This window comes from Caballeronia arvi (genome assembly GCF_001544695.2).
Classification (GTDB): domain Bacteria; phylum Pseudomonadota; class Gammaproteobacteria; order Burkholderiales; family Burkholderiaceae; genus Caballeronia; species Caballeronia arvi.
In genome coordinates, this window is the sequence record NZ_FCOM02000042.1 from 1 (window position 1) to 56622 (window position 56622).

53 protein-coding genes and 1 riboswitch (1 of these 54 only partly in view) are annotated in these 56622 nt (G+C 63.5%); of the genes, 29 read left to right on the plus strand and 24 right to left on the minus strand.

Annotated features, from left to right (window positions below; all coding sequences use genetic code 11):
* Positions 1–105 precede the first annotated feature (105 nt).
* From AWB74_RS31335 to fliF, 6 genes are all read right to left on the minus strand, one after another.
* The gene (locus tag AWB74_RS31335; protein WP_061150510.1) at positions 106–1464 is read right to left on the minus strand and encodes a flagellar hook-length control protein FliK; all 1359 of its coding nucleotides are present in this window, start codon (positions 1462–1464) and stop codon (positions 106–108) included.
* Positions 1465–1496: 32 nt separating this feature from the next.
* A complete protein-coding gene (gene fliJ / locus AWB74_RS31340; protein WP_061150511.1) occupies positions 1497–1952 on the minus strand; it encodes a flagellar export protein FliJ in 456 nt (151 codons plus the stop codon).
* Between the two features lie 65 nt (positions 1953–2017).
* Positions 2018–3541 carry a flagellar protein export ATPase FliI gene (gene fliI, locus AWB74_RS31345; RefSeq protein WP_061150512.1) on the minus strand — a complete coding sequence of 508 codons (1524 nt, stop codon included), beginning with the start codon at positions 3539–3541 and terminating at the stop codon, positions 2018–2020.
* On the minus strand, positions 3535–4218 hold the full coding sequence (gene fliH / locus AWB74_RS31350) for a flagellar assembly protein FliH (RefSeq protein ID WP_061150513.1): 684 nt from the start codon (positions 4216–4218) through the stop codon (positions 3535–3537). Before fliH ends, fliI begins: the two co-directional genes overlap by 7 nt.
* Positions 4211–5206 carry a flagellar motor switch protein FliG gene (gene fliG, locus AWB74_RS31355; protein ID WP_061150514.1) on the minus strand — a complete coding sequence of 332 codons (996 nt, stop codon included), beginning with the start codon at positions 5204–5206 and terminating at the stop codon, positions 4211–4213. Before fliG ends, fliH begins: the two co-directional genes overlap by 8 nt.
* The gene (gene fliF / locus AWB74_RS31360) at positions 5196–6977 is read right to left on the minus strand and encodes a flagellar basal-body MS-ring/collar protein FliF (protein WP_061150515.1); all 1782 of its coding nucleotides are present in this window, start codon (positions 6975–6977) and stop codon (positions 5196–5198) included. The genes fliG and fliF overlap by 11 nt, the downstream gene beginning before the upstream one ends.
* 269 nt (positions 6978–7246) lie before the next feature.
* On the opposite strand from fliF, the gene fliE reads away from it, so the two are divergent.
* From fliE to AWB74_RS31385, 5 genes are all read left to right on the plus strand, one after another.
* Complete coding sequence (gene fliE / locus AWB74_RS31365) at positions 7247–7615, plus strand: flagellar hook-basal body complex protein FliE (protein ID WP_061150516.1); 369 nt, start codon at positions 7247–7249, stop codon at positions 7613–7615.
* 220 nt (positions 7616–7835) lie between these two features.
* Positions 7836–8255 (plus strand): flagellar export chaperone FliS, encoded by a 420-nt coding sequence (gene fliS, locus AWB74_RS31370; RefSeq protein WP_061150564.1) that lies wholly within the window; start codon positions 7836–7838, stop codon positions 8253–8255.
* 29 nt (positions 8256–8284) lie between these two features.
* Entirely contained in the window at positions 8285–8614 is a 330-nt protein-coding gene (locus AWB74_RS31375; RefSeq protein WP_061150565.1) for a flagellar protein FliT, read from the plus strand.
* A gap of 49 nt (positions 8615–8663) precedes the next feature.
* A complete protein-coding gene (fliK, locus tag AWB74_RS31380) occupies positions 8664–9995 on the plus strand; it encodes a flagellar hook-length control protein FliK (RefSeq protein WP_061150517.1) in 1332 nt (443 codons plus the stop codon).
* Positions 9992–10303 carry an EscU/YscU/HrcU family type III secretion system export apparatus switch protein gene (locus AWB74_RS31385; protein ID WP_061126562.1) on the plus strand — a complete coding sequence of 104 codons (312 nt, stop codon included), beginning with the start codon at positions 9992–9994 and terminating at the stop codon, positions 10301–10303. The genes fliK and AWB74_RS31385 overlap by 4 nt, the downstream gene beginning before the upstream one ends.
* Here AWB74_RS31385 and AWB74_RS31390 read toward each other — a convergent pair.
* Positions 10300–12003: an isovaleryl-CoA dehydrogenase gene (locus AWB74_RS31390; protein WP_061150518.1), complete on the minus strand. Its 1704-nt coding sequence runs from the start codon at positions 12001–12003 to the stop codon at positions 10300–10302. The genes AWB74_RS31385 and AWB74_RS31390 overlap by 4 nt on opposite strands.
* Before the next feature lie 323 nt (positions 12004–12326).
* Here AWB74_RS31390 and AWB74_RS31395 point away from each other — a divergent pair, with 323 nt between their 5' ends.
* Positions 12327–14000: an OmpA family protein gene (locus AWB74_RS31395; protein WP_061150519.1), complete on the plus strand. Its 1674-nt coding sequence runs from the start codon at positions 12327–12329 to the stop codon at positions 13998–14000.
* Between the two features lie 85 nt (positions 14001–14085).
* Here AWB74_RS31395 and AWB74_RS31400 read toward each other — a convergent pair whose 3' ends face one another.
* The gene (locus tag AWB74_RS31400; protein WP_061150520.1) at positions 14086–15030 is read right to left on the minus strand and encodes a LysR family transcriptional regulator; all 945 of its coding nucleotides are present in this window, start codon (positions 15028–15030) and stop codon (positions 14086–14088) included.
* Positions 15031–15160: 130 nt separating this feature from the next.
* Between AWB74_RS31400 and AWB74_RS31405 the strand changes: the two genes are divergently transcribed.
* From AWB74_RS31405 to AWB74_RS31465, 13 genes are all read left to right on the plus strand, one after another.
* A complete protein-coding gene (locus AWB74_RS31405) occupies positions 15161–15604 on the plus strand; it encodes a CidA/LrgA family protein (protein WP_061150521.1) in 444 nt (147 codons plus the stop codon).
* Between the two features lie 10 nt (positions 15605–15614).
* The gene (locus tag AWB74_RS31410; protein ID WP_061150566.1) at positions 15615–16337 is read left to right on the plus strand and encodes an LrgB family protein; all 723 of its coding nucleotides are present in this window, start codon (positions 15615–15617) and stop codon (positions 16335–16337) included.
* A gap of 80 nt (positions 16338–16417) precedes the next feature.
* Positions 16418–16555: riboswitch (S-adenosyl-L-homocysteine riboswitch) on the plus strand.
* Positions 16556–16587: 32 nt separating this feature from the next.
* A complete protein-coding gene (ahcY, locus tag AWB74_RS31415) occupies positions 16588–18009 on the plus strand; it encodes an adenosylhomocysteinase (protein WP_061150522.1) in 1422 nt (473 codons plus the stop codon).
* Positions 18010–18105: 96 nt separating this feature from the next.
* Entirely contained in the window at positions 18106–18459 is a 354-nt protein-coding gene (locus AWB74_RS31420) for a phage holin family protein (protein WP_016346577.1), read from the plus strand.
* 31 nt (positions 18460–18490) lie between these two features.
* Positions 18491–19330, plus strand: coding sequence for a methylenetetrahydrofolate reductase [NAD(P)H] (metF, locus tag AWB74_RS31425; RefSeq protein ID WP_061150567.1), 840 nt, complete (start codon positions 18491–18493; stop codon positions 19328–19330).
* A gap of 332 nt (positions 19331–19662) precedes the next feature.
* The gene (locus AWB74_RS31430; protein WP_061150523.1) at positions 19663–21294 is read left to right on the plus strand and encodes an ABC transporter substrate-binding protein; all 1632 of its coding nucleotides are present in this window, start codon (positions 19663–19665) and stop codon (positions 21292–21294) included.
* 138 nt (positions 21295–21432) lie between these two features.
* Complete coding sequence (locus AWB74_RS31435) at positions 21433–22443, plus strand: ABC transporter permease subunit (RefSeq protein ID WP_061150524.1); 1011 nt, start codon at positions 21433–21435, stop codon at positions 22441–22443.
* A gap of 90 nt (positions 22444–22533) precedes the next feature.
* The gene (locus AWB74_RS31440; protein WP_061150568.1) at positions 22534–23451 is read left to right on the plus strand and encodes an ABC transporter permease subunit; all 918 of its coding nucleotides are present in this window, start codon (positions 22534–22536) and stop codon (positions 23449–23451) included.
* A 3-nt stretch (positions 23452–23454) separates the two neighbouring features.
* Positions 23455–24444, plus strand: coding sequence for an ABC transporter ATP-binding protein (locus AWB74_RS31445; protein ID WP_061150525.1), 990 nt, complete (start codon positions 23455–23457; stop codon positions 24442–24444).
* Positions 24441–25445 (plus strand): peptide ABC transporter ATP-binding protein, encoded by a 1005-nt coding sequence (locus AWB74_RS31450; RefSeq protein ID WP_061150526.1) that lies wholly within the window; start codon positions 24441–24443, stop codon positions 25443–25445. Before AWB74_RS31445 ends, AWB74_RS31450 begins: the two co-directional genes overlap by 4 nt.
* 44 nt (positions 25446–25489) lie before the next feature.
* Positions 25490–26587 (plus strand): TraB/GumN family protein, encoded by a 1098-nt coding sequence (locus AWB74_RS31455; RefSeq protein ID WP_061150527.1) that lies wholly within the window; start codon positions 25490–25492, stop codon positions 26585–26587.
* A 315-nt stretch (positions 26588–26902) separates the two neighbouring features.
* Positions 26903–27844, plus strand: a complete 942-nt coding sequence (locus AWB74_RS31460) for an acyltransferase family protein (protein ID WP_061150528.1) — start codon at positions 26903–26905, stop codon at positions 27842–27844.
* 178 nt (positions 27845–28022) lie between these two features.
* Positions 28023–28883, plus strand: a complete 861-nt coding sequence (locus AWB74_RS31465) for a cellulase family glycosylhydrolase (RefSeq protein ID WP_061150529.1) — start codon at positions 28023–28025, stop codon at positions 28881–28883.
* Here AWB74_RS31465 and AWB74_RS31470 read toward each other — a convergent pair.
* The 13 genes from AWB74_RS31470 to pxpB all read right to left on the minus strand — a co-directional run bounded on the left by AWB74_RS31470 (position 28865) and on the right by pxpB (position 43624).
* Entirely contained in the window at positions 28865–29878 is a 1014-nt protein-coding gene (locus tag AWB74_RS31470; RefSeq protein WP_235024754.1) for a hypothetical protein, read from the minus strand. The two genes, AWB74_RS31465 and AWB74_RS31470, sit on opposite strands and share 19 nt — an antisense overlap.
* Before the next feature lie 37 nt (positions 29879–29915).
* A complete protein-coding gene (locus AWB74_RS31475; protein WP_061150531.1) occupies positions 29916–31169 on the minus strand; it encodes a lipopolysaccharide biosynthesis protein in 1254 nt (417 codons plus the stop codon).
* Between the two features lie 6 nt (positions 31170–31175).
* Positions 31176–32378, minus strand: a complete 1203-nt coding sequence (locus AWB74_RS31480; protein WP_327362720.1) for a polysaccharide pyruvyl transferase family protein — start codon at positions 32376–32378, stop codon at positions 31176–31178.
* A 17-nt stretch (positions 32379–32395) separates the two neighbouring features.
* On the minus strand, positions 32396–33619 hold the full coding sequence (locus AWB74_RS31485; protein WP_061150533.1) for a glycosyltransferase family 4 protein: 1224 nt from the start codon (positions 33617–33619) through the stop codon (positions 32396–32398).
* Complete coding sequence (locus AWB74_RS31490) at positions 33616–35886, minus strand: polysaccharide biosynthesis tyrosine autokinase (protein ID WP_061150534.1); 2271 nt, start codon at positions 35884–35886, stop codon at positions 33616–33618. The genes AWB74_RS31485 and AWB74_RS31490 overlap by 4 nt, the downstream gene beginning before the upstream one ends.
* A 91-nt stretch (positions 35887–35977) precedes the next feature.
* Positions 35978–36430 carry an arsenate reductase/protein-tyrosine-phosphatase family protein gene (locus AWB74_RS31495; RefSeq protein ID WP_061150535.1) on the minus strand — a complete coding sequence of 151 codons (453 nt, stop codon included), beginning with the start codon at positions 36428–36430 and terminating at the stop codon, positions 35978–35980.
* Positions 36427–37566 (minus strand): polysaccharide biosynthesis/export family protein, encoded by a 1140-nt coding sequence (locus AWB74_RS31500; protein WP_235024755.1) that lies wholly within the window; start codon positions 37564–37566, stop codon positions 36427–36429. The genes AWB74_RS31495 and AWB74_RS31500 overlap by 4 nt, the downstream gene beginning before the upstream one ends.
* 16 nt (positions 37567–37582) lie before the next feature.
* Positions 37583–39091, minus strand: a complete 1509-nt coding sequence (locus AWB74_RS31505; protein ID WP_235024756.1) for an undecaprenyl-phosphate glucose phosphotransferase — start codon at positions 39089–39091, stop codon at positions 37583–37585.
* A 254-nt stretch (positions 39092–39345) separates the two neighbouring features.
* The gene (locus tag AWB74_RS31510) at positions 39346–40302 is read right to left on the minus strand and encodes a DUF979 domain-containing protein (protein WP_061126539.1); all 957 of its coding nucleotides are present in this window, start codon (positions 40300–40302) and stop codon (positions 39346–39348) included.
* Positions 40299–41018 (minus strand): DUF969 domain-containing protein, encoded by a 720-nt coding sequence (locus AWB74_RS31515; RefSeq protein WP_061150536.1) that lies wholly within the window; start codon positions 41016–41018, stop codon positions 40299–40301. The genes AWB74_RS31510 and AWB74_RS31515 overlap by 4 nt, the downstream gene beginning before the upstream one ends.
* Positions 41019–41119: 101 nt before the next feature.
* A complete protein-coding gene (pxpA, locus tag AWB74_RS31520; RefSeq protein WP_061150537.1) occupies positions 41120–41869 on the minus strand; it encodes a 5-oxoprolinase subunit PxpA in 750 nt (249 codons plus the stop codon).
* Between the two features lie 64 nt (positions 41870–41933).
* Complete coding sequence (locus AWB74_RS31525; RefSeq protein WP_061150538.1) at positions 41934–42974, minus strand: 5-oxoprolinase subunit C family protein; 1041 nt, start codon at positions 42972–42974, stop codon at positions 41934–41936.
* Complete coding sequence (gene pxpB / locus AWB74_RS31530) at positions 42971–43624, minus strand: 5-oxoprolinase subunit PxpB (RefSeq protein WP_061150539.1); 654 nt, start codon at positions 43622–43624, stop codon at positions 42971–42973. The genes AWB74_RS31525 and pxpB overlap by 4 nt, the downstream gene beginning before the upstream one ends.
* Before the next feature lie 181 nt (positions 43625–43805).
* On the opposite strand from pxpB, the gene AWB74_RS31535 reads away from it, so the two are divergent.
* On the plus strand, positions 43806–44318 hold the full coding sequence (locus AWB74_RS31535; protein ID WP_008352632.1) for a winged helix DNA-binding protein: 513 nt from the start codon (positions 43806–43808) through the stop codon (positions 44316–44318).
* Here the strand turns inward: AWB74_RS31535 and AWB74_RS31540 are convergent.
* Complete coding sequence (locus AWB74_RS31540; RefSeq protein WP_061150540.1) at positions 44315–44944, minus strand: 5-formyltetrahydrofolate cyclo-ligase; 630 nt, start codon at positions 44942–44944, stop codon at positions 44315–44317. The two genes, AWB74_RS31535 and AWB74_RS31540, sit on opposite strands and share 4 nt — an antisense overlap.
* A 19-nt stretch (positions 44945–44963) precedes the next feature.
* Here AWB74_RS31540 and AWB74_RS31545 point away from each other — a divergent pair, with 19 nt between their 5' ends.
* The 4 genes from AWB74_RS31545 (at position 44964) to AWB74_RS31560 (ending at position 49880) form a co-directional block, all read left to right on the plus strand.
* Complete coding sequence (locus tag AWB74_RS31545) at positions 44964–46931, plus strand: lytic transglycosylase domain-containing protein (protein WP_061150541.1); 1968 nt, start codon at positions 44964–44966, stop codon at positions 46929–46931.
* Positions 46932–47052: 121 nt separating this feature from the next.
* Complete coding sequence (locus tag AWB74_RS31550; protein ID WP_061150542.1) at positions 47053–48009, plus strand: complex I NDUFA9 subunit family protein; 957 nt, start codon at positions 47053–47055, stop codon at positions 48007–48009.
* A gap of 18 nt (positions 48010–48027) precedes the next feature.
* The gene (locus tag AWB74_RS31555) at positions 48028–48648 is read left to right on the plus strand and encodes a glutathione S-transferase family protein (RefSeq protein ID WP_061150543.1); all 621 of its coding nucleotides are present in this window, start codon (positions 48028–48030) and stop codon (positions 48646–48648) included.
* The gene (locus AWB74_RS31560) at positions 48645–49880 is read left to right on the plus strand and encodes a multifunctional CCA addition/repair protein (RefSeq protein WP_061150544.1); all 1236 of its coding nucleotides are present in this window, start codon (positions 48645–48647) and stop codon (positions 49878–49880) included. The genes AWB74_RS31555 and AWB74_RS31560 overlap by 4 nt, the downstream gene beginning before the upstream one ends.
* A 688-nt stretch (positions 49881–50568) precedes the next feature.
* Here AWB74_RS31560 and AWB74_RS31570 read toward each other — a convergent pair.
* Positions 50569–50763 carry a DUF2905 domain-containing protein gene (locus tag AWB74_RS31570; protein ID WP_061150545.1) on the minus strand — a complete coding sequence of 65 codons (195 nt, stop codon included), beginning with the start codon at positions 50761–50763 and terminating at the stop codon, positions 50569–50571.
* Between the two features lie 10 nt (positions 50764–50773).
* A complete protein-coding gene (locus AWB74_RS31575) occupies positions 50774–51979 on the minus strand; it encodes a class I SAM-dependent methyltransferase (RefSeq protein WP_061150546.1) in 1206 nt (401 codons plus the stop codon).
* A gap of 13 nt (positions 51980–51992) precedes the next feature.
* Here AWB74_RS31575 and AWB74_RS31580 point away from each other — a divergent pair, with 13 nt between their 5' ends.
* From AWB74_RS31580 to glmS, 5 genes are all read left to right on the plus strand, one after another.
* Entirely contained in the window at positions 51993–52835 is an 843-nt protein-coding gene (locus AWB74_RS31580; protein ID WP_061150547.1) for an SDR family oxidoreductase, read from the plus strand.
* Positions 52836–52862: 27 nt separating this feature from the next.
* On the plus strand, positions 52863–53264 hold the full coding sequence (locus tag AWB74_RS31585) for a dihydroneopterin aldolase (protein WP_061150548.1): 402 nt from the start codon (positions 52863–52865) through the stop codon (positions 53262–53264).
* Complete coding sequence (gene ttcA, locus AWB74_RS31590; RefSeq protein WP_061150549.1) at positions 53261–54220, plus strand: tRNA 2-thiocytidine(32) synthetase TtcA; 960 nt, start codon at positions 53261–53263, stop codon at positions 54218–54220. Before AWB74_RS31585 ends, ttcA begins: the two co-directional genes overlap by 4 nt.
* Before the next feature lie 96 nt (positions 54221–54316).
* A complete protein-coding gene (gene glmU, locus AWB74_RS31595) occupies positions 54317–55678 on the plus strand; it encodes a bifunctional UDP-N-acetylglucosamine diphosphorylase/glucosamine-1-phosphate N-acetyltransferase GlmU (RefSeq protein ID WP_061150550.1) in 1362 nt (453 codons plus the stop codon).
* A gap of 81 nt (positions 55679–55759) precedes the next feature.
* Positions 55760–56622, plus strand: the beginning of a protein-coding gene (gene glmS, locus AWB74_RS31600; RefSeq protein WP_061150551.1) for a glutamine--fructose-6-phosphate transaminase (isomerizing). 955 nt of this gene lie beyond the right edge of the window; only the first 863 of its 1818 coding nucleotides appear in the window; the start codon lies at positions 55760–55762; the stop codon falls past the right edge of the window.

A 56622-nucleotide genomic window follows, 5' to 3' on the forward strand; every position in this document is an offset into this window, starting at 1 on the left:
CTGCTTTCTTTGCCTACTTTCTTTGCAGCAGCAAAGAAAGTAGGTGCCGCCCCGCACAGGGGCAGTGCTAATAAACCCACACGAATACGGGATCCGGCGAAAAAATCAAGCAAACGTATCGACCAAGCCCACCGTGCGCCGCACGGGCACACTCACGCTGGCAGAACCGACAGAATCACCCCCGCCAATACCACCAACGCCCCGCGAGCCGCCGCCCGCAGAACGGCCACTCTCGCCCTGTTGCTGCCCCGACTGCCGCCCAAACGCCGACCCATCCGAAACAGAAGCACTCCCAAGGCTAATGCCATTAGCCTCCATCGCCTCACGCAGTTTCGGCATCGCAGCCTCGACCGCCTCACGCACCTGCTGATGCTGCGACACGAACAACGCGTGCGCGTGATTCTCCGAAACCTGCAACGTCACCTGCAACGGCCCGAGATCCTTCGGATTCAAAGTCAGTTCAGCACTCTGCTGATCCGCCTTCGACAGAAACACGACCTTCTGACTGAACGCATCGTCCCAGCCGGACGAACCCACATGCGGCGCAATCGCCGCGCTCGTCGCCGATGCCATCGCGCCCTGCGGACTCGACACCGCCGCATTCGCTGATGCCGACTGAATCGCCACCGCATGCGCAGCCGCATCGGCGGCTTGTTTGTAAGCGGCGGTCGCGGCGTCCGCCGGCGTCGTCGCCACGGCCTGGGCGGCGGCGAGCGCGGCAGCGTCGGCAGTCTTGCCATCGACCTTCGTGTTCGCAGCAAGCGCGATCAGGCCCGCGCCCTTTCCGCCCTTGGCGAACAGACCGCCTTCTTCATCATCCTTCACGCCCTCGCGCGCCGTCGTCACCGCACCGTTCACAGGTGCCGGATTGGGCTGCGCGTTGTTCAGCGCCGCAAGCGCGGCCTGCAGTGCGTCCTGCGGCGATTTCGCTTCGCCGGACTTGTGCGTTTCGCCCGTCGATTTGACGTCATCGGTCGAAGCGCTCGTGGTTACCGCAGCGGCGGCGTCGGCAAGATCGTCGAGCGTAGTGTCGGGATCATCGACATTCGCCGCATTCGCCGCGTCCGCGCGCGCTTTCGCCTGCGCTGCGGCGGCGGCATCGGCGGACGAACCGGCCGATTGCGACGGCGAAGGCTTCGATGCGTCCGCCGTCTGCGTCTTGTCGGTATTCTTCGATGCCTCTTTCGGCGCGTCAGCCTGCCCGGACTTCGACGCGTCCTGCGTGTCATCGCTCGAAGACGCAACGGACGCGCTGTCATCCGGCTTCGGTGCGTCGTGGACGCTCGACTTGTCCGTCGATGAATCCGCCAGCGCCTGCGCGGCCTGTGCGTCGGCATTGGCCCTGTCGGTGATGCCTTGCAGCGTCATGCCGAACGATGCGCCCGCGCTCGCCGCACGTTTGCTTGCGGCCTGGGAAGACGACGCCGCGCCGGAAAGCGCGCCGAGAAGTGATACGGAGGACATGGACGGCCTCTAGACTCGATAAATAGATTGGATTACGACGACGCGCGCTCGGCGCGCATGCGCAGCACCTTCGCGGCGTGCTCGTCGGCGTCGCGCTGCTCGACACGCGCGGCCTTCTTCGCGAGCATCGCCTCGCCACGCGCAGCCAGCACTTCGTAGCTGCCGAGCTTCTGTTTCTTGAGACGCCAGTCGGGCTTGGCCGCCTCGATGCGTTGATCCGCCATGACCAGCGCCGTGCGCTGCTGCGCGATGGCGTTGTCGAGCGTGTCGACGAACGCCTGAAAGTTGCGCAGCGTCTGCGCAGTCGTGCCCTGTTGCGCCGATGCCGTGAACCGCGCGTGATACTCGTCGCGATACGTCACCAGCGAATTCAGCTGCGTTTCGATCTCGTTGCGTTCCTGCTGGAGCTTGCCGAGTTTTTTCGTAGCAGCGTCGAGCTCCTCTTCGGCAAGTTCGATGAGCGTGTTGATCGGCAGATTCTTGGACATGGCGTGGCGGTCCCGTATGGTCTTTGTGTTTTCTTGTGACGAATACTTCGGATACTAGTAGAAAATTATTCGAACAGCTGATCCAGCATCGCGATGCTCGGATCGAACGGCGCCTGCTCGCGAAACCCCTGCTGCAAAAACGCTTCCATGCGCGGATACAGCGCGATCGCACGATCGAGCAGCGCATCGCGGCCGCTCGAATACGCGCCCACGTTGATCAGATCCTTGTTGCGCTGATAGCGCGACAGCATCTGCTTGAAAAGACGCACGCGCTCCAGATGCTTGTCGTCGATGAGCGCGGTCATCGCGCGGCTGATCGACTGTTCGATGTCGATGGCCGGATAGTGCCCCGCCTCGGCCAGCGAGCGGTTCAGCACGATATGGCCGTCGAGAATCGCGCGCGCCGAGTCGGCGATCGGGTCCTGCTGATCGTCGCCTTCGGTCAGCACCGTGTAGAACGCGGTGATCGAACCGCCGCCTTCCGGGCCGTTGCCGGTGCGCTCGACGAGCGCCGGCAGCTTCGCGAACACCGACGGCGGATAACCCTTCGTCGCGGGCGGCTCGCCGATCGCGAGCGCGATCTCGCGCTGCGCCATCGCGTAACGCGTCAGCGAATCCATCAGCATCAGGACGTGCTTGCCCTGATCGCGGAAATATTCGGCGAGCGAGGTCGTGTACGCGGCGGCCTGCATCCGCAAGACCGGCGACACGTCCGCCGGGGCTGCTACGACCACCGAGCGCGCGAGACCGTCCTCGCCCAGAATCTGCTCAATGAATTCCTTCACTTCGCGGCCGCGTTCGCCGATCAGCCCGATCACGATCACTTCGGCGCTCGTGTAGCGCGCCATCGTTCCCAGCAGCACCGATTTGCCGACGCCCGAGCCCGCGAACAGACCCATGCGCTGGCCGCGTCCGACCGTCAGCAGCGAATTGATCGCGCGCACGCCGACATCGAGCACTTTGTGGATCGGCTCGCGGTTCAGCGGATTGATGACCGGCGCGGACAGCGGCGCATCGACTTTCGCGCCGAGCGGGCCGAGCCCGTCGAGCGGACGGCCGGACGCATCGACCACGCGGCCGAGCATTTCCCAGCCGACGGGCAAACGCTTCGCGCCCGCCATCGGATCGTTGATCGGCGCGCTTTCGAGCGGATAGACGCGCGCGCCGGGCAGCAGGCCGCCCATTTCCGTGGTCGGCATCAGAAAGAGCTTGTCGCCCGAGAAGCCGACGACTTCGGCTTCGGCGGTCGGAATCGCGCTGCCCGGTGGCAGCTCGATCATGCATTCGGAGCCGACGCCCAGCTTCAGGCCGACGGCCTCCAGCACGAGGCCCGCAGCGCGCGTCAGACGCCCGCACGGACGCAGCGGCTTCGCGATGGCGTTGCGCGAGCGCAGCGCGTCGAGCTTGTCGCGCCACATGTCGATGTGCGGATTGCCCGCGATATCGGCCAGTTCGGCGATGGTGCGCGCGGCATGTTCGTCGGCTTCGATGTCGAAGTCGTCGTCGACAGCGAGCGGACCGAACGATGCGCGCGCCAACTCCTGTTCGAGCGCGGAGAGGCCATCCTGCGTGATCCGTTGATTCACCACGGCTTGTTTCTCCCCAAAGCGGCCACGACGCGCTCCCAGCGCGACACATTGGTCGAGTCGATCTCGCCGGTCGCCGCGTGCGCCTTGCAGCCGCCGCGCTCCACGACCGGGTCCGGGCGCACGGTCCAGCCAGCGCCTTCGAGTTCGTCCTTCAGATACGCATCGACGATCGGCATGTCGGCGGGATTGACGACGAGCGTCGGTTCGCCCGCTAGCGCCGGCTCGGCGGCGATCACTTCACGCGCGACCGCGACGAGCGCGGTCGGATCGAGCGCGAGATGCTGGCGCACGACCTGCTGCGCGATATCGACGGCGAGTTCGGCAAGCGATTCCGCGATCGCGGCATCGGCCACCTGCAACGCAGTCTTGAACGCATCGGCGATTTCGGCGAGCCGCGCGGCCTGCGCGAGCGCTTCCTTGCGGCCATCGTCGAAACCCTTCGCCTGGCCTTGCTCGTAACCGGCCTGAAACCCAAGCGCCTGGCCCGCGACGTGACCCTTCGCGAGCCCTTGCTGATACGCGTCTTCCTCGACGCGGCGCAGGTGTGCTTCGAGCGCGGCCTGTTCCGCCGCGCCGTCGTCGGCCTTGACTTCGACGGGATCGAACGACGCCATCTCCCAGCGCTGATACGCCGAAAGCGGGGCCGCCTGTGCCTTGTGCGCGCGGGCGTCAGACATACGCGTCCTCCGCCTTGCCGCCTAGCTGGATCTGACCGTTTTCCGCGAGATTGCGGACGATCTGCAGAATCTTGCGCTGCTGCTGCTCGACTTCCGATACGCGCACCGGACCGCGCGAATCGAGGTCTTCGGCGAGCAGTTCGGCGGCGCGCTGCGACATGTTCGACAGGAACTTCTGGCGCAGCGCGGGCTGCGCGCCCTTCAGCGACACGATCAGCGTTTCCGACTCCACTTCCTTCAGCAGCAACTGGATCGCGCGGTCTTCCAGATCGAGCAGGTTCTCGAACACGAACATCTGGTCGATGATCTTCTGCGCAAGCTCGGCGTCGTATTCGCGGACGTTCGAGATGACGCCTTCCTCGTGATTGCTCGACATGAAGTTGAGAATTTCGGCCGCCGTGCGGATGCCGCCCATCGGCGCGCGCTTCAGGTTGTCGCTGCCGGAGAGGAGCGTCGTCAGCACGTCGTCGAGTTCGCGCAGCGCGGCGGGCTGGATGCCGTCGAGCGTCGCGATGCGCAGCAGCACGTCGTTGCGCAGGCGCTCAGCCAGCAGCGAGACGATTTCGGATGCCTGATCGCGGTCCAGGTGCACGAGAATCGTCGCGATGATCTGCGGATGCTCGTTCTTGATGAGTTCCGCGACCGCGCCCGAGTCCATCCACTTCAGGCCTTCGATACCGCTCGTGTCGCTGCCTTGCAGGATACGGTCGATCAGCGCGCCGGCCTTGGTTTCTCCGAGCGCCTTCGTCAGCACCGAGCGGATGTATTCGCTCGAATCGAGCGACAACGCAGTGTGCTTCTCGGCTTCATCGACGAATTCGGTCAGCACGTCGTCGAGTTGCTCGCGCGTCACGTTCTTCAGCGCCGCCATCGTCGCGCCGATCTTCTGCACCTCGCGCGGGGCGAGATACTTGAATACTTCGGCGGCTTCTTCCTCACCGATCGACATCAGGAGGAGAGCGGCTTTGTTCAGGCCTTCAGCGTTCATCGGACACCCAGTTCTTCACGACCGTCGCAACGATTCTCGCGTCCTGACGCGCCACCATGCGCGCGTAGTCGAGATTGCGATCGAATTTGGCTTTCTTGCTTTCATGACCGAGCAGACTCACCTCGGCATCCCTGTCTTCGTCATCCTTCTTCGCGCCGTCGGCCGCAGGGCCGTCGAGCATCGAGAGTTCGTCCGGTGCGCCGAGCGTCGGCGCGATTTCGGGCGGCGGCGGGAAGGCGCGCTTCATCGCCGGCTTCACCATGCTGAAGTACAGGAACAGCGCGACGATGCCGATGCCCACGTACTTCGCCGCCTGAATGCCCCACGCGATCATCTGCGGCGTGCGCCACCACGGCACTTCGGGCGTCACGGTCAGATCGGCGGAGAACGCGCTGTTCACGACGTTCACCGAGTCGCCGCGCTTCTCGTCGAAGCCCATCGCGTCCTTCACCAGTTGCTGGACCTGCGCGAGCTTGTCGGCGGCGAGCGGCGTCATCGTGACGTTGCCCTTCGCGTCGACCTTCTTCTCGTAGTTGACGACCACCGCCACCGACAGGCGCTTGATGCCGCCCGTCGCCTGCTCGTAGTGACGCACGGTGCGGTCGACTTCGTAGTTCGTCGTCGTGTCCTTGCGCTCGTTCTTCGGCGTCGACTTGACCGATGCGGCGGCGCCCGAGGCGGCTGCGTCGATCGGCGCCGATGCGGCTTGCGGCGGCTGGTTCGACAGCGCGCCCGGCACGCCCGATGCGCCGCCGCCCGTCGACTCGCTCGATTCGCTTGATTGCTGGCTGCGGATCGCCGTCGCCTGCGGATTGGCGTTCGGGCCATAGCTCTCTGCGGTCTGCTCCAGCTTCGAGAAGTCGATGTCCGCGCTCACTTGCGAATGCGCGTTGCCGGCGCCGAAGAGCGGCGAGAGGATCGCGTCGATGCGCTTTTGCGTGTTGTGCTCGATCTGCTGCACATACTTGAGCTGCGACGCGTCGAGGCCGTTCGCGGCGCTCTGGCTGGTCAACAGGTTGCCGTCCTGATCGACGATATTGACGTTCTTCACCGGCATGTCCGCCACGCCCGACGCGACCATGTGCGCGACCGCGACGACCTGGCCTTCGTCGAGCACGCGGCCCGGATACAGATTGACCATCACGGAGGCGGTCGGCAGTTCCTTGTCGCGCACGAAGACGGAAGGCTTCGGAATCGCCAGATGCACGCGCGCCGACTTCACCGACGAAATCGAGCCGATCGTGCGCTCCAGCTCGCCTTCGAGCGCGCGCTGATAGTTGATCTGCTCGGCGAACTGGCTGATGCCGAACTTCTGGTTGTCCATCAGCTCGAAGCCGACCGAACCGTTCTTCGGCAGACCCTGGCTCGCGAGCCGCAGGCGCGTTTCGTGGACCTGTTCCGACGGCACGAGGATGGCGCCGCCGCCGTCGGACAACTTATAGGGAATGTTGCCCTGCTGGAGCGCGGCAACGATTGCGCCGCCGTCCCGGTCGGAGAGATTCGAAAACAGCACGCGGTAGTCGGGCTGGCGCGACCACATGACGAGGCCGGCGACGACCATCACCAGAATCGCGGCCGCGATGATCAGCGGCACGCGCGGGTTCGAGCGGAACTGGTTGAGCACCGGCACGCGCTGGGCGAAACCGCCGAAGTCGGCGCCTGCGCCACCGAGGCTCGAGCCCGCGGCGGCCGCACCGGCTGCGCCGGGTTGTGCGCCCGCCAGGCCCATTCTGGCGTCGGGCGTGATCAGTGAGTTGTTGGGCGTTTCCATTTAGCGTCGAGGCTCCGAATCTTTGCGTCCTCTCTCGGCCGCCCGACTTTTAATAAGCGGCGGTAGAGGACTTTTCACGATGGGGATTATCCGCAGAAGATTGCAAGTCGATTCGGTGAATAGAGCGGGGTTTTCCCCGTTCTTCCGGTGCTTTGAAAAAGTCCCCGCTGCTAAGATTTTTCGTACTCGGAGAACCTCCGCCAACGCGGCCCGAGCATCAGGTCTCCGCCACGAGCGGCGCCGGCTTTTTCCTGTCACCCGGAGTCAACATGAACTTTCCGATCAATCCGCTTTCCTCCGCGCTCTCGGCAATCACTTCGATGGCGTCGCAAGCCGCCGGCGGCGCCGGTGCGGCCTCGACGGTCGCGTCGGGCGCCGTCGCGGGACAAAGCGGGACATCGGGCGCGGCGAGCGCCGGCAGCTTCGCCGATGCGCTGAAAACGTCGATCGACAAGATCAGCGACAACCAGACCAAGGCGCTCGGCGAGGCGCACGCGTTCGAAATCGGTGCGCCGAACGTGTCGCTCAACGACGTGATGGTGGACATGCAGAAGGCGAACGTCGGCCTGCAATTCGGGCTTCAGGTGCGCAACAAGCTCGTGTCGGCCTACAACGACATCATGCAGATCTCCGTCTGACGCGCGGCTCCTTTCGCGATCCAGCCCTTTATCGCCGGAACGGCCTCTAGAGCCTTGTGCCCTAAAGCTTTTCCGCGATTCTCCGATAACCCCGGTAACGGCACGGCGGACGATGGTTCGCCCGCACCGGTTTTACCGGGCCCACACGGATCAGGACGAGAGGCACGGCGTCGGCATGAAGCCCGCGGACGCTGCGGCATCGCACAAGGAGAACCGACAGATGTATTCCCCAGGACACGCTGGAGCCAGCGCCTACGCACGCGTCGGCGTCCAAACAGGGGTGATGGGAGCGAGCCCGCACCGGTTGATCGTGATGCTGTATCAGGGCGCGCGCCAGGCGATTGCGCAGGCGCGCATGCACATGCAGCAGAACAACATCGGCGCGCGCGGCACGGCGATCGGCAAGGCCATCAGCATCATCGAGAGCGGATTGCAGCAGGCGCTCAACAAGGATGCGGGCGGCGAGATCGCCGAGCGTCTGGATGCGCTCTACACGTATATGTCGCGCCGGCTGCTCGAGGCGAACCTGAAACAGGACGAGTCGATGCTCGTGGAGATCGACAACCTGCTCGCGACGCTCGAGGAAGCCTGGGTGGGAATTGGACCGGAAGTGGCGCAAATGACGACTGCGCCCGTTTGACGGGAATGCGCGTCGACTGCCTCGAAAGAATGAAGACGACACAAGAATATTTCGCCCATTACGAAGCCATCGCGGCGATTTCCGGCCGGATGCTGACGGCCGCGCGCGGCGGCGAATGGAGCGAGCTGAAGACGTTGCAAGGCACCTACCGCGAGTTGATCGAGCAGCTGAAGGAAGTGGATTCCGGCTCGGAACTCGACGAGAGCGCCCGGGCGCGCAAGCTGGACCTCGTGAAGAAAATTCTCGCCGACGACGCAGCGATCCGCGATCTGAGCTCGCCGAGCCTTGCGCGCCTGTCCGCGCTCTTCACGGTCAACAACCCGGCGCGCGTATTGAAAAAAATGATCGGACTGCGCTAGGCCGCCCGATCGCGCCCGGCCGCGGCCAGGCGCATTTGAGGATGTGGGCATGACTGGACTCGACACCGCGATCGCAACGCTGCTCGCCAGCCGCACCGAGCTCCTCATGTCCGCGATTCGCGCCCCGGACGGCGTGAGCGGCAGCGGCGTGACCGGCGCGAGCGTCGGACAGACGGCGACGCAAACGGACATGTTGCCGTCCGTGGGCACGCCACCGGGTGCTGCGGCGCCGGCTGCATCGGCGCAGACGGCGCTTTCGAGCGTCGCGCGCACGCTCGACGTGATTTCGCGCTTCGGCGGCGCGGCGCCCGCCTTGACCGGCGACGCCCCGCTCTGGCCGACGCCGCCGCGTCCCGCGAGCGCCTTCGCCGCGCTCACGACCGGCCTTTTCGATACCGCTTTCTCTTCCAACGCCGCCGCCGTCGCGGCCGCGCGCGCCGCGACGCAGAATCTGCCGCCGCTGCCCGCCGCAGTGCTGGCGAGCGCGCTGGCGAAGACCGTCGGCGAAAGCGGGCTTTTCTACGAAGCGCATCTGATGCAATGGCTCGCGGGCCAGCGCAGCGCGGCGTCGCTCGGCAACGAGCCGCAGGCGCGCGCCGACGCCCGTTCGATGAGCTTGCCGCTCGATTTCGCGCGCGGCGCGGCGGCGGGCGACACCGGGCTCGACGACGCCCGCGCGACGCCATTCACCCCCGATCCGCCCGATTTCCATGCAAACGCGCGCGCCATCGCGACGCCGCAAAATCCGCAGCAGGCGGCCGCGCTCGCGGCGTCGGTGCGCGATGCGCCGGCGTCGGCGCTGTCGAATTCGCAGAGCGGCAACGCGGCGGGTGGCGCGGGCACGCAAAGCGCGCAGCCGGGTCAGCACGAATCCGCGCTGCAGGCGTCGATCGCGGCGGGCATTCATCCGGCGACGCTCAATGTCGTGCGTCAGCAACTCGACGTGCTCGCCAACCAGCAATTTCGATGGCAAGGCGAGGCGTGGCCCGGCACGCGCTTCGAGTGGGAAATCGCGCGCGAACCGCGCGATCCGCGCGCCGCGGCCGACGAAGCTGCCGACGAACGCGCGTGGCGTACGCGCATCACGCTGTCGCTGCCAGCGCTCGGCACGGTGGACGCCGAACTGGTGCTGACGGGCGAGAAGCTCGTCGCGCGCATCAAGGCGGCCGACTCGGGCGCACGGCGTCTCGCCGCCGATGGCGAAGCGTTCGCGCGTCAGCTCGAAGCGGCGGGCATCGCGCTGGCGTCGCTTTCCGTGCGCTCGATGGACGGCGTCACCGATCTCGCGCGCACCGGCGACAAGCCCATCGCGAAGAAACCGCTGCGCTCGCCGCTCGAGCATTTGTTCCGCGCACCGAACGGCGACGGGAGCGACGCATGAGCGCCGATCAACCGCTCTACACGCGCAAGCAGGCGACCGCGCTCGCCTACGAGGCGGGCAACCGCGAGTCGACGCCGCGCGTCGTCGCGAAGGGCTACGGCATGGTCGCTGAAATGATCGTGCAGCGCGCGAAGGAAGCGGGGCTGTACGTGCACGAGTCGCCGGAGATGGTCTCGCTGCTGATGCAGGTGGATCTCGACGCGCATATTCCGCCCGCCTTGTATCAGGCGGTGGCGGAATTGCTGTCGTGGGTTTATCGGCTGGAGAACGAAGAGCCGTTGCGGGAAGCGGGGCGGCAGATTCGCTAAATCGCAAACGCCCGCGTCACGATCCCCGCATGATCGAAACGCGCCGGCAGCGTCCCGTACACACGCCCGCTTTCGCCGCGCGCATCGCCGAGACGCGTTTCGATGAACGCATCCGCGACTTCCTGCGGCGCATGCCGCGCCAGCAGCACGCCCTGCGCGCACGACGCCAGTTGCTGCGCGATGCGCCGCGCGGACGCTTCCCGCGCGGCCGGATCATCCGTCAGCATCTTCGTGAGCGATGACAACGCGCCCGCCAGCGCCGGATGCGCGGCGGCCGTCGTCTTCCAGTCGGCGAGCAGCGCGTGCGCCGCGTCCTGCTCGCGCTCGAATGCGCGCAGCACGTCGAGGCACATCACATTGCCCGAGCCTTCCCAGATCGAGTTCACCGGCGCCTCGCGATAGAAACGCGCCATCGGCCCGGTTTCGACATAGCCGTTGCCGCCCCAGACTTCCATCGCCTCGCCGGTGAACTCGAGCGCGCGCTTGCAGACCCAGAACTTCGCGGCGGGCGTCACGATGCGCCGCCACGCGCGTTCGGCCAGCGCTCCGTCCGGCGCGGCGCTCTGCTCGAACGCGCCCGCGAGCCGCATGAAAAGAACCGTCGCCGCTTCGGATTCGAGCGCCAGATCGGCGAGCACGTTGCGCATCAAGGGCTGATCGACGAGATGCGCGCCGAACGCGCTGCGATGCCGCGCGTGATGAATCGCCTGCACGAGCGCCGCGCGCATCAGCGCCGCGCTGCCGATCACGCAATCGAGCCGAGTGAAGTTCGCCATCTCGATGATGGTCGGCACGCCGCGCCCCTCGTCGCCGATCATCACGCCGTACGCATCGAGAAACTCCACTTCGCTGCTCGCGTTCGAGCGGTTGCCGAGCTTGTCCTTCAGCCGCTGGACCTGGACCGCGTTCTTGCGGCCGTCCGGCATGAAGCGCGGCACGTAGAAGCACGACAGGCCGCCTTCGTCGGCGGTGCGCGCGAGCACCAGATGCGCATCGCATTGCGGCGCGGAGAAGAACCACTTGTGACCGACGAGCCGATAGGCGCCGCCGCGCCCCGGCGCAGCGCCATCGATGGCATGCGCGCGCGTGCGGTTACTGCGCACGTCCGAGCCGCCCTGTTTTTCGGTCATGCCCATGCCGATCATCATCGAATGCTTGCCGGCTTCGAGCGGAATGTCGCGCGGGTCGTGCTCGCGCGATAGCAGCGGACGCGCGATCCGCGCGAACAAGTCCCGCTCGTTGCGCAGGACCGGAATGCTCGCGAAGGTCATCGTGATCGGACACAGCGAACCCGATTCGAGCTGCCCGTGCAGAAAGTAGCCGGCGCAGCGCGCGGCCATCGATCCGGCGCGCGCCGACGGCTCGAACGGCAACGCATGCAGCCCTTCGTGACGCAGACGCCGCACCAGTTCGTGCCACGCCGGATGAAACTCCAGCGCGTCCACGCGCGCGCCGCGCGGATCGTGTGTCGTGAGTTCAGGCTCGTGGCGATTGGCGAGATCCGCCAGCGCGACGACATCCGGCTGCGTGAGCGACATGCCGTCGCGCGAGAGCGCCTCCGCGTGCCATTGCGCGCCCTCGCGCCCGACCGCCGCGGCGAGCGCTGCATCGAACGCAAAGACGTCATAGCCGACCAGCGGCGGCGCCTGATTCGTGACTTCGTGTGTCTGCCCGAACGGGCGATCGGCAGGATCGGACATCGTCGGTCTCCTTTTGACGCGCGCGGACCGGCGGCGCGCTGATTTGTCACTGTCGGGCGGGCGCAACGGCCGGCTGGAGGCTGATCGGCCATTCGGGCGCCATCTCGAATTCAAGAATCATAGGCCGCGCATGCCTCCGGCGTGTAGAAGCAGCGTTCTTTTCGGAATCGCGCCTGTCTTTCTTATGCGCCGTCCTAAAGCGCTATTTGCTGAGACAAATCCGATTGTTATTCCCTCCCCAATGTCGTGCAGAAGGCCGAACCTATAATCGGCTCGCCTATTTACCGGCAGACGCAGAAACGCCTTACAGGGAAGCATTCGCAATGAGCATCAACCTCAACCAACTCGTACAGGGCGCTTTGACAGAAAGCGTGCTGCAGCATATCGCCGGGCGCATCGGCTGCGCGCCGGAATCCGCCAGGCGCGTAGTTTCGCTGTGCGGGCCGGCGCTCATCGGTGCGATGATGAACAAGGCGTCCTCGCTCGAAGGCACGCGCAACCTGTTCGCGGCCATCATGTCGCCGGCGACGAACGCGCAGATCGCGGACGAATTGCCGCATTTCGTCGTGCAGGACGATGGCTTCAGAACGCTCATCGACACCAGCGCGAAAACCGATCACGCGATAGCCTCGCACGACAGCCTGAACATGCTCGCCGAGCGCATCTCGGAATATACGGGCGTTGCGACGAGCGCCACGCGTACGCTGGGCGGCGTGGTCGGCGCGACGCTCTTCGGCATGCTCAAGCGCTATCTCACGCAGCACAACGGTCATGCGGCCCAGCTCCCGACGCTGCTCGGCCATCAGTTGCCGGTGGTGCGCGCGAACATGACCGACTCGTTCGCGCACGCGCTCGGGCTCGGCTCGGTCGGCGCGTTCCTCGCGGGCGTCGCATCGCGGCTGAAAGCGGTATCGGCGCATCTCGAGCATCCGTCGACGCACGAGGCCACAGCGTTCTCGCAGCCGGTCGAAACGCACGCCGCGCCGGAGCAACCGGTGAAGGAAAGCGCGGGCAGGAAGAAATGGTGGTGGGTTGCGCTCGCCGCCGCGCTCGCGCTGCTCGCGCTTCTGCTCGGACGCGGTTGCTCGACGGAGAAGCAGGAACAGGACGCGGCGCCCGCCGCGAAGCCGGACGTGGCTTCTGACGCGATTTCCATCGCGGCTGCGGATTCGAATGCGGCATCGGTCGCAACGGATCAGGCATCGGCTCCCGTCGCGCTGCCAGGCAAGGACTCGACGATGTCCTTCGTCGTCGACGCATCCGGCGTTCCGACCCTGACCGCCACGGTCAACAGTGAAGCGGAGCGGCGCCAGCTTATCGACACGCTGTCGGCGAAGCTCGGCGCCGACAAGTTCCACGCGAACATCACGGTCGATCCGGACACGAAGCCCGCCGCGTGGATCGCGAAGCTCGACGGCTTGCTGCCGGTCATGACGCTGCCGGGCGCGCAGGTGCGCGTCGCGGGCGAAACGATCGATCTCGCCGGCAGTGCCGCCGACGCGACGCTCGGCTGGCTGGACAAGCTGAAGGCATTCTTCGGTGACGGCTGGACGATCGGCGCAAGCGAAAGTACGCCGGCGGCGGCGAGGGCTCTGGCCGCTTCCGACGCGCAAGCCGGCGCGGCCTGCGCAACCGCCGACGTCGCGAAGCAACTGAATGCTCGCCCGATCAATTTTGGCTTTGCGTCGAACACCGTGCCGCGCGCCGCGCTGGCCGAACTCGCGGCCACGGCGAAGTCGCTGAAGGACTGCGGCGCGGCGGGCCAGCCGGTCAAGTTGCAGATCGGCGGTTTCACGGACAGCACCGGCAACGCGGCGGCGAATCTGCATATCTCGAAAAAGCGCGCGGAGGCCGTGCGCACGTATCTGATTCAACACGGCGTGCCGGCGAGCACGCTCTCGGTGGAAGGTTTCGGCGACGCGCACCCGATCGGCGACAACGCGACGCCCGCGGGCCGCGCGGCGAATCGCCGGATCGAGTTCAAGGAACTGAGCTGATTCGCGAATCGCCCGCAAATTGCGGTGAATGACGCGCCGGCCCGCATATCGCGGGCCGGCGCGTTTCGTTTTGGGCGTCAGCGGATCATGGTTCCGGCTCGCCGCGCCGTACGCGCGGGAATCCATCCGCCATGAAATCCTGATCGAGATTCGCGGGCAGCATTTCGCGCGCGACCTCGATCCACGCGCGCGCCGCATGCGACAGATACCCATTGCGCCGCCAGCCGAGCGCCATGTCCCAGTGAATCTCGGGCGCGACGACGCGACGGCACGTGAACGCGTCGGCGTCGAGGCGGCGGCAATAGGGCGCTGGCAACAACGCGATGCCGATGCCCGCCTGCACGAGCGCCGCCATGAAATCCCAATGCCCGCTGCGGCCGACGATCGTCGGCGCAAAGCCCGCCTCGCGGCATGCGTTCAACACGACGTCGTTCAGTGCGAGGCTCTCGCCGTAGAACACGAACGGCTCGCCGGCGAGATCGGTGAGCGCGACTTCGCGCGCTTCGTCCCAGCGCGAGCCCTTCGGCGCGACGAGCCACAGCACTTGCCGGCTGACGGGCAGCACGTCGAAGACTTCGGTGTTCACGGGCTGGAGTACGCCGCCTAGTTCGAGTTCGCCATCGATGAGCGCCGCCTCGATCGCCTTCGAGCCGCGCTCGAACAGCTTGAGCTCGACCTTCGGATAGCGTTGCCGGAACGCGGCGATGGCCGGCGTGAAGAGCGCACCGCCCATCGGTGGAATGCCGATCGTCAGCGTGCCGCGCCCGAAGGTACCGAGATCGTTCAGTTCAGCCTCTAGCCGCGCATGCGCCGCCAGCACCTCGACGCCCCGCTGATACACGATCTGCCCCGCATCGGTCAGCACCATCTGGCGCCCTTCGCGCAGGAGCAGCGGCGAGCCGACCTCGTCCTCCAGCGCCTTCACCATCTTGCTGATGGTCGGCTGCGTCACGAACATGTGTTCGGCGGCGGCGGTGAAACTCTTCTGCTTCACCACTTCGATGAAGTACCGCAAGGCGCGCAATTCCATCGTCGGCTCCGGAATTCCAGTTTGGAATGTTTCGAATAAGGTTAAGTCATTTTTATTATGCAAGGGGCGCCCATATACTCTGACTACGGGATAACCCTAATCAATCGTATTCAACGCAAGAGAGTCCGCCATGTCCGCCGCCCTTTCGACCACAACGCCCTCCGCCTTCGGCCGCTTCGTGCGCATCGCGCTGCAGTCCGCCGCGCTCGCGGGCATCTGGGCCGTGGCGGATTTCATCGCGCGCAAGCTGGCGTTGCCGGTGCCGGGCGGCGTGATCGGTCTCGTTGCTTTGCTCGCGCTGCTGTTTTGCGGCGGCGTCGCGCCGCGCTGGGTGAAGGCCGGCGCCGACTGGCTGCTGTCGGACATGCTGCTGTTTTTCATTCCGGCGGCCGTCGCGGCGGTGCAGTACGGCGGTCTCTTCATGGAAGACGGCTGGCGGCTCGCGCTGGTCGTCGTCGGCGGAACGCTGATGGTGATGGTGGCAGTCGCGTTCGCCGTCGACCGTGCGGCGCGCCTCGAACGCCATCTGGCGCTGCGCCGCGCGCTCGTGGCGCGGCATGCGGCGCGCGCCTGAGCACGCCGGCATGAACCATTTTTTCGACTCGCTTCTCGAAGACGACGCCGCGCGCCTCATCGCCGCGGGCTGCTTCGTGCTGACCGTTGCGCTGTATTTCGTCGCAAAGCATCTCTACGCGCGCTTCAGGCGGCCGTGGCTCACGCCGCTGCTCGCGGTGCCGGCGGTGCTCGCGCTGATCGTCGTCATGGCGCGCATTCCGTACTCCGTCTATTACGCTGACACGCGCTGGCTCATGTGGCTGCTCGGCCCGGCGACGGTCGCGTTCGCCGTGCCGATCTACGAATATCGCGCGCTCATCAAGCGGCACTGGATTTCGCTGACGGTCGGCGTGACGGTCGGCATTCTGGTCGCGGTCGGCGGCTCGCTGATTCTTGCGAAGCTGCTGCATCTGTCGCCGGAATTGCAGCGCAGCCTGGCGACGCGCTCCGTTTCGACGCCGTTCGCGCTCGCCGTCTCCGACAAGATCCACGCGCCGAAGGATCTCACCGCGCTCTTCGTGATCGCGACGGGCGTCTGCGGCATGCTGTTCGGCGAGATCGTTCTGGCGCTCGTGCCGCTGCGCACGCGCCTCGCGCGCGGCGCGCTGTTCGGCGCGGCTGCGCACGGCGTCGGCACGGCGAAGGCGCGCGAGCTTGGGAGCGAAGAAGGCGTCGTCGCCAGCCTGACGATGATGATCGCCGGCGTCGCAATGGTCCTGCTCGCGCCGGTGCTGTCGGCGTTGCCGTTCTGATCGCGGGCGGCGCTGCGAAAGCCCATTCGGGCGTCTCGGAATCGGTTCGTTCCGGCGAGACTTTGCTACAATCCACGTTCGCTTCCGAGGAGCGTTGCGACGGCCTTTCCGTACGACAGTACATGGCCGCCAGGCTCGGAGGCTTTCAATTCGGACGGTTCGAAAGCGCTTGAAAAGGCGCCCGCTGAGCCACCGCATTCGAACGGCGCTCACGTCAACATTTCTAGTCTTTTTTAGAAAGGAGGGCGTGATGAACGCCGCAGTTCTCGATTCCAAAGATTCCAAGGATTACGTCGTCGCCGACATGTCGCTGGCCGCATGGGGCCGCAAGGAACTCGACATCGCCGAAACGGAAATGCCGGGTCTCATCCAGACGCGCGAAGAGTACAAGACGCAGCAGCCGCTGAAGGGCGCGCGCGTCGCCGGTTCGCTGCACATGACCATTCAGACGGGCGTGCTGATCGAAACGCTCACGGCGCTGGGCGCGGACGTGCGCTGGGCATCGTGCAACATTTTCTCGACGCAGGATCACGCCGCCGCCGCCATCGCCGCGGGTGGCACGCCGGTGTTCGCGTTCAAGGGCGAATCGCTCGACGAATACTGGGAATTCTCGCACCGCATCTTCGAATGGCCGAACGGCGAGTTCGCCAACATGATCCTCGATGACGGCGGCGACGCAACGCTGCTGCTCATCCTCGGCGCGAAGGCGGAGAAGGACCGCTCGGTCATCGCCAAGCCGACGAACGAAGAAGAAGTCGCGCTGTACAAGTCCATCGCCAAGCATCTGGACAGCGATCCGACGTGGTACTCCACGCGCCTCTCGCACATCCAGGGCGTGACGGAAGAAACGACCACGGGCGTGCATCGCCTGTATCAGATGGAAAAGGAAGGCGGCCTGCCGTTCCCGGCCATCAACGTCAACGATTCGGTCACGAAGTCGAAGTTCGACAACCTGTATGGCTGCCGCGAATCGCTCGTCGACGGCATCAAGCGTGCGACCGACGTGATGATCGCGGGCAAGATCGCAGTCGTCGCGGGTTACGGTGACGTGGGCAAGGGCTGCGCGCAATCGCTGCGCGGTCTGGGCGCGACCGTGTGGGTCACGGAAATCGATCCGATCTGCGCGCTGCAGGCGGCGATGGAAGGCTACCGCGTCGTGACGATGGAATACGCCGCCAGCCGCGCCGACATCTTCGTGACCGCGACGGGCAACTACCACGTCATCAACCACGATCACATGAAGGCGATGCGCAACAACGCGATCGTCTGCAACATCGGCCACTTCGACTCCGAAATCGATATTGCTTCCACGCGCCAGTACACGTGGGACAACATCAAGCCGCAGGTCGATCACATTGTCTTCCCGGACGGCAAGAAGATCATCATCCTGGCTGAAGGCCGTCTCGTGAATCTGGGCTGCGCGACGGGCCATCCGTCGTTCGTGATGTCGAACTCGTTCACCAACCAGACGCTCGCGCAGATCGAACTGTTCTGCCACGGCAAGAAGTACGAGAACAAGGTCTACGTGCTGCCGAAGCATCTCGACGAAAAGGTCGCGCGCCTGCACCTCGGCCGCATCGGCGTTGAGCTGACCGTTTTGAGCGACGAGCAGGCCGGTTATATCGGCGTCGACAAGAACGGCCCGTTCAAGCCGAACCACTACCGCTATTAATCGACTGAGCGGCGGCGTTCGTCCGCACGGGTGTGATGATTTGAGATCGCACCCGCGCGGCGCACGCGAGCTAACGCATCAACCGGAGAACCTTCGATGACCGTGCTGCTGACATGGCTGATCAACGCGCTCGCGCTTCTGATCATCACGTATCTGGTGCCGTCGATTCACATTCGCAGTTTCGGCACGGCGCTCATCATCGCGGTGGTGCTCGGGCTCATCAACGCAGTGCTGAGGCCGCTTCTCATCATCCTCACGCTGCCGGTGACGATAGTCACGCTCGGGCTCTTCATCCTGGTCGTGAACGCGCTGTGCTTCTGGCTGTGCTCGTCGCTGCTGAAGGGCTTCGAAGTGTCGGGATTCTGGTCCGCGTTCTTCGGCTCGATTTTGTACAGCATCGTGTCCTGGCTGTTGTCGGCGCTCATTTTCGGGAACCGCAACTTCGGCTAGGCGGATGCCGCCGCCCGAGTCCCTCATCATCATGAAACCGATCGAACTCTCATTCGAGTTTTTCCCGCCGAAGACGCAGGAAGGCGTGGACAAGCTGCGCGCTTCCCGCGCCGAGCTCAAGAAGCTCTCGCCCAAGTTCGTCTCCGTGACGTTCGGCGCGGGCGGCTCCACGCAGCAAGGCACGCTCGACAACGTCCTCGACATGGCCGCGGAAGGTTTCGAAGCCGCGCCGCACCTGTCGTGCATCGGATCGTCGAAAGACAATCTGCGCGCGATCCTCGCGAACTACCGCGAGCACGGCATTCGCCATATCGTCGCGCTGCGCGGCGATCTGCCTTCGGGCATGGGCGAAGTCGGCGAGTTGCGCTATGCGTCCGAGCTCGTGGCGTTCATTCGCCAGGAGCACGGCGACTGGTTCAACATCGAAGTGGCCGCGTATCCGGAGTTTCATCCGCAATCGAAGTCGCCTCGCGCCGATCTCGAAAACTTCGCGCGCAAGGTGAAGGCGGGCGCAAACTCGGCGATCACGCAGTACTTCTTTAACGCGGACTCGTACTTCAAGTTTGTCGAGGAAGCGAGGAAGCTGGGCGTCGACGTGCCGATCGTGCCGGGCATCATGCCGATCACGAACTTCACGCAACTGATGCGCTTCTCCGACATGTGCGGCGCGGAAGTGCCGAAATGGATCGCGCGTCGGCTCGAAAGCTTCGGCGACGATCGCGAGTCGATCCGCGCATTCGGAGTGGACGTCGTGTCCGGATTGTGCCGCCGTCTCATCGACGAAGGCGCGCCGGGCCTGCACTTCTACACGCTCAACGGCGCGTGGGCTTCGAAGACGATTTGCGAGCGGCTCGGCTTCAAGAGCGCGTAATCGAATCACCCCGCGCATCACTGCTTCACCCGCGCGGCGCTCGCCGCGCGGTTCTGTCTCCTCTCTCCCGAATACCGCTTTTTTTGCGTTGCGCTGCGGCCTCGTGCGCAATATTTCGTCCTCCGGTCCATCACGTCTGCGCATGGCCGATAAACTGTCCTTATCGAAGCGCCATCGACGGCAAACTCTAGTGGGGAAAACCAACAACGCGCGTCACTTTTGTTCGTGCTAGGGTAGCGCCCGACTTCGCGCACACGCGCCGAAAAACGGCCGGTGTGATCAAGTACACTCGCGCTACGCCGGCCAGAAGCCGGTATTGACTTGGAGGAAACATGAACAAAAACAGCCTGTTGCGAGTCGTCCGCACGTCGGCGCTCGCGGGCGCCGTGACCGCGGTATCGCTCTTCGCAGCCACTGCGGCAAACGCCGCCATCCCGAACAAGACGCTCGTGTATTGCTCGGAAGGCAGCCCGGCCGGCTTCGATCCGGCGCAATACACCACCGGCACCGATTTCACCGCAAATACCTTCACCGTCTATAACCGTCTCGTCGAGTTCGAGCGCGGCGGCACGAAGGTCGAACCGGGTCTCGCCGAGAAGTGGGATGTATCGTCGGATGGTCTTACTTACACGTTCCATCTGCGCCACGGCGTGAAGTTCCAGACGACGTCGTACTTCAAGCCGACGCGCGAATTCAACGCGGACGACGTGGTCTTCACGTTCAACCGCATGCTCGATCCGAACAATCCGTTCCGCAAGGCGTACAACGTGCAGTTTCCGTACTTCACGGACCTCGGCATGGACAAGCTGATCTCGAAGGTCGAGAAGGTCGATCCGTACACCGTGAAGTTCACGCTGAAGGAAGTGAGCGCGCCGTTCATCCAGAACATGGCGATGGAATACGCGTCGATCCTCTCGGCCGAATATACGGACAAGCTGATGAAAGACGGCAAGGCCGCCGACATCAACCAGCAGCCGGTCGGCACGGGTCCGTTCATTTTCCGCAGCTACACGAAGGACGCGACCATCCGTTTCGACGGCAATCCTGATTACTGGAAGCCGAACGCGGTGCAGATTTCGAAGCTGATCTTCTCGATCACACCGGACGCCGCCGTGCGCGTGCAGAAGCTGAAGAGCAACGAGTGCCAGGTGATGAGCTATCCGCGTCCGGGCGACATCGCGGCGCTGAAGTCGGCGTCGAATGTCGATACGCCGTCGCAGGCGGGCTTCAACGAAGGTTACGTGGCTTACAACGTGACGAAGAAGGGCCTCGACAACACCGACGTGCGCCGCGCGCTCGACATGGCGATCAACAAGAAGGCGATCATCGATTCGGTGTATCAGGGCGCGGGTCAGCCGGCCACCGCGCCGATGCCGCCGACTCAGTGGTCCTACGACAAGAACTTGAAGGGCCAGACGTACGACACCGCGAAGGCGAAGGATCTGCTGAAGAAGGCGGGCTTCCCGGACGGCTTCGAGATCACGCTGTGGGCGATGCCGGTGCAACGCGCGTACAACCCGAACGCGCGCCTGATGGCGGAAATGATTCAGGCCGACTGGGCGAAGATCGGCGTGAAGGCGAAGATCGTGTCGTACGAGTGGGGCGAGTATCTGAAGCGCGCGCACGCGGGCGAACATGATGCGCTGCTGATCGGCTGGACCGGCGACAACGGCGATCCCGACAACTGGCTCGGCACGCTGCTCGGCTGCGATGCGGTGAAGGGCAGCAACTTCTCGAAGTGGTGCTACAAGCCGTTCGACGATCTCGTCGTGAAGGGCCGTTCGACCACCGATGTCGCTGCGCGCACGAAGGCGTATACCGATGCGCAGCAGATCTTCGCGCAGCAACTGCCGTTCTCGCCGATCGCGCACTCGACGGTCTATCAGCCCGTCAGCAAGAAGGTGACGAACATGAAGATCGAGCCGCTCGGCTACGTGCGCTTCGATGGCGTCGGCATGCAATAAAGTTTGTCTGCGGAACGCTTTTTGCACTAAACCATAACTAATCGAGAAAGGTCCGGCGGCGCGGGTCCACACGATCCGACGCCGCCGGACATTTTTCGGGTTCCCACAAGTACGAACCAAACGAACCAAAGGGCGATCATGTTCCGATTCGTTTTGCGACGCATAGGAATGGTGATACCGACGTTCATCGGCATTACGATTCTCGCGTTCGCGCTCATCCATCTGATTCCCGGCGACCCCATCGAAGTGATGATGGGCGAGCGCGGCGTCGACCCGGCGATGCACGCCGAAGCCATGAAGCGCCTGGGGCTGGATCAGCCGCTTCCGCTGCAATATCTGACGTACGTCGGGCACGCGCTCAAGGGCGATCTCGGCACGTCGATCATCACGAATACGAGCGTGATGGGCGAATTCCTCGCGCGCTTTCCCGCGACCGTCGAGCTGTCCATCTGCGCGATGATCTTCGCGCTCGTCGTCGGCCTTCCGGCGGGCGTCGCGGCTGCGCTCAGGCGCGGCACCGTCGTCGATCATGGCGTGATGGGCACCGCGCTCACCGGCTATTCAATGCCGATTTTCTGGTGGGGCTTGATCCTCATCATGTTCTTCTCCGCGAAGCTCGGCTGGACGCCGGTGTCGGGCCGCATCGCGGTGGAGTACGACATTCCGCACGTCACGGGCTTCATGCTGATCGATGCGCTCTTTTCCACCGATGAAGGCGCGTTCACGTCGGCGGTGAGTCACCTGATTCTGCCGACCATCGTGCTCGGCACGATTCCGCTGGCGGTCGTCGCGCGCATGACGCGCTCGTCGATGCTCGAAGTGCTGCGCGAGGACTACATCCGCACGGCGCGCGCGAAAGGTTTGTCGCCGTTGCGTGTGGTCGTCGTGCATGCGCTGCGCAACGCGCTGATTCCCGTGGTGACCGTCATCGGTTTGCAGGTCGGCACGCTGCTCGCGGGCGCGGTGCTGACCGAGACGCTGTTCTCGTGGCCGGGCGTCGGCAAGTGGCTCATCGATGCCATTTCGCGTCGCGATTATCCGGTCGTGCAAGGCGGCATTCTGATGATCGCGACGCTCGTGATCGTCGTGAATCTGGTCGTCGATCTGCTCTACGGCGTGTTGAATCCGCGCATTCGCCATACGAGGTAACTGGGATGGACTACCCCCACGCTCACATTTGTTCGCTGCCCCCCAAGGGGGCGCATGCCTCGCTTGAGGCGGCTCGGCGCGAGGCATGATATGGCTGACGTTCAAAACAATCTCCCGCCGGGCGCGCTGACGCCGCCGTCCGGCCGCATGGTCGCCGCGCGCGAGTTCTGGTTCAACTTCTCGCGCAATCGCGGCGCGGTGATCGCGGGCGCAATCGTGCTCGCGCTGATTTTCGTCGCGATCTTTGCGCCGTTGATCGCGCCGCATAGCCCGATCGAGCAATACCGCGATTACGTCAAGATCCCGCCCGCGTGGCTCGAAGGCGGCAACCGCATGTTCCTGCTCGGCACCGATGAAGCCGGCCGCGACATCCTCTCGCGTCTCATGTACGGCGCACGGCTGTCGTTCTGGATCGGCTTCGTGTCGGTGGTACTCGCGCTGATTCCGGGCGTCGTGCTCGGTCTCATGGCCGCGTTCTTCAACTGGCTCGATACGCCGATCATGCGCGTGATGGACGTGCTGCTCGCGCTGCCGTCGCTGTTGCTGGCGGTTGCGGTCGTCGCGATCATCGGTCCCGGTCTGGTCAACACGATGCTCGCGATCGCGATCGTCGCGCTGCCGGGTTATGTGCGTCTCACACGCGCGTCCGCGCTCGGCGAACTGCAGAAGGAATACGTGACGGCATCGCGCGTCGCGGGAGCGGGCACGGTGCGGCTGATGTTCTCGCAAGTGCTGCCGAACTGCGCCGCGCCGTTGATCGTGCAGGCGACGCTCGGCTTTTCGTCCGCGATTCTCGATGCCGCCGCGCTCGGCTTCCTCGGCCTCGGCGTGCAACCGCCGGCGGCGGAGTGGGGCGCGATGCTCGCATCGGCGCGCGATTACATCGAAAGCGCATGGTGGATCGTGACGATGCCGGGCCTGTCGATTCTGATTTCGGTGCTCGTCATCAACCTACTCGGCGACGGTCTGCGCGACGCGCTCGATCCGAAACTCAAGCGGATGGGCTAAGCGATGAACGATCTGTTGACTATCCGTAATTTGCAGGTGACGTTCGGCGGCACGCAGGCCGTCGATCGTATCGATCTGAGCGTGAAGCCGGGCGAAGTCGTCGGCGTGGTCGGCGAATCCGGCTCGGGCAAGAGCGTCACGATGATGGCGCTGATGGGCCTCATCGACGCACCCGGCAAAGTGACCGCCGACCAGGTCATGTTCGATGGCCGCGACTTGCTGAAGGCGTCGGCGCGCGAGCGTCGGAAGATCATCGGCAAGGACATTGCGATGGTGTTTCAGGACGCGCTGACGAGCCTGAACCCGAGCTATACCGTCGGCTATCAGATCAAGGAAGTGCTGAAGCTGCACGAAGGCTTGCGCGGCGATGCGCTCCACAAGCGCGCGGTCGAACTGCTCGATCAGGTCGGCATTCCGGATGCGAAGAGCCGCATCGAGTCGTTTCCGCATCAGATGTCGGGCGGCATGAACCAGCGCGTGATGATCGCGATGGCGGTGGCGTGCAATCCGAAGTTGCTGATCGCCGACGAGCCGACCACCGCGCTCGACGTCACGATTCAGGCGCAGATCATGGAACTGCTCGTGCGTCTGCAGAAGGAGCGCGGCATGGCGCTCGTGCTGATATCGCACGACCTCGCCGTGGTGTCGGAAGTGGCGCAGCGCGTCGCGGTGATGTACGCGGGCGAGATCATCGAAACGAATCATGTGCCGACAATCTTCAGCGAGCCGCATCATCCGTACACGGAAGCGCTGCTCGCCGCGATCCCGGAGCATAACCGCGACGCGGATCGTCTCGCGGCGCTGCCGGGCATGGTGCCGGGCAAGGACGACCGGCCGAGCGGATGCCTCTTTGCGCCGCGCTGCAAGTATGTCGTCGACGATTGCTGGAAGGCGCGGCCGAATCTGTTTCAGCTCGACAAGAACGACCCGGCCGTGCGCGCGCGTTGCATCAAGCCGTTGAATATCGATGTCGTTGTGGAGGGCGCGCGATGAACGCCGTACCGAAGGAAATCAGTCAGGACATCGTGCTCGCCGCCGACCAGCTCACGAAGCACTACGACGTGAAGCGCAGCGCGTTCAAGCACGGCACGGTGAAAGCGCTGAACGGCGTGTCGTTCGAACTGAAGCGCGGTCGCACGCTCGCGGTCGTCGGCGAATCGGGCTGCGGCAAGTCGACGCTCGCGCGTCAGCTCACGATGATCGAAGCGCCCACGTCGGGCCGCTTGCTGATCGAAGGCGACGACGTCGCCGGTGCGAGCAAGGCGAAGATCGCCGAGTTGCGTCAGCGTGTGCAGATGGTGTTTCAGAACCCGTTCGCGTCGTTGAATCCGCGCAAGACCGTCGAGCAGACGCTCGGCGAGCCGCTCGCGATCAACACGAAGCTGAGCGCGACCGAGCGCGCCGAGCGCATCGCGCACATGATGCGGACCGTTGGTTTGCGGCCCGAGCATGCGTCGCGCTATCCGCACATGTTTTCGGGCGGGCAACGTCAGCGCGTGGCGATCGCGCGCGCGATGATTCTGGACCCGCAGATCGTCGTCGCCGATGAACCCGTGTCCGCACTCGATGTATCGATTCAGGCGCAGATTCTGAATTTGTTCATGGATCTGCAGGCGCAGTTCGGCACGAGCTATGTATTCATCTCGCACAATTTGTCGGTGGTGGAGCATATCGCCGACGACGTGATGGTGATGTACTTCGGCGGCGTCGCCGAGGTTGGCGACAAGAAGACGATCTTCGCGAAGCCGCGTCATCCGTACACGCGCGCGCTGATGTCCGCGACGCCCGCGATCTTCGAGGAAGACCGCAGCATCAAGATCAAGCTGCAGGGCGAGATGCCGTCGCCGCTCAATCCGCCGTCGGGCTGCACGTTTCATCAGCGCTGCCCGTACGCGATCGAGCGATGCCGCGTGGAGGAGCCGAAGCTGCGCGTCGTCGATGGGCGTCAGGTGTCGTGTCATCGCGCCGAGGAAGTGGGGGACGGCGAAGTCTGAATCTCGGCGGACGCGTGCGCGGCGCGTGATGCGAATGTTTTAAGATGTCGGTCGTGCCGGATTCATACGTCAAGCCGCGTTTTTTGCGCGCGGCGCTCGCCCAGGCGACAGCCATCGTGCTGTCGTTCGTGCTGTTTACGGCGGGTGTCGCGGCGTGGTCGCCGAGCTTTGCGGTGGTCGGATCGCGCACGCCGCAGGCCGCGGGCGATGCCAGCTCCGCCGCGTTGCCGTCCAGCGCGGCGCCGGCGCCCGCTCCGCGCGTGGATCGCTCGACCGGCACGACCGCGAGCGGCCCGGTGCGCGCGCAGCCGCCGCGCATGCCGTTCTATGTCGCGACCAAGGGCGCGACGACCATCTACGTGCTCGGCACGCTCCATGTGGGATTCGCGAGCGACTATCCGCCCGAGCAACCGTTTCGCAAACCGATACTCGCGGCGCTCGATGCATCGCCGACACTCGCGCTCGAGATTTCTCCCGACGAACTGCTGCTTTCCCAGGACGATGTGAACCGCTACGGCGTGTGTCGCAGCGAGTGTCTGATCGACTATCTACCGGACTCGATGTGGAAGAAGGTCGAGACGCGCATGCGCAACAATCCGCAGGCGCTGAAGGAGTTGCGGCACACGCGGCCGTGGCTCGCGTCGATGCTGATCGAAACGTACGACACGCTGAAGGCGGGTTTTCAGAGCGAGTACGGGACCGAGGCGCAATTGCAGAATGTGTATCTGCGGGCGCGCGGGAAGATCGTCGGATTGGAGACGTTGAATGAACAGATCTCGACGTTCACGCGGCTCACGTCGGCGCAGCAGCGCGAGATGCTCGCGCAGGATCTGGTGCAGACGCCCGCGGAGAATGTCGCGGACGTGAAGGAGTTGCATCGGTTATGGCGGATCGGTGATGCGGATGCGTTGAAAGCTTGGGATGACGCTAAAGGCTCCAAGTTGGCGCGATCGAAGGTGCTCGCGGCGCAGGTCGATAACCGCGTGGTTTACGAGCGGAATCGACGGTTCGTGCAGAGGATGGTCGCATTGGCCGCGCCGGATAAGCCGGTGTTTGTCGCGATCGGAGCGCTGCATCTGGGCGGGCCCAGAGGCGTGTTGGAGTTGTTGAGGGCGAGGGGGTTTGTGGTGGGGGCGGGGTGAGCGCCTCAACTGCGAGGGTTTGAGCACTTCCATGCGGCAAAGTGATGAAATTCGTTAGAACTGCAAAGATGAGAACCTAGCATGCCGTAGCACGATGTTATTATCTCCCGATCCAAAATAGTCTTTTCAAACAAATAGATAGACGCTCGGCCGCTCTGCGCCAAACCTCATCTTCTTGCGGCCGTTACGCTCATTCGGCAACTTCCGCTTTTAAGCAATATGCTTCCGGTAAAAAATGATTATCTCGATTCAATACCTACGGGGAGTTGCAGCGGTTCTTGTCCTGCTTATCACGCCTTCTTCAAGCAAGTACAGATGTCTGGGACCGGCAGCGGCTGGCAGTTTGGGATGTCAGGTGTCGATCTCTTCTTCATTATCTCCGGCTTCATAATGTGTCACATCACGGCTGAGCGCGAAGCGTCAGCACGCGTGTTTCTGTGGGCTCGCGTCAAGCGAATTATTCCGCTTTACTGGACGTTGAGTCTCATAGCGCTTGTGGTGTTTCTAGTGAGCCCGAAGATGGTCAACAGTAGCGGCGGCGTCACGACTATCATCAATTCATTCACCCTTATTCCGGATGGAAAAAAATTCCTCATTCAGAACGGCTGGACGCTTAGCTACGAGTTCCTCTTCTATCTATTGTTCGCGGCCGTCTTGTGGTTACCGCGCAGCCTGAGGTTCGGCAGCGTAGTCATTGCGCTTTGCGGGCTAGTCGCAATCGGCGCTATATGGCAACCCGCCAATGCCACGCTCAAGTTTGCGACCGGACCGCTACTGCTGGAATTCGTGATGGGCATTGGCGCGTATGTGTATATCAGGCAACCTCGCCATTACCTCACTATAGATGCCGGGCTCGTCTTGGCCGGCGTCGCAATACTCACGGAGAGTTTCTGGGCGTTTAATGTACAGAATCGCGTTCTGTTCTACGGATTGCCATACGCGATGATTTTTGCCGGCTTCGTGAGTCTTGAGCCGATCATAAGGCGAGGGCGCAACTCGTGGGCCACGCGAGCATTGGAAACCATCGGCGAAGCTTCTTACTCAATCTATCTGTTCCATCCGTTTGCTCTGTCGGTACTAGGTATCGTCGTGAAAAAGCTGCATATTCAGAACATTCCGCCGTTCTCTGTCGCAGTGATGGTCTCAGGTTCTCTGGTCGCGGGGTACGCATGTTACATCTTTGTTGAACGAAACATTTCCCGCATCCTCATGAACCTGTCTGGACGGCGCTTGATCACCTCCGCAGATCTAACATAGATTCGGGAAGGACTTGCCAAACGTTATGACGCCTGTATCAGCTTCAAGATCGGTCCTGCTTTTCATCGCAATGACGGCAGCCTGTGTTCTCTCGGCATCAACCGCCTTTTCGCAAGGCGTACAAAGCGCGGCCGCTTCTGGGGCATCGCAAGCAGAGACACCTCGAATCGGTGTACAGGTGAAGATTGAGACCTTTGCGCCTGACGACGCCAGCGCCATCGCGCGCGCTGCTTTTGCGTTTGTGCGATTCGGCGTTTGGACCAATCACCTATCCGATGCAGATTACGCAGTTCGTGTTCAGTCTGCATTCGAGTTGGCGGCGCACGCAGGGCTGCCGGTTCTGCTGACGATACGCTCGACCGAACCGCTGTCCGCTGCAGAAATGGCTAGCGCATCTTCAATCGAAGCCGCCGGCAGAAGGTTCGGGCGAATCGTCAGAGAGACCATTGACAAGTACGCCCCACAAATCATCGGCATCGAACTCTGGAACGAACCCGACTTGAACCGATATTGGCCGACTGGAAACGTAAATGGAACGTTTCCTTTGTTCATGCGAGGCGCATGTGCTGTGCTCAGGGCACCGAATCTTGCGATTCCCGTCTTTGGCTTCGGCTTTGCGCGCGCGCCGATCGGTGACACCGTTTCAGCGCGCTTGCTCTCCGCGCTCCAGCCGAGCGCGGCTCAATGCGTGAACGTCGTCTCCTATCACGCCTACGGTATGACATCAGAGCAGATGCGGAATGTCACAAGCGAGATACGCTCCCGATACGGACTGCCGACCGCAATAACGGAGTGGGGAGTTCCGACGCGCGGGTCGGTCGTGACCAGTGCTGCCATGCAGGCAATGAAGGTCGCAACGTTTCTCGAATCGGTTGACTCGCTTGGTGTGTCACTCGCATCGATCTATGAATGGAAGGAAACACGAACGGCCCAAAGTGAGCGCGAACGAAGTTTCGGACTCACAGAACCGAGCGGTGTTCCGAAACCAGCGCTTGCCGTCGTTCAATCTTACTTGAAGAATCACGCGGCATCACGCTGATTCGCGTTGTCGATGCGGAGCGCATCAACACGCGCACTCAATGAAATCATGCAAAAGAGTGAAACACTGGAAAGGTGCCGCACATAGCTACCAAGATCGGGCTCGAACAGCATCGATACCGCCATGTGCCCCAACACCAAGGACGCCAGCAGGCGCTTGTCCCAGCACGTCTTTGCCGGACCAGGCAACGACCGCGTGGAAATCCAGGCCAGAATCACGAACGCTTGCATCGCCAGTCCGCGTGGATCGGGCGAAAAAAGGACCGGCAAATGCAATCGCACCATGGCGTAAATATAATCAACGCAAAACGCCGCGAACGATTCTGGCGGCAATAGGTTATAGAAGCCGGTGCGGGCCCCAAACGGCGACTGATAGACAAGATAGTCGACAGCCATATCACGCGGGTTCAGCAACGCGAAGTAAAACTCGGAAGGCATCAGCGCTAGCGCCAACACGCACGCAACGAGAAGCACAAAGCGCGAGCGTAAACCACGCTGCTTGAAGAATTCGGCGAAGAGTGCGATCGCGAGAATAACTAGAAAGTACTTTCGAACGAGCAACGCGTAAGTCAAATAGCAACCGATCGCCGCTAGAAGAGTGAATGCCGGTCGGTTGCGCCGGAACGTCCACACGATCAGAAGCGACATCGCAACGACCAGTGTGTCTTTCGATGAAACGAATAAATTGAAGAACACGCAAGGAGCCGCCAACAAAAGCGCGACCCCCAACGATCCGGCGCGTTTGACACGAGCGAGAATGGCCCAAATGAACGCGATGCCGATCGCCATGACGAAGACACTAAGCAGCGCCGGGCTAAACATCGCGTAGAACTTTCCGACTGCATCGAAGGAGGACCCGTCGTAAGTGCCGGCACCATCCATCTGCGCTTGAATCTTCTCGGCGTCGCGAAATAGAAACTCCGGCAGCAGCGACCTCCCGGCCAGGAATAGCCCTACGTACACACAGCTTGTTAACGTAGCGAGCGTTGCGATCAAGCCACGACTCAGGCGCGGGCCAGTCCGCATCATTCGGCTAAGCATCAGACACTCCAACTTTTTCCTCGGCTTGCCTTTGAGCCCACCATAGTGCGATCAATACGGACACACTCGCGAGCGCGTGAGCGATGGCCACGCCAGTGACGCCGAGTCGAGGAATAAGCCACCAGGCAAGTGGCGAGGCGAGCGCGGCTGCGGAGAACATCGTGATCACGATGTGACGACGCGCGCGACGGGCTATCGCGGCTGACCACAAAAGATCACCCACAGCACGCAAAAGAAAAGATGCGAGGAGTATTGCGAGCAGGAAGAGAATCGTCGGGTTCAGTGTTTCATTCGTCATCCGAAAAATAATCGGGGAAACGCAAGCAATTCCGACCGCCACTGAAACACCGATCACGATCGTGTCTCGCAACGACTTAAGGAACACGCCGGACCAGTCAGCCTTGGCGTCAACGGCGGCACGAGCTAAGCGCGGACCTGCAGTCACGTTGACGGTGGCATAGGCGATCGTCTGCACCGCATTGGCTATCGACCACACGAAGACGTATCGGCCTACTTCGGCCGCCGGCAGCGCGATTGACGCGACAAAGCGCTCGGCGTACTGCAATCCCGCGAGCAGAACACCGCCTACATAGAACGGTGCGCCAGCCATCCACGTTTCCTTCCACGAAAACATCGATCTTGTGGGCATTATCTCGTTCAACGCGGGCTGAGCAGGAATGCGCGATAGCAGAGCCCACGCGCCCACGATCACAAAAACGTTGGTAAGGAGCCACAAGACAAGAACGATGCCGATACTGCTAAAGACTCCACACATCAATCCGGCACTCGCGACAATCGCCCAGCCTCCTGTACGCGAAAAGAGCATCCCAGACGCTGCTCTCGAGAGGTGCAGGGAAAACAAGTAGGCATTGACCTCGAGCGCATAGTGCTCGCTGACGGCGACCAGGAAGATCAAGCCGTACAGCAACTTATTCGCTGGCAGGTCCAGGTGCCTGCCACAAACCAACGCAAGCAGAAGTCCGGTTCCGACAAGCAAGTAGAAGGCTACGTATAGTTTCCGAAGTGAGCGCGCCGTTCGAATCGCGTCCGCAGGGCGGTGGCCACTCATTTCGCGGTTCAATTCAGCGCTGAAGCCGAGGCCGCCGAGCTTCGAGGCGATGACCGAAGTTGCCACAGCCAACCCGTACTCGCCAACCGCGGCGAAGCCGAGTTCGCGAGCGATCGCGATGGTAAGGCCGAATTTGGCAGCAAGCGATGCGACGCGTAGAGCGAGACGCAGCAACATCGTCAGTTATCCTTGCGCTTCGGCCGATTGCATGTTTTCGGACTGCATGTCACGCCGAGTCGTGTCCATACCGGCGGCGCGTCGCAGTATCTCGATGAGCGATGCGCGCTGCGCGGCAATCCGTGAAAGTGCTCCTTCTGTTGCGTCCCAGAACGAAGGAAGCGCCTGCGGCGCGAACAGAAGCTGAGAGACGGCATCGGCGTCGAAGTCTGCTGCATTGGCGACCCAACCTGGAATGCCCAGGTCACCGTATGCCCCGAACCCCTTCCGTTCATAGCTGAGGTGGAACGCCGGCACGCCGTGCAGCAGCGACTCCAGAGCGCCGTGCAAACGAACGGACACGACTGCGTCCGGCGTGTCGTGTTGAAGCAGGTGTCGAAGACTCGGCAATTCGCCGGTTATGCCCAATCGACGATAATAGGCCGCGTCGTCGTTACCACGTCCCGTGCTCTGCACCGCGAAGCTCAGGCGGCATGAACCCTGCAATTGCGCGATGAGTTTTTGCGTCGAGCGGGCATAGCGCTCGCGTTGCTCCCGGCTCCAGCTCGGCGCATCGCGTAATACCAACGCGACATGACTCACATGGTGTCCGCGCAAAGCGGCGCGCGCCAAGACGGTTTCTCGTGCCCGTGCGAATTCGAGGACAGCCATATCCGGCATGCGAACCACGTTGATGTTGCCGGACAGGAATGCTTGCGATCGGTCGTCACGCACGCACACGGAATCGAAGGTGGAAAGCGCGTCCCGCAAACGCCTTTCCGCGTGGCTCGAGCACGCGGACGTACAGGCCATCGCAGGTCCAATACTTTGCGGCAGATAAACAGTTGGCTTACCCGCTGCGCGCGCGGCATCTACCTGTACGAGATGACCGAGTTCGAGCTTGACCGCTTCGAAACCGTCTCGTGCACGTAGGTATCCGCCGCCGACGCCGACGATAAGATCAGCTTGCGACAGACGTCGTCTCAACGCCTCGAGCGACGGAGTCACGAGCCGGCAAGCCGTACTTGCTGCGGCCGCGACGCGTCCAATGCCGCTTGACGCGATCACGGGCGCCGACAGCAGGTCTTCGTATTCTGGAAACGACGCCGGATCGGCGGCGACCACAGAAACGTGGATTTGCGGATCGAAAGCTTCGCGCAAAAGCGCTGTGGACAGGTCGACGAGTAGTCCGTCGCCCGAGTTGCGGCGACTATAAGCGTGCAGAAGCACGATGTTCTGAATCGATTTCATTTACTTTGTCGGGCGATGCACTGCCGATAGACGGCTAGGGTTTCGTCGACCATTCGCTCGGCGGTGAAACGCGTCGCGGCGGTCATACAGTTGAATTGGAGTTCGGCGAGATGCTGCGGATCTAGAGCGAGCTTGATGACCGCATCGGCGAATGGCTGTGTCTCGTCTTCGTTTGCGACGACAAGCCCTGTCCCGTGCGAAGCGACCAGCGCCTCCGCGCCCGCCACGCGCGTCGATACGATAGGTACGCCGGCCGCGACGGACTCGACGTAGACGTACGGGAAACCCTCATAACGACTCGGCAGCGCGAGGAGGTCGAACGCGTTGAAGTACCGGCGCGCATTGGGAACCGAGCCGACCACGTGAAGATTTGCGGGCAGCGCGTCATTTGCCACGCCAGCCGCGGCGGAAAAATCGCCACCGCCTATACAAACGAACTGAACTTGATGGTCGAGTTTTTTGGCGACTTTCTCTGCAATGGACACGAGACGGTCCACGCCTTTCTGGAACGCGAAGCGACCGACCATACCGACCAGGAACACGTCGTCTTTCATATCCAATTTCTTGCGGGCGTCAGATCGGCTGATTCGTTCGAATGCGGGCACGCCGTTCCAGACTGTCGCGATGCGCTCGTGTGGAATCTTTAGGTCGTCATGCAGATGGCGCGCTTCGTCATCCGAAACAGCAATCAGACGATCAGTAAGGCAGCGCCCGAAGAAGCTCTCGATTGCGCCGAAAACTCTTCGCAAAGCGGAACTGAGTGTGGGATTCAAGGTGTAGATCGCATGCGGCGTGTAAGTCTGGCGCCACGACCCCAGACACGCGCGCGCTAGCACTCCTGCCTTTGAACTGTGCGAATGCACCACGTCCGGTCGAATGTTCTTGAGCGTGCGATATACCCGAGCAAACGAAACGAAGTCGTGCGGGCCTATCGCGCGCCGCATCGGTATGCGCGTAACCGACTTGCATGAGGACAGGCAATCAGGTGTCAGCCAAAGCGAATCGAAGCGTTCCTCGTCTGCCGGTGCGATGAGGTGCACATCGACGCCACGCTTCGCAAGGCCAGGAATCAGATCGGCGAGATGGGTCGCCACACCGCCCGCGGCAGCCTCCACCACGAGTGCCACACTCATTCTTGTTTCCGAGGCGAGGTCCACATGGCCAACTTGCGTTTTGCGCGCGGGCCTCGTGATTCGCTCAAACTGGAAGCGGGTTTTCATTTGCGACTCAGCCACGCCAGCACGTTCGACAATACGGATGGCCGACGTGCGTCAGTAGACGCGCCGTACTCGTAGCTGCGATAGCCGTTGCGACCATACTGCGCCCGGATCGAACGCGGCCGCAGTCCATTGAGGATCACACCCGCCGGCTTCGGGCCGACGCGTTCCAGACGATTCGCCGTCTCGATCAAGTCGCCAACCCTTGTCTCGGCAGCCCTTGCAACCAGCAGTACCGAATCCGCATGCGATGTGAATGACGCAGCGTCTTCAACCGCAAGCATCGGCGGCGTGTCGACGATTACGTAGTCATACCTGGCGCGCACGGAATCGAGCAGCGAGACGGCGTGGGTTGATGCCAGCAACTCGGAGGGATTCGAAACCGGGGCACCGGCCGCAATGAAATCGAGGCGAGGCGTTTCGACGCAGTGCAGCGCGTTCTCCAACCTTGTCGTGCCCGCAATCAAGTCTGACCAACCGGGAATCCGGCCGACACCGAAGTGCGGATTGAGCGAGGGGCGTCGCAGATCGCCGTCGATGATGAGCACGCGCTGTCCCATCGCGGCAAGCACAGCGCCAAGATTTGCAGCAATGAAGGATTTGCCAACCGCAGGGGAAGCGCCGACCAAGACCACAACCCTGCCCGGCTTATCTGCCATCGTCATTCGCAATGCGGTCCGCAGACTGCGGAGACTCTCGATAGCTTGATCGTCCGGTGCTTCAGTTGCGAGCAGATGCGCGCGGCCATTGTTGGTCTTTACAGTCGATTTTCCGACCGATCGTTGCGCGGGCGACAAGGCGACCGTCGCCAGGACCGTCAAGCCGGTGCTGCGCTCGATCTCGTCCGCCGAATTCATAGCGCCAGTTAGAAACTCGCGCACAAATGCATAGGCAATGCCGAGCAATATTCCGCCGAGCACAGCAGCGACGATAACGAGCGGGCGCTTCGGCCAAGCCGGGTCGTCTTGAACCACCGGCGTGTCGATGAGCCGTACACTACTTACCTTCCCCGCCTTCACGAGTTGCAACTGTCTCGTGTTGTTGAGCGCCGCAGTGTAGAGGTCCGTGTTGACTTTCACGTCGAGCGCGAGCCGCGCCGCATCCTGTTCAACGTTTGGTAGCTTGTTTAGGGCGGCGTCGAACTCGGAGATCTGTTTGCGCAGCAGTGCGATCTGCTCATCGGCGGCAACGACGCCTGGATGCATCGACGTGTAGCGAGTGGCGAGTTCCGCGCGCTTTTGTTGCAGTACGACCAGCTGCGCCTGCGCCTCGGCTTGCTGCTGTAGCCCGGTCGTCGTTTCCGCCGGCAGATCGATCAGGCCCTTCTCGTTGCGTAGCTTGGTGTAGCGAGCTTGGGCGTCTTCGAGGTTCTGCCTCAACTCCGGCAATTGCGCGGTGAGGAACTTCAGCGATTGAGCGGCATCGGCATACTTCCGCTCGACGTTCTGGCGCACATACTGCTCGCCAACCTCCCGCAAAGCCTGACTCGTACGTTCGGCGTCGCGTCCAAGCAGCGTGGCGACGATCACGCCGGACTGCTTGACTTTCTCCTGTACATCGAGCTTTTTTTGCAAATCGCTGACCGTATCGTCGAACGAATGACGAATCACGGAGAAGTGAGTGCCGGGAAGGGCGTCGATTCGCGACACGTTGATGACGAGCGGCCCGTAGGGCGTAACAACTTTGCTCTCAGATCCGACTGTGCCACGCAGAGAAGCGTCGAGATGCGGACTGCTGAGGATATAGTGCCCTGCATGTTCCACGGCGAGTGTGAACTTCTCGTCCTGCAGCTTCTTCGGCACGTCAAAGCGCAATAACTCGGCGCGCTCCTGCCCCCACGCGAAGCCTCCAAAGCCGAGTACGCCGGGACGCATGGGACCGTCGTACACGCGTGAGACAAAGTCTCCGATCACCGGAAAGCGCTTGGGCAAGACATCGATGTACAGGCGCTGCTTTTCAACAGCGCGTGAAATCACTAGCCTTGACGTGATGATCTGGACTTCTGCCGCAGCCGATGATTTCACGTCGAACAAGGTCGACACTTCATTAAGCAGGTTGGCCGCCGCTCCGCCTTCCGGACCATTCTCGATCTGGATCAAGACGTCGGCCTGATATTTCGGTGGCAATAGAAAGGCTGTGGCCGTGCCTGTCAGCGCGACGAACGCCGCGATCAGGGCAATGCGCCAGGCGTTCTTTAATAGCGTGTCGATAACGGCGATGACATCGAGTTCGGCGATATCGCCCGGGCTGTGTCGGTCAGTGTGTGGCATTCGTTGGATGCATCAATGGAGGCGCACCGCAGCTAACCGGCGCCACTTGCGCGTCGAGCGATGCATTCCCGGGATTTCGTTCAGAAAGGGGTTAGGACTCGGTTGTGGGCGCCATGCTTCGGATCCTGCCCCGCCAGTCAAGGACGCCAACTTCGATCTGCTTGAGCGAAGCTTCGAAAGTGGCCTTGTCCTGACGATAGGGATCGCCTACATCGCCTTGAGCCTCATGCAGCAGGCGATAGACGCGACCGCGTGCGAAGGGAAATCTCGTGAGTACCTCACCGCGCAGCGCCAGTGTCATGGCGAGAATGAGATCGTGCGATCGCACCATTCGATGATCTACCGTGCGAGCCACGTGGCCACGCAAATCGATGCCTCGTTCTCGCATCAAGTCGACAGCGTATGGATCAGCCGGCCATCCCACGAGCGCATGCGTGCCCGCCGATGTCACGTCGAGATGCGGCAGCTCGCGCGCGAGCAACGCCGCCGCAAGCGGACTGCGGCAGATGTTGCCTTCGCAGATCACCAGCACTGAGCGGATCATTTCGCGATCACTCCCGCGGTGAGGCCGGTGCTGATCAACGGCATCAGCAGGCTGATCACGCGGTTGAAGCGCACGAGGCCGCTGCCGTCGACATAGACGATGTCCTTGGGCTGAAGCTCGAATTCGTTCGCGACGAGCATCGACACCGGCGAGCGGCTGTCGAGGTGAAACACTTGCGGCGCGTCGCCGCCGGGACGGATCACGAACATCTGCGCGGTATCCGCCGTATTCGAGTTGATGCTGCCCGCCTGCGCGAGCGCATCCGCGAGCGAAAGATGGCCGTCGCGGCGCGGCGCGGCCGAGCCCGGCTTGTTCACTTCGCCCATCACGTAGACGATGTTGTCGTCGCGCGACGTGACGCGCAGAAGGTCGCCCGCTTTCAAATAAAACTTCGACGGATCGAGCCCTTGCGCGAGCAGTTGCGGCAAGTCGATCCGATGCGAGGCGCCGCCGCGCACGAGCACGACATCGCTCTGATCGGCGTTGTCGCCGAAACCGCCGGCGCGCGAGATCGCGTCGTAGAAACTGAGCGGCACGTCGGTCAGCGAGAGCGCGCCGGGGCTGTGCACCTGGCCGTCGACATAAACCTGACGCGCGCGATACGACGCCATCCGCACAGTGACTTGCGGCTTCACGAGGTAGGTCGAAAGCGCCGCGGTCAGCTTCTGCTGAATCTCGTCGGTGCGCAGTCCGGCGACCGCCAGCGTACCCGCGTAAGGGAAGCGCAGATTGCCCTTCTGATCGACAACGAAACCTGCCGCCGGATCGCTCGTCTTCGCTGGCGCCTGACTCTGCCCGGAGCCGAGCGCCGCTGCGAACTCGGGGTGATCCCAGACGACGATTTGCAGCACGTCGCCCGCGCCGACGGTATAGATTCCGGGCGCGCCGAACAGCTGCTTCGCCTGCTGGTCCTGCCGCGACTTGCGTTGCTCGCCGTAGCGCTTGACGAGGGCGAGATCGAGTTCCGTGACGGGAATCGCGGGCGTCGCCGCGGTCGCTTCGATGTGCGCGCCGGCATCGCTCTGGTTCGATGCATCGCCGGAGCTGACCGGCATGCGGAAGCCCGGCGCGAACGCGCACGCGTTCAGCATTGCCGCGAGCGCGATGGCCATTGCGGTCCGTGGAAAGTGCTTCATGGGTAAATCCTGCGCATCAATAGGCGTTGCGATGAACGAGGCCCCGCGCAATGGTCGCCAGCACGATGCGCATGTCGAGCGCAAACGACCAGTTGCTGAGGTAGTAGAGATCGTGTTCGACGCGCCGCTGCATCTTGTCGACCGAATCGGTCTCGCCGCGCAGTCCGTTGATCTGCGCCCAGCCGGTGATGCCCGGCTTGATGCGATAGCGGTGGATGTAGTCGTCGATGACATGCTGATAGAGCGCGTCATGCTCGATCGCATGCGGGCGCGGACCGACGACCGACATCTCGCCGCGCAGGACGTTGAAGAACTGCGGCAGTTCGTCGAGACTCGTGCGACGCAGAAAGGCGCCGATGCGCGTGATGCGCGGATCGTCCCGCGTGGCCTGCACGAGCACGCCGTCGTCGGTCGAGTGCGTGCGCATCGTGCGGAACTTGTAGATATCGAAGGGCTTGCCTTTCGCGCCCTGGCGCCGTTGCTTGAAGAGCACGGGACCGGACGATGACAGCTTGACGGCGAGCGCGATCGCGCAGAAAAGCGGCGCGAGCCCGACCACGGCGCACGCGGAGAAGAGCCGGTCGAAGATTGCCTTGACGGCGAGCGCGTCGGCGGTGAGCGGGACGGCCACGAGATCGATCGCGAGCGCGCCTTCGAGACCGGCGCGATCGCCGTGAAAACGTGCGACGCGGCTCACGTCCGGCAAGAAGCGAATGTTCAGCAGGTCGTCGCGGAAAATGTCGAGCAACTGCAGCAGCGCGGCTTCGTCCGTGAGCGGGAGCGCGAGCCACAGTTCGTCGACACGTTGCGCGCGTACATGTGCGGCGAATGCGCCGATGTCGTGAAACAGCGGCACGCCGCTGGCCGCCGTGTCAGGACCGGCGTCCATGTCGAGGAGCGCGTCGATGCGGCACGGGAAATCGCGCGTCGACGCGATGCGACGCACGAACGCCGCGCAACGCGCGCCGCGCCCGGCTACGGCCACCGACGAGCCGCGAATCCGGCGCGCGCCAGCGATCCTGCCGGCGAGGCGGCAGACCGTCACGCCGATGGCCGTCGGCACGCAGAGCGCCGCGAGCCATGCGCCCGAAGGTTCATATCCGGGATGCATCCACCTGACGAGGCACACTGCGCCGGCCTCGCACAAGACCCAGCCGAGCGCGGGCAGGAGAATGGCGCGCGGCGCCGATGCGCGGCGCGCCGACGGCCTCATGTACGAGCCGGGGAACGCGGTCCACGCGAAGACGATCGCGAATGCCGCCACCGCGCTGTCACAGCCGGCGTTGACGCCGTCGCCGTAAATGCGTTGCGCCGCGAGCGCACTGGCCGCGACGAGGATGGATTCGAGCAGGCGAAGCAGCAGGTCGGGACCTGCGGGCAACGCGAGCAGATGGGAATAACTCGGCAAACGCATGACGGGATCGATGACGGAAGACTGGTTCGGCTTCGCCCACGCGACGAGGCGCGCGGACAGTGGGCCGAAGCCCTCGGTCAGCCCGGAAAACGGGGGGTCGAAACACCGCATCGCATTGAGCGCGATCGTACGGCGGCGACGTGCCAGCTATGTTTTCCTAAGCACTGACGAGAACGCGGAAGTCTCCGTCAACACCCCAGCAAGCAGAAATAGGCGAGGTCCGAATTGACGTTAGTCAGGGATATGCGGACAAATGTCTGCGAGATCGAAGAGATGCGTGCTGCAGCGAAGAACGCGGCAGGCGAGGGAGTGCTGCGGCCGCGCGCGCATGCGGCGGCATGCGCGCGCAAACGATGCGCTTTCGTTCAGATAAACATCAGCCAGTTCAACAAAAAAATATTCACGACCAGAAGCGTGAGAGCCGTCGGCACCTGCACCTTGATCACCGCGTTCTTGTCCGGCAGTTCCAGCAGCGCCGCCGGCACGATATTGAAGTTCGCGGCCATCGGCGTCATGAGCGTGCCGCAGTAGCCGGAGAACATGCCGATCGCGGCCATCGTCGCGGGATTGCCGTGGAACATGCCGACGAGAATCGGCACGCCGACGCCGCCCGTCATCACCGGAAACGCGGCGAAGCCGTTGCCCATCACCATCGTGAAGAGCGCCATGCCGACGACATACACCGCCACCGCTACGAACCGGTAATCCATGTTGACGTACGCCGTCGTCACGTGCGCAACGGCCTTTCCGACGCCCGCGTCCGAAAACACGAGCCCGAGCATGCCGAGCATCTGCGGCAGCACGGCCGCCCATGAAAGCGCGTCGATGAGGCGGCGCGTTTCGCGCATCGACTGGCCGACGGTATCGCGCGTCATCACGCAGGCGATCGCGAGCGCGATCACGCAGCCGATGCCGAAGCCGATCAGCGTCACGTTCTTCGGATCGATCAGCGGCTTGCCGCCGAACACGAGATGACTCACGGAAAGCGTGAGAATCACCGTGACGACGGGAATCGTCAGCGCCGGCACGAAGAGTTTGTTGCCGAGGCGCACGGCGCTCTGGCGGCGCGTTTCCTCGGAGAGCATCTTCGGCTTCGCGCCGGTGACGCCGCCGAGCCCCGCGATCAGCGCCATCGCCACGACGAGCACGCCCACCACCGTCACCGGAATCCAGTCGCCGACGAGGAAGATCAGCGCGTAGATCAGCCAGAACACGCCCGCGGACAGACGCCGCGGATGCGACTTGTCCGTGAGGATCATGCCCGCGACGACCACGAGCACGATGCCGACGAGATAGAAGAGATAGTTGATCGTGAGCGTCATGCCTTCTCTCCCGCGACGTTGCGCGTGAGCGCGTCGAGTTCGCGCGACAGCCTGCGATCGAGCAGCCACAGCCGGAAGCCGTGGATCAGGAACGCGCAGATCGCGGTGGGAATGCCCCACACGGCGACGTGCATCGGCTCGACGACGATGCCCGCTTCCTTCAGGAACGTGGTCATCAGCACGATCGCGCCGAACGCGACGAAGATGTCTTCGCCGAAGAACAGGCCGACGTTGTCGGTCGCCGCCGAGTATGCGCGCAGCTTGTAGCGCGTCGCGTCGGAGAGTTTGCCGTAGCGCGCTTCGGTGGCGCCTTCGGCCATCGGCGCGAGCAGCGGACGCACCATTTGCGGGTGGCCGCCCAGCCCCGTCAGACCGACCGCCGCCGTGATTTCACGCACGAACAGGTAGACGATCAGCAAGCGTCCCGCTGTCGCCGCCTTGATGCTCGAAATCCACATCTGCGCGCGCTCGCGCAGGCCGTGCCGTTCGAGCAGGCCGATCACCGCGAGCGGCAACAGGATGATGAGCGGAATATTGCGCGTCTTGAGAAAACCGCTGCCGATCGCGGTCAGAATGCGCTCGACGGGAAAATGGGCCGCGAAGCCGGTGATGATCGCCGCGGCCGCGACGATCAGCATCGGATTGAAGCGCAGCACGAAGCCCACGATGATGACGGCCACCCCGATGAGCGGCCATAGGTTGACAACATTTGTCATTTAGATCTCCACACTGACAGGAAAAGACGCGCCTCGAACCGGGCGCTTTCTTGCTAAAACGCCCCGGCATAGCGGGGCGTTGGAACTTGCTGAGCGAAGCGTCAGGCGTCGGCGTGCGCCGCGCGTACTTCGATGCCCGCATCGGCGAGCGCACCACGAATGCGGCGGGCGAAATCCAGCGCGTGCGCGCCGTCGCCATGCAGGCAGATCGTCTGCGCGTTGAGCGGCACCCATTCACCCGACACGGCCTGCACGCGCTGCTCGCGCACCATCGCGAGGGTGCGGTCGAGCACGATGTTTTCGTCGTCGAGCAGCGCGCCCGGCTCCTTGCGCGGCACGAGCGAGCCGTCCGCGCGATAGCCGCGGTCCGCGAACACTTCCTCGATCGCGATCAGTCCCGCACGCCGCGCCGCTTCGATGAGCCCGCTGTTCGCAAGCCCGAACACGAGCAGCGACGGGTCGAAATCGTGCACGGCGGAGACGATCGCATCGGCGATTTCGGGACTGCGCGCGGCCTGGTTGTAGAGCGCGCCGTGCGGCTTCACGTGCGCGATGCGCCCGCCTTCCGCCTGCGCGATCGCCGACAGCGCGCCTAGCTGATACAGCACGCCCGCGTAGATTTCCTCGGGCGGCAGATTCATTTCCTTGCGCCCGAAATTCTCGGGATCGTTGAAGCTCGGATGCGCGCCGATGGCGACGCCTTTTTCCACGGCCCAGCGCACGCAGTCGCGCATCGCGGTGGCGCCGCCCGCATGCCAGCCGCACGCGATGTTCGCGGAACTCACGAGATCGAGCAGCGCTTCGTCGGAGCCGCAGCCTTCGCCGAGATCGGCATTGAGATCGATTTCCATGATGTTTTGGTCGTCCCGTTGAATGTTGAGTGTGATGCGCCACGTCTGCCGCGCGGCTTTCGATTCAGGCGCCCGCGCGCGCGATGCGCTCCTCGTGCATCGCGATGGCCGTTTCCACCTGGCTCACGTATTGCCGCTCCTCGGCGAGCGCGCGGCGCGCCTCTTCCACCGACGTTTCGATGAAACGCACGCCGCCGTTCAGCTTCACCTGCGCGAGCTTCCACAGATCCGCCTTGATGACCGCGCCGATCTTCGGGTAGCCGCCCGTCGTCTGCGCATCGCCCATCAGGATGATCGGCTGGCCGTTCGGTGGCACCTGCACCGTGCCGGGCAAGACCGCGTGCGACAGCAGTTCGATCTTCTCCCTGCGCTCGAGCGCCGTGCCCGCGAGGCGAAAACCCATGCGGTTGCTGTTCGGCGTGATCGTCCACTCCTCGTTCCAGAAGCTCTTCTGCGCCGCGTCGCTGAAGTTGTCGTATTCCGGCCCTCGCAGCACGCGCACCGGCACGGCCCACGCGAGACTCGGCGAATGACGTCCGCGCCGCACGGGTTCGTCGACGACAACGAACTTGCACCACGCCGGCGCCTTCACGCCGAACGCGGGTTCTTCCGGCGAAAACGCAATGCCCTTGTGCGGCTGCGGCACGCCGACCGGCAAGCGGTCGCCGTCGCGCAGCGCGCGTCCGCCGAGGCCGCCGAAGCACGCGGCGAGATCGGTCGAGCGGGAGCCGAGCATCGGCAGGACGTCGATGCCGCCTGCGATCGCCACATAGCAGCGCATGCCGCGCTTCGCCGCGCGCAACGTCAGCTCCTGGCCCGCGCGCACCGGCAGGCTCCACCACGAATACACCGGCTTGTCGTCGAGCGTCGCACCGAAATCGGTGCCGGTGATCGCGACGCGCGTCGCGTGTTTGAAGCGCAGCACGGTCGGCCCGAACGTCACCTCGATGCCCGCCGCATCCGGTCTATTTCCGACGATGCGATTGCCGATTTCCAGCGACAGCGCATCGAGGGCGCCGCCCGCGCTCACGCCCAGATGCCGGTAGCCGCGCCGGCCCAAATCCTGCACGGACGTGAGCACGCCCGCGCGAATCACGTCGATCATGCGCGCACCTCCAGCGCCGTGAAGCGCACGCGGTCGCCGGGCTGCAAGAGCGTCGGCGGGTTTCTGGCCGGATCGAAGAGTTTCAGTTCCGTGCGCCCGAGCAACTGCCAGCCACCCGGCGACGCCGCCGGATAAATCCCCGTCTGCGCCCCGCCGATTCCGACCGATCCGGCGGCCACTTCGAGTCGCGGTTCGGCGCGGCGCGGCATCGCGAGCGCGGGATCGAGCCCGCCGAGATAGGCGAAGCCCGGCTGAAAGCCCAGAAAGAACACGACGTATTCGGCTTGCGTATGGCGTTTCACCACTTCATCGACGGACAAGCCCGTGTGTTTCGCGAGCGCCGCGAGATCGGGGCCGTCGGCGCCGCCGTAGCGCACCGGAATGTCGATTTCGGCGCTCTCCATATCGGTCGCCTGCGCGGCGTCCCAGCCGGTTTCCAGTTGCGCGGCGAGCGATTCGTAGTCCGCTTCGAGCGGGTCGAACACGATCGTCAGATTATTCATGCCCGGCACCACTTCGACGACGTGCGGCATCAGGCGCGCGTGCTCCGCCAGCGCCCAGACGCGCCGCTGGCAGTCGAGCGTGGCGGGCGGCGCGGCTGCGCACACGAGCGCGGTGTCGCCCAAGGGGTGGATTCGTGGTTTCGTCATGCCTTCGATTGCCTTTGCGAGACGCGAAAATCGTCGATTCGATCGACTTCGCATCGTCGCAGAATGTTACATTGTCAATAAATTATCAAGAAATTATCAATTAACGTTTTCGCCGAGGCGCTCTTTTCGCTCGCAAAAGACGTTGCGCTACACTCCAACGCACTTCACATCGGTCACCGTCATGCCGCGCCATCCCACCAAGATTGTTTCGTCCGAGCATCTCGTCTCCGAAGCCAGCGCGGAACTGTCCGAGTTCGAATACGGGCTCATCATGGCCGGCAACGCGTTCAATCGCTGGATGGTGCGCTGCATGTCCGCGGCGGGCGCGAAGGACATGACGGCGGTGGAAGTTTCGCTGCTGCATCACGTGAGCCATCGCGACCGCAAGAAGAAGCTCGCCGACATATGCTTCGTGCTGAACATCGAGGACACGCACGTTGCCACGTATGCATTGAAGAAACTCGTCGCCCGCGGCTATGTGCAAAGCGAGAAGTCGGGCAAGGAAGTGTTCTTTTCCGCGACCCCGGCGGGGCGCGAGCTCTGCGGCAAATATCGCGAAGTGCGCGAGGCGTGCCTCATCGAGACGCTGCGCGAAAGCGGCCTCACCAACGAGCAGATCGGCGAGGCCGCGCAATTGATGCGCAATGCGTCCGGTCTCTACGATACCGCCGCGCGCGCGGCGGCATCGCTCTAATAGACCGCGGATTCTGTAACGATCGCGTCGAGCGGCATGTCGTGCGTCTCGCGCGGCAACGCGCCGCATTTGCCCGATTCATACGCGATGCCGATCGTCACCGGCCGCTTCCCTTCCGGCCACGCAGCGAGCGTACGGTCGTAATAGCCGCCGCCGTATCCCAGACGATACCGATGCGAGTCGAAACCGACGCACGGAATCAGCAGCAAGTCCGGCACCACGATGTTTTCTTCGGCGGGCACCGGAATCCGATAGCGGCCTTCCTTCATCGGCGATTGTGCACTCCACGCGTGAAAGACCATCGGCGCATGCGGCTTCACGACCACCGGCAGCGCCCCGCCGCGGGTTGCGTCGGCGGCGAGCCAGCGCGTCATCGCGGCGCGCGCGTCGAACTCGCCCGCGACCGGCCAGTACAGGCCGACGCATCGCGCGTCGTGCCGCGCGAGCACTTCCTCTATGCGCGTCGCGAGCGCCGCGTTCTTCGCGGCCTGGCCGGCCTGCTCGCTTTGCGCCTCGCGGGTCGCGAGAAGCGTTGCGCGCAGGGCGCTTTTAGGCTCGCTCTTGGGCTGATCGCAAACGTTGCGTGCTATGCTTTCCTCCGAACTCAGGACCCGGTTCAAGACCATTCGCGCTCCAGAAATAACGATGTCAAAACGCCTCAACCGAGTATATCTTGCGGTCGGCGCAGCCCTTGCCGCGGTGACGCTCGTCGCCTGCGGAACGGCTTCCGCCGTCCGTCCCGACGCTGACTTTTCGCCCGGCTCCGACGACCGCATCTTCATGCAGCTGCGCGATGCCGCGCGCGCGAACGATGCCGGCAAGGCCGCCGCGCTCGCTGCTCAGATTCCGGACTATCCGGCGCCGAGCTACATCGAGTACTTCACGATCAAGCCGCAGCTCTTCGATTCGCAAGGTCACGCGCGCATCGACGCGCCCGACGCGCCGGTGCTCTCGTTCCTGCAGCGGTACGACGGCCAGGCAATCGCGGATCGCATGCGCAACGACTATCTCGTCGTGCTGGGCGGCCGTCACGACTGGAAGAACTTCGAGCAGCAGTACTCGCGTTTCGTTCTGAACGACGATACACAGGTGAAGTGCTATGCGCTCGAAGCGCGCCTGTCGCGCGGCGAGAACGTCGCGGATGCGGCTCGCGCGCTGCTCGTCGAACCGAAATGGTACGGCGACGGCTGCGTCGATCTGATCGGCGCGCTCGCCGAGTCGGGCCAGTTCACCAGCGACGACATCTGGCAGCAGATCCGCCTCGCCTACGAGCAGAACTACACGACCACGGGCTCGAGCATTGTGGATGCGCTCGGCCAGGAAAAGCCGAAGGACACGCTCTTCGACGACGCCGTCAACAAACCGCCCCTCTATCTCGCGCGCGGCGTGATGCCCAATACGCCGGCGCATCAGCTCACGTTGCTCGCGATCACGCGCATGGCCCGCAACGATCCGGCGATGGCCGCGGCCACGTTCAGCTCCGTCGCGCCGAGCCTGACGCCGGCCGAGCGTGCGACCGGCTGGGGCACGATCGGCTATCAGGCGGCCATCAAGCGCATGCCGGCGGCGGCGGACTGGTTCCGGCTGTCGGCGAACGCGCAGTTGTCGAACCCGGCTTATGAGTGGCGCACGAGAAGCGCGCTGCTCGTCGGCGACTGGAACATGGTGCGCTGGTCCATCGAACAGATGCCGCCCACGCTGCGCGCCCAGCCCGCATGGGTTTACTGGCATGGCCGCGCGCTGAAGCAGGCGGGCGACGCGGCCACGGCGAATCAGGAATTCCAGACCATCGCCGATCAATACAATTTCTACGGCCAGCTCGCGCTCGAAGAACTCGGCCAGAAGATCACGGTGCCGCCGCGCACGACCGTATCGGATGCGGAAATCGCGCAGATGCAGTCGGTGCCGGGCTTCGCGCTGTCGCAGCGTTTCTATGCGCTGAACATGCGGCTCGAAGGCAATCGCGAATGGAACTGGCCGCTGCGCACGATGACCGACCGCCAGTTGATCGCGGCCGCGCAGTATGCGAAGCGCATCGAAATGTTCGACCGCACCGTGAACACCGCCGACAAGACCAAGACCGAGCACGATTTCTCGCTGCGCTATCTGTCGCCGTTCCGCGATATCGTCGAGCGCGATGCGCAGAACACCGGTCTCGACATCGAATGGGCGTACGGGCTGATTCGCCAGGAGTCGCGCTTCATCATCAACGCGAAGTCGGAAGTGGGCGCGGGCGGCCTCATGCAGCTGATGCCCGGCACGGCGCAGCTCGTCGCGAAGAAGATCGGCCTCGGTCCGGTATCGCGCGCGCAGATGAACGACATCAACACGAACATCCTGCTCGGCACGAATTACCTGTCGATGATCTACAATCAATTCGACAACTCGCCCGTGCTCGCCACTGCCGGCTACAACGCCGGTCCGGGGCGGCCGAAGCAGTGGCGTCAGGACTTGCGCGCACCCGTGGAGGGCGCGGTTTTTGCTGAAACGATCCCGTTCACCGAGACTCGCGATTACGTGAAGAACGTGCTGTCGAACACCGTGTATTACGCGGCATTGTTCGAAGGCCGTCCGCAGTCGTTGAAGGCGCGTCTGGGCTACATCGCTCCCTGACCGTCACGCAGCGAAAGCTCACGCCCGCGCGTCGCATGACAGGACGCGCGGGCGTTTTCATTTTGAGGCCCGCCGCTCTGAACCGAGCCGCATTCTTCAGGCCGCGACCAAGAGGCGAACTATGCGACACCAACATGTAGCGCTCATCGGCGGTTCGGGTTTCATCGGCAGCCATCTCGTCAATGCGCTCGTCGATCTCGGCAAGACCGTGCGCATCGCGACGCGGCGGCGCGTCAACGCGGCGCATCTCACGCTGCTGCCCGTCGATGTCATCGAAACCGATGTTCACGATCCCGTCAAACTCGCCGCGTTCATCGATCAGAGCGATGCGGTGATCAATCTCGTCGGCGTGCTTCAGGGGCGGCGCGACGATCCGTATGGCCCGGAGTTCGCGAAGGCGCATGTCGAACTGCCGCGCAAGATCGCAGCCGCGTGCGAGGCGAAGGGCGTGCGGCGTTTGCTGCACATGAGCGCGATCGGCGCCGATCCACATGGCCCGAGCATGTATCTGCGCTCGAAGGGCGATGGCGAAAAGATCGTCCGCGAATCGGGACTCGACTGGACCATCTTCCGCAGTTCCGTCGTGTTCGGTCCCGAGGACAATCTGCTCAATCAGTTTGCATTTCTGGAGCGCGTGTTTCCGGTGATTCCGCTCGCGTGCGCCGACGCCGAGTTCCAGCCCGTGTTCGTAGGCGACGTGGCGAAGGCGATCGTCAACGTGCTCGACCTGGACGCCGCGAACCGCCAGGTCTACGAGCTCGCGGGCCCGAGCGTGTACACGCTGGCGGAGCTCGTGCGCTTTTCAGGCGCGACCATCGGCAAGCATTCGCGCATCATCAAGCTGCCGGAAAGCCTCGGCCGCCTGCAGGCGATGACGATGGAAATGGCGCCCGGCCAACCGATCATCTCGCGCGACAATCTCGATTCGATGAAGACGCCGAGCGTCGCGAGCGGGCCGCTTTCGCCGGAACTGGGCATCGACGAGCCGGCGAGCATCGAGACGATTGCGCCGCTGTATCTGACGGGCAATTCGTCGCGCTCGCGCTTCAACGCTTTTCGCGCTACGGCGCATCGTTAATCCTCTTTTTGTGATCGCATGAAACTCGTAATCGGTGACAAGTTCAATTCTTCCTGGTCGATGCGTCCGTGGATTCTGCTGACGCATTTCGGCATTCCGTTCGAAGAGACGCTGATCCGTCTGGGCCAGCCCGACACGAAGTCGAAGATTCTCGAAGTTTCGCCGTCCGGCAAGGTGCCGTGCCTTGTCACTGATGCGGGCGATGCCGTGTGGGAATCGCTTGCGATCGCCGAGACGATTGCCGAGATGCATCCCGAGCACGCGATGTGGCCGCGCGATGCCGCCGCCCGCGCACGCGCCCGCAGCGTCAGCGCGGAAATGCACGCGGGATTCGCGGACCTGCGCCAGAACATGCCGATGGAAATCACGACGCACGCGCCGGGCACGGGCGCGACGCCGGAGGCGCTCGCGAACATTGCGCGCATCGAGGCGATTTGGGCGGAGTGCCTCGCGGAATCGGGCGGACCGTTTCTGTTCGGCGAATTCTGCATCGCGGACGCGATGTTCGCGCCGGTCGTCATGCGCTTCAATACCTACGCGCCGAAGCTGAGCGCGACGTCGCTCGAATACGGCAAGCGCATCACGGCGCTGCCGGCGGTCGCGACGTGGATCGACGGGGCGCGCGAGGCCGCGCGATGAACATCTACGCGGTCGGCGGCGCGATCCGCGACGAGCTGCTCGGCGTGCCGGTGATGGATCGCGATTACGTCGTCGTGGGCGCGACGCCGGAGCAGATGGTGGCGCAGGGTTATCGCCCGGTCGGCAAGGATTTTCCGGTGTTCCTGCATCCCGAGACGCATGAGGAATACGCGCTCGCGCGCACCGAGCGCAAGACGGCAGCGGGCTATCACGGCTTCCAGTTTTACTATTCGCCGGATGTCACGCTCGAGGAAGATCTGGCGCGGCGCGATCTCACGGTCAACGCGATGGCGCGCGAAGTGACGCCGGCGGGCGAGCTCACCGGCCCGGTGATCGATCCCTTCGACGGGCGAAGCGACCTGAAGAACAAGCTGTTCAGGCATGTGGGCGAGGCCTTCGTCGAAGATCCGGTGCGCATACTGCGCATCGCGCGATTCGCGGCTCGTTTCGCCGATTTCGATGTCGCGCCGGAAACCGCGGAGCTGATGAAGAAGATGGTCGCGGCCGGCGAAGTCGATGCGCTCGTTCCCGAGCGCGTATGGCAGGAAGTGTCGCGCGGATTGATGGAGAAGAAGCCGTCGCGCATGTTCGCGGTGTTGCGTGGCAGCGGTGCGCTCGTGCGCATTCTTCCCGAGGTCGATGCGTTGTGGGGCGTACCGCAGCGCGCCGACTATCACCCGGAAGTCGATACCGGCGTGCACGTGATGATGGTGCTGGACTACGCTGCGTCGCAGGGCTTTGCGTTGCCGGTGCGCTTTGCGGCGCTGACGCACGATCTCGGCAAGGCGACGACGCCCGAGGATATCTTGCCGCGTCACATTGGCCATGAAGGGCGCAGTGTCGATTTGTTGCGGCCGCTGTGCGAGCGCTTGCGTGTGCCGAACGAATGCCGCGATCTGGCGATGCTCGTCGCGCGGGAGCACGGCAATATTCATCGCGTGATGGATATGGGCGCGGCGGCCCTTGTGCGGCTTTTTGAACGCTCCGATGCGTTGCGGAAACCGGCGCGGTTTGCTGAGGCGTTGCAAGCCTGTCTTGCCGACGCTCGCGGGCGGCTTGGGTTGGAGCTTCAGCCTTATCCGCAGGCGGAGCGGTTGCGGGAGGCGTTGGTTGCCGCGCGGGCTGTTGATGCGGGGGCTGTGGCGCAACAGTTTGCCGATGATCCTTCCAGGATCAAGGATGCCGTGCATGGTGCTCGCGTTGCGGCGGTTAGCGCTGCTCTCGGTGTTTGATTTTGCTTTTTCTTTGCTTCGCCGGATCCCGTATTCGTGTTGGTTTATTAGCATTGCCCCTATGCGGGGCGGCAGTCACTTTCTTTGCTGCTGCAAAGAAAGTAACCAAAGAAAGCAGCTATCCCCAGCCTAAGCACTTCACAACGGCCGCGGCACAGGCGATTGGTTGCATGGCCCCCAGAGTAGCGAGTGCCCCACAAAACTCACCGGGCTTGGATCGCGCACGGTCTGACAAACCATAACTTTGAGCGCGCTGGTTCAGCACGAAATAGCATCGGCACAGCGCTACGCGCTGCCGCCGGGTTTGCAAGGGAAACCCACGTGTTGCGCGTGCGGTGCGATCGAAGCGTTAGCAAAGAAGCGCGCGCAAAGCCGATTGACCCGTCGGCCGCGAAGCGGGCTGGAGCTTGAAAGGGCTGCACCAGTTAGTAGTGCGGTGCGAGGTGTCAGACCGTGCGCGGTCCAAGCCGCGTTCGGCCTTTGAGGGCACTCGCTACTCCGGGGTCCATTCAGCCAATCGCCTGTGCCGCGGCCGGTGTGAGGCACTTTGGATGGGAAAAGCTGCTTTCTTTGGTGACTTTCTTTGCAGCAGCAAAGAAAGTTACCCCCGCCCCGGGGAGGGGCAGTGCTAATAAACCGACGCGAAATCCGGGATCCGGCAACAAACCCAAGCCCCAAGCCCCAAACCTCAAAGCGCCCGCGCAATCAAAGAAAGCAATATCGACAACAACAACGTCGACATGAAAGGAAACGAATATTCCTTCCCGAAGATCCGCAGCGTGAAATCCCCCGGCAGCCGCCCGATGCCGAACTTCCTGAGCCACGGCAGCGAGCCAGAAAGAATCGCGAGCGCGATGAACGTCGTGAGCAGCCAACGGATCATGATCGCGGACTCATAGTGTGTGAGAACGGTCGCCCGCGGCGAACGCGTCGAGCATGCCGGGAATGCCTCGCGAAAACGCGATCACCTTGAAAAGCTCGCCCATCTCGGCCTCGGAAAGCAGCTTCTGAACCGCATTTGCAGCAGGCAAGAAACGCTTCACATCGGCGGGATCGAGATCGCTCAAAACATCGGTGATCCCCGCGTTCATCAGAAAACGCGCCTGCGATGTAAAGCCGAGCAAATCCGCGCCGGTCTCCACGCCCGCTTCCGCGATGCCCGTGAACTCGACGTGCGCGGTGATGTCCTGCAAGCCCGGATACAAAAACGGGTCCGCGTGCGCACGATGCCGGTAATGACACATCAGCGTCCCGGCTGCGCGCTGCGCGTGATAGAACTCGCGTCGCGGAAAACCATAGTCGATGAAAAACGCTGCACCGCGCTTGAGCATCGTGCAGACCGTTCTCGTAAACGCAAGCGCAGCCTCGTGCGTCTCGGTGATGTACTCCGCGAACGGCTCGTCGCTGGCTTCGTCGATGGCGGCATCGATCAGCTCCGCCTGAGCATCCGGCGCGATCAGCCGGTCATCGAAGGCAAAACGGTCGTTCAACACGACGACCCCGCGCTCATGCCACGCGCCGAGCTTGCGAACGACGAGGCGCACGGGCATCGCGTCGAGCACTTCGTTGCCGATCACCACGCCTTCGAACGCATCGGGCAGCGCGTCCAGCCATGTCACCTTCGCGGCGAGCAATGGCGCGTGCTTCTCGATGGTTTCGCGCTGTCGCTCACGCAACTCGCCGGAAAGATCGACGATCGCATAGCTGTCGAAAGCCACGTCGAGTTCAGCGAGCGCGGTCAGAAGGCCCGCGGCGAGCCTGCCCGTGCCAGCGCCGAATTCCATCAGCCGCCGCGTGCCGCTTTGCTGCAAAGCCTGCGCGACCGGCCGCGCGAGCGTTTTCGCGAAAAGCGGGGACAGTTCCGGCGCGGTGACGAAGTCGCTGCCGTCTTCGGCGCGGCGGCCGAATTTCATCGCTCCGCCGCTGTAATAGCCAAGGCCAGGCGAATATAACGCGAGGTCCATATAGCGGTCGAAAGGCAGCCAGCCGCCCGCCGCGGCGATGCGCTCCCGAATCAGGTCGGAAAGCGCTTCGGACTGCGCGAGCGCGTCGGGGCCGGGAGCAGGTAAACTATCGGTTTGTCTGGCATTCGGATTCATCCCAGTATTGTAAATGAGCGCTTCCACGCCGTTTTCTTCCGTCAACTCGCCGTCTTCCGCCTCCGTTGCGCGTTCCCGCGCCGTGCTGGTGACGGGCGCGGCGAAGCGCATCGGGCGCGGCGTCGCGCTGGAATTCGCGCGGCAAGGCTGGGACGTGGCCGTGCACTACGGCGAATCGGAGCGCGAGGCGCACGCCACCGTCGCGGATATCGAAGCGCTCGGGCAGCGCGCGGCCGCGCTGAAGGCGGATCTCGCCATCGAAACGGAAGTCGAGCGGCTCGTGCCCGCGTGCGTCGAGGCCTTCGGCGGACTGAACTGCATCGTGAATTGCGCGTCGCGCTTCGACGAAGACACGGCCATCGACTTCGGCTACGCGAAGCTGCTGGAAATGACCGCCGTCAACGTCGCCGCGCCGCTCACGCTCGCGCGCATGCTGCACGCGATCACGCCCGATGCCGCCGCCGAAGACCGCGCGCTGCGCGGCGTCGTCATCAACGTGCTCGACCAGAAGCTGTACAACATGAATCCGGATTACCTGTCGTACACGCTGACGAAGGCCGCGCTCGACAACGCTACCGTCGCGCTCGCGCAGGCGCTCGGGCCGAAGTTGCGCATCGCCGGCCTCGCGCCCGGTTTGACGCTGATTTCCGCCGGACAGACGCCCGCGTCGTTCGAGTCGGCGCATCGTGTGACGCCGCTCAACCGCGCATCGACGGTCGATGACGTCGCGCAGGCCGCGTGCTATCTCGCGAACGCGCACGGTGTGACCGGCACGACGCTCGTCGTCGACGGAGGACAGCACCTCGTGCCGAGCCCGCGCGACGTGATGTACATGACCGGCGCGCAGAAGCCCTGAAATGCGTTATTGAATATTGGAACCCACATGCTTGCCGCACTCTCGCATCCCCGGCTGACCGATTGCCGGAGGCTTTTTCTGCGCAACTACGAAGTGCGCATCAACATCGGTGTGCATGACTTCGAGAAGCGCGGCGAGCAACGCGTCGTCATCAACGTCGAGTTGTTCGTGCCGCTCGCGCTGTCGACGCCCGTCGAAGACAAGTTGTCCGAAGTCGTCGATTACGACTTCATGCGCTCGACCATCGCCACGCGCGTGAAGCAGGGCCACATTCACTTGCAGGAAACGCTGTGCGACGACGTCGCCGCCGCCTTGCTCGCGCATCCGAACGTGCGCGCGGTGGCCGTATCGACGGAAAAGCCCGACGTCTATCCCGACTGCGACGCGGTGGGCGTCGAAGTCTTTCGCATCAAAGAGGAACGAGCATGAACGCGCGTGACGCAGTCGAAACCGTGGCGGACGAAAAGCCCGTGCGCGAAGCGTTGACCCGGCGCCAGCAGAAGGAAGCGTACGAGAACAACAAGCTGTTCAAGCGCATCGCGCGGCAGGTCGGCGAGGCGATCGGCGACTTCAACATGATCGAGCACGGCGACAAGGTCATGGTGTGCCTGTCGGGCGGCAAAGACAGCTATGCGATGCTCGACGTCCTGATGCGCCTGCGCGAGCGCGCGCCGATCGACTTCGAGATCGTCGCGGTGAATCTCGACCAGAAGCAGCCGGGCTTCCCGGAGCACGTGCTCCCGGAGTATTTAGCCAAGCTGGATATTCCGTTCCACATCGAGAATCAGGACACGTATAGCATCGTCAAGCGGCTCGTACCCGAAGGCAAGACCACGTGTTCGCTGTGCTCGCGCCTGCGCCGCGGCATTCTCTATCGCGTGGCGGGCGAGCTCGGCGCGACCAAGATCGCGCTCGGGCATCATCGGGACGACATCCTCCAGACGCTCTTGCTCAACATGTTCTACGGCGGCAAGCTGAAGGGCATGCCGCCCAAGCTGCAATCCGACGACGGCAAAAATGTCGTAATCCGTCCGCTTGCCTACGTGAAGGAAACGGATCTGGAAAAATACGCCGAACTGCGCGAATTCCCGATCATTCCGTGCAATCTGTGCGGCAGCCAGCCGAACCTGAAGCGCGCGGAAATGAAGGCGCTGATCCGCGAATGGGACAAGCGCTTTCCGGGACGCATCGAGAACATGTTCAACGCGCTCTCGAACGTGGTGCCCTCGCATCTGATGGACAGCAAGCTGTTCCCGTTCGGCGAGCTACGCGCGACGGGCGTTGCCGACCCGCAAGGCGATATTGCCTTCGACGAGGAACCGTGTGCAAGCGAACCGTCAGGATCGACCGGCGCGGTTTCAATTGTGCAGTTCGACGATCTGTAACCTTTATTCAATAAGGCGCAGCGTGGTTTACGCCGCACTGCGTCACGGGGCCGCTTGTTATATTGGCGGCTCGTCATACCAGCAAGGCTTCCAGCGATGAACATCGTGATTCTGGCTGCCGGCATGGGCAAGCGCATGCGCTCCGCCCTGCCGAAAGTACTTCATCCACTGGCGGGCAGGCCGTTGCTCGCGCACGTCATTGATACCGCGCGGACGCTGTCGCCGACGCGGCTTGTCGTCGTCGTCGGGCATGGCGCGGACAAGGTCCGCGAGATGGTCGGCGCGCCGGACGTGCAGTTCGCGCTGCAGGACAAGCAGCTCGGCACGGGCCACGCCGTGCAGCAGGCGCTGCCGCTTCTCGATCCATCGGTTCCCACGCTCGTGCTGTACGGCGACGTGCCGCTCACGCGCGCGAGCTCGCTGAAACGCCTGATCGACGCCGCGGGCGCAGAGCGTTACGGCGTGCTGACGGTGACGGTGGATGATCCGGCCGGCTACGGGCGCATCGTGCGCGACGCCGCGGGGAAGGTGAAGAAGATCGTCGAGCAGAAGGACGCGAGCGAGGAAGAACGGCGCATCGCGGAAATCAACACCGGCATCGTGATCACGCCGACGCGCACGCTCGAAACGTGGCTCGCGTCGCTGAAGAACGACAACGCGCAAGGCGAGTTCTATCTGACCGACGTGGTCGAGCGCGCCATCGATTCGGGCGTCGAAGTCGTCACCGCGCAGCCGGACGCCGAATGGGAAACGCTCGGCGTGAACAGCAAGATCCAGCTCGCGGAACTGGAGCGCATCCATCAACGCAACGTTGCGAACGCGCTGCTCGAAGCGGGCGTCACGCTGATGGACCCGGCGCGTATCGACGTGCGCGGCACGCTCGAGTGCGGCGCGGACGTGTCGATCGACGTGAACTGCGTGTTCGAAGGGCGCGTGACGCTCGCCGACAACGTGACGGTCGGCCCGAACTGCGTGATCCGCGACGCCACGATCGGCGCGGGCACGCGGATTGATGCGTACACGCATATCGAAGGTGCATCGGCGGGCGCGAACGTCGTGCTCGGCCCGTATGCGCGGCTGCGTCCGGGCGCGAAGCTTTCCGATGAAGCGCACGTCGGCAACTTCGTCGAAGTGAAGAACGCGGTGCTCGGACATGGCTCGAAGGCGAACCATCTCACGTATATCGGCGATTCGGATATCGGCGCGCGCGTGAACGTGGGCGCGGGCACCATCACCTGCAACTACGACGGCGCGAACAAGCATCGCACGGTGATCGAAGATGACGTGTTCATCGGCTCGGATACGCAGCTCGTGGCGCCGGTGCGTGTCGGGCGCGGCGTGACGATCGCGGCGGGCACGACTGTCTGGAAGGATGTCGCGGAAGGCGAACTGGTGCTCAACGAGAAGAGCCAGGTGAGCAAGGCGGGCTACAAGCGCCCGGTGAAAAAGAAGTCGTAAGGCTGTCGTGAAGATTCAGCCCAGCGCGCGCGGCGCTTCGTGCACCGCGCTTTTGAATGCAAGTATCAAAGGATAAAGGCCATGTGCGGAATTGTCGGCGCGGTAGCGCAACGTAACATCGTCCCGGTGCTGGTCGAAGGTCTGCGCCGCCTCGAGTATCGCGGCTACGACTCGTGCGGCGTGGCCGTTCTGAGCAACGGCGAGCCGCGCCGCGCGCGCAGTGTCGCGCGCGTGTCCGATCTCGACGCGCAAGTGCGCGATTCGAATCTCGGCGGCATGACGGGCATCGCGCATACGCGCTGGGCGACGCACGGTGCGCCTGTCACCGACAACGCGCACCCGATCTTCTCGCGCGATACCGTCGCGCTCGTGCATAACGGCATCATCGAGAACTACGAGTCGCTGCGCGAGATGCTCAAGGGCAAGGGCTATGAGTTCGTGTCGCAGACGGACACCGAAGTCATCGCGCATCTGATCCACAGCATGTATCGCGGCGACCTGTTCCAGACCGTGCGCGAGGCGGTCAAGCAGTTGCACGGCGCGTATGCGATCGCGGTGATGCATCGCAATCAGCCGCATACGGTGGTGGGCGCGCGTCAGGGCTCGCCGCTCGTCGTCGGTGTGGGCGAGGGCGAAAACTTCCTCGCATCCGATGCGCTCGCGCTCGCGGGCAGCACCGACCGCTTCGCGTTCCTCGAAGAAGGCGACGTCGTCGAGATCGCGCTGGACGGCGTGAAGATCGTCGATCGCGAAGGCCTGCCCGCCGAGCGCGAAGTGCGCGTGGTGACGGCATACGGCGGCGCGGTCGAACTCGGACCGTATCGCCACTTCATGCAGAAGGAAATCTTCGAGCAGCCGCGCGCGATCACCGACACGATCCCGCAAGCCGATCAGTTCGATCCGAGCCTTTTCGGCGACAACGCGCACGATGCGTTCGCGAACGT

Excerpts from the sequence above, each read along its gene's own strand:
- AWB74_RS31495 (WP_061150535.1), bottom strand. The coding sequence starts at position 36,430 with ATGATCCGCTCAGTGCTGGTGATCTGCGAAGGCAACATCTGCCGCAGT.
- AWB74_RS31475 (WP_061150531.1), bottom strand. The coding sequence starts at position 31,169 with ATGTTGCTGCGTCTCGCTCTACGCGTCGCATCGCTTGCTGCCAAATTC.
- AWB74_RS31435 (WP_061150524.1), top strand. The coding sequence starts at position 21,433 with ATGTTCCGATTCGTTTTGCGACGCATAGGAATGGTGATACCGACGTTC.
- glmU (WP_061150550.1), top strand. The coding sequence starts at position 54,317 with ATGAACATCGTGATTCTGGCTGCCGGCATGGGCAAGCGCATGCGCTCC.
- pxpB (WP_061150539.1), bottom strand. The coding sequence starts at position 43,624 with ATGACGAAACCACGAATCCACCCCTTGGGCGACACCGCGCTCGTGTGC.
- fliS (WP_061150564.1), top strand. The coding sequence starts at position 7,836 with ATGTATTCCCCAGGACACGCTGGAGCCAGCGCCTACGCACGCGTCGGC.
- AWB74_RS31455 (WP_061150527.1), top strand. The coding sequence starts at position 25,490 with ATGTCGGTCGTGCCGGATTCATACGTCAAGCCGCGTTTTTTGCGCGCG.
- AWB74_RS31540 (WP_061150540.1), bottom strand. The coding sequence starts at position 44,944 with ATGGTCTTGAACCGGGTCCTGAGTTCGGAGGAAAGCATAGCACGCAAC.
- AWB74_RS31545 (WP_061150541.1), top strand. The coding sequence starts at position 44,964 with ATGTCAAAACGCCTCAACCGAGTATATCTTGCGGTCGGCGCAGCCCTT.
- AWB74_RS31390 (WP_061150518.1), bottom strand. The coding sequence starts at position 12,003 with ATGTCCGATCCTGCCGATCGCCCGTTCGGGCAGACACACGAAGTCACG.
- AWB74_RS31560 (WP_061150544.1), top strand. The coding sequence starts at position 48,645 with ATGAACATCTACGCGGTCGGCGGCGCGATCCGCGACGAGCTGCTCGGC.
- AWB74_RS31485 (WP_061150533.1), bottom strand. The coding sequence starts at position 33,619 with ATGAAAACCCGCTTCCAGTTTGAGCGAATCACGAGGCCCGCGCGCAAA.
- fliK (WP_061150517.1), top strand. The coding sequence starts at position 8,664 with ATGACTGGACTCGACACCGCGATCGCAACGCTGCTCGCCAGCCGCACC.
- AWB74_RS31570 (WP_061150545.1), bottom strand. The coding sequence starts at position 50,763 with ATGATCCGTTGGCTGCTCACGACGTTCATCGCGCTCGCGATTCTTTCT.
- AWB74_RS31410 (WP_061150566.1), top strand. The coding sequence starts at position 15,615 with ATGAACCATTTTTTCGACTCGCTTCTCGAAGACGACGCCGCGCGCCTC.
- AWB74_RS31535 (WP_008352632.1), top strand. The coding sequence starts at position 43,806 with ATGCCGCGCCATCCCACCAAGATTGTTTCGTCCGAGCATCTCGTCTCC.
- AWB74_RS31585 (WP_061150548.1), top strand. The coding sequence starts at position 52,863 with ATGCTTGCCGCACTCTCGCATCCCCGGCTGACCGATTGCCGGAGGCTT.
- AWB74_RS31445 (WP_061150525.1), top strand. The coding sequence starts at position 23,455 with ATGAACGATCTGTTGACTATCCGTAATTTGCAGGTGACGTTCGGCGGC.
- AWB74_RS31515 (WP_061150536.1), bottom strand. The coding sequence starts at position 41,018 with ATGACAAATGTTGTCAACCTATGGCCGCTCATCGGGGTGGCCGTCATC.
- ahcY (WP_061150522.1), top strand. The coding sequence starts at position 16,588 with ATGAACGCCGCAGTTCTCGATTCCAAAGATTCCAAGGATTACGTCGTC.
- AWB74_RS31385 (WP_061126562.1), top strand. The coding sequence starts at position 9,992 with ATGAGCGCCGATCAACCGCTCTACACGCGCAAGCAGGCGACCGCGCTC.
- fliG (WP_061150514.1), bottom strand. The coding sequence starts at position 5,206 with ATGAACGCTGAAGGCCTGAACAAAGCCGCTCTCCTCCTGATGTCGATC.
- fliF (WP_061150515.1), bottom strand. The coding sequence starts at position 6,977 with ATGGAAACGCCCAACAACTCACTGATCACGCCCGACGCCAGAATGGGC.
- pxpA (WP_061150537.1), bottom strand. The coding sequence starts at position 41,869 with ATGGAAATCGATCTCAATGCCGATCTCGGCGAAGGCTGCGGCTCCGAC.
- AWB74_RS31490 (WP_061150534.1), bottom strand. The coding sequence starts at position 35,886 with ATGCCACACACTGACCGACACAGCCCGGGCGATATCGCCGAACTCGAT.
- AWB74_RS31550 (WP_061150542.1), top strand. The coding sequence starts at position 47,053 with ATGCGACACCAACATGTAGCGCTCATCGGCGGTTCGGGTTTCATCGGC.
- AWB74_RS31375 (WP_061150565.1), top strand. The coding sequence starts at position 8,285 with ATGAAGACGACACAAGAATATTTCGCCCATTACGAAGCCATCGCGGCG.
- fliE (WP_061150516.1), top strand. The coding sequence starts at position 7,247 with ATGAACTTTCCGATCAATCCGCTTTCCTCCGCGCTCTCGGCAATCACT.
- fliJ (WP_061150511.1), bottom strand. The coding sequence starts at position 1,952 with ATGTCCAAGAATCTGCCGATCAACACGCTCATCGAACTTGCCGAAGAG.
- fliH (WP_061150513.1), bottom strand. The coding sequence starts at position 4,218 with ATGTCTGACGCCCGCGCGCACAAGGCACAGGCGGCCCCGCTTTCGGCG.
- AWB74_RS31395 (WP_061150519.1), top strand. The coding sequence starts at position 12,327 with ATGAGCATCAACCTCAACCAACTCGTACAGGGCGCTTTGACAGAAAGC.
- AWB74_RS31460 (WP_061150528.1), top strand. The coding sequence starts at position 26,903 with ATGTCTGGGACCGGCAGCGGCTGGCAGTTTGGGATGTCAGGTGTCGAT.
- AWB74_RS31420 (WP_016346577.1), top strand. The coding sequence starts at position 18,106 with ATGACCGTGCTGCTGACATGGCTGATCAACGCGCTCGCGCTTCTGATC.
- ttcA (WP_061150549.1), top strand. The coding sequence starts at position 53,261 with ATGAACGCGCGTGACGCAGTCGAAACCGTGGCGGACGAAAAGCCCGTG.
- AWB74_RS31505 (WP_235024756.1), bottom strand. The coding sequence starts at position 39,091 with ATGCGGTGTTTCGACCCCCCGTTTTCCGGGCTGACCGAGGGCTTCGGC.
- AWB74_RS31430 (WP_061150523.1), top strand. The coding sequence starts at position 19,663 with ATGAACAAAAACAGCCTGTTGCGAGTCGTCCGCACGTCGGCGCTCGCG.
- AWB74_RS31400 (WP_061150520.1), bottom strand. The coding sequence starts at position 15,030 with ATGGAATTGCGCGCCTTGCGGTACTTCATCGAAGTGGTGAAGCAGAAG.
- AWB74_RS31335 (WP_061150510.1), bottom strand. The coding sequence starts at position 1,464 with ATGTCCTCCGTATCACTTCTCGGCGCGCTTTCCGGCGCGGCGTCGTCT.
- AWB74_RS31450 (WP_061150526.1), top strand. The coding sequence starts at position 24,441 with ATGAACGCCGTACCGAAGGAAATCAGTCAGGACATCGTGCTCGCCGCC.
- AWB74_RS31575 (WP_061150546.1), bottom strand. The coding sequence starts at position 51,979 with ATGAATCCGAATGCCAGACAAACCGATAGTTTACCTGCTCCCGGCCCC.
- AWB74_RS31405 (WP_061150521.1), top strand. The coding sequence starts at position 15,161 with ATGTCCGCCGCCCTTTCGACCACAACGCCCTCCGCCTTCGGCCGCTTC.
- AWB74_RS31580 (WP_061150547.1), top strand. The coding sequence starts at position 51,993 with ATGAGCGCTTCCACGCCGTTTTCTTCCGTCAACTCGCCGTCTTCCGCC.
- AWB74_RS31525 (WP_061150538.1), bottom strand. The coding sequence starts at position 42,974 with ATGATCGACGTGATTCGCGCGGGCGTGCTCACGTCCGTGCAGGATTTG.
- metF (WP_061150567.1), top strand. The coding sequence starts at position 18,491 with ATGAAACCGATCGAACTCTCATTCGAGTTTTTCCCGCCGAAGACGCAG.
- AWB74_RS31440 (WP_061150568.1), top strand. The coding sequence starts at position 22,534 with ATGGCTGACGTTCAAAACAATCTCCCGCCGGGCGCGCTGACGCCGCCG.
- AWB74_RS31500 (WP_235024755.1), bottom strand. The coding sequence starts at position 37,566 with ATGAAGCACTTTCCACGGACCGCAATGGCCATCGCGCTCGCGGCAATG.
- AWB74_RS31510 (WP_061126539.1), bottom strand. The coding sequence starts at position 40,302 with ATGACGCTCACGATCAACTATCTCTTCTATCTCGTCGGCATCGTGCTC.
- AWB74_RS31555 (WP_061150543.1), top strand. The coding sequence starts at position 48,028 with ATGAAACTCGTAATCGGTGACAAGTTCAATTCTTCCTGGTCGATGCGT.